This window comes from Mesorhizobium sp. f-mel (assembly GCF_053850215.1).
This window is the reverse complement of record NZ_JBSPTO010000006.1, coordinates 1-54,388: the sequence shown is the minus strand read 5'-3', so window position 1 is coordinate 54,388 and position 54,388 is coordinate 1. Positions and strand designations below refer to the sequence as shown.

The 54,388-nt window shown below is 62.5% G+C and carries 58 protein-coding genes and 2 pseudogenes; 31 read left to right on the top strand and 29 right to left on the bottom strand.

Features of this window, described 5'->3' with window-relative positions:
* Positions 1-141: 141 nt before the first annotated feature.
* The 4 genes from fdxA to ACWUKX_RS10690 form a co-directional block, all read right to left on the bottom strand.
* Positions 142-480, bottom strand: a complete 339-nt coding sequence (fdxA, locus tag ACWUKX_RS10705) for a ferredoxin FdxA (protein ID WP_023762879.1) — start codon at positions 478-480, stop codon at positions 142-144.
* Between the two features lie 227 nt (positions 481-707).
* Positions 708-1,094, bottom strand: coding sequence for an RNA-binding S4 domain-containing protein (locus ACWUKX_RS10700; protein WP_029348806.1), 387 nt, complete (start codon positions 1,092-1,094; stop codon positions 708-710).
* 14 nt (positions 1,095-1,108) lie between these two features.
* Positions 1,109-4,540: a helicase-related protein gene (locus tag ACWUKX_RS10695; RefSeq protein ID WP_456006532.1), complete on the bottom strand. Its 3,432-nt coding sequence runs from the start codon at positions 4,538-4,540 to the stop codon at positions 1,109-1,111.
* 704 nt (positions 4,541-5,244) lie between these two features.
* The gene (locus ACWUKX_RS10690; protein ID WP_456006529.1) at positions 5,245-6,003 is read right to left on the bottom strand and encodes a TetR/AcrR family transcriptional regulator; all 759 of its coding nucleotides are present in this window, start codon (positions 6,001-6,003) and stop codon (positions 5,245-5,247) included.
* Between ACWUKX_RS10690 and ACWUKX_RS10685 the strand changes: the two genes are divergently transcribed.
* Complete coding sequence (locus ACWUKX_RS10685) at positions 5,962-7,155, top strand: FAD-dependent oxidoreductase (RefSeq protein WP_456006527.1); 1,194 nt, start codon at positions 5,962-5,964, stop codon at positions 7,153-7,155. The two genes, ACWUKX_RS10690 and ACWUKX_RS10685, sit on opposite strands and share 42 nt — an antisense overlap.
* An 86-nt stretch (positions 7,156-7,241) precedes the next feature.
* Here ACWUKX_RS10685 and phbB read toward each other — a convergent pair whose 3' ends face one another.
* Together phbB and ACWUKX_RS10675 are read right to left on the bottom strand one after the other, a co-directional pair.
* Complete coding sequence (gene phbB, locus ACWUKX_RS10680; protein WP_029348801.1) at positions 7,242-7,967, bottom strand: acetoacetyl-CoA reductase; 726 nt, start codon at positions 7,965-7,967, stop codon at positions 7,242-7,244.
* A 131-nt stretch (positions 7,968-8,098) separates the two neighbouring features.
* Positions 8,099-9,277, bottom strand: coding sequence for an acetyl-CoA C-acetyltransferase (locus tag ACWUKX_RS10675; RefSeq protein WP_456006524.1), 1,179 nt, complete (start codon positions 9,275-9,277; stop codon positions 8,099-8,101).
* 290 nt (positions 9,278-9,567) lie between these two features.
* Between ACWUKX_RS10675 and phaR the strand changes: the two genes are divergently transcribed.
* Complete coding sequence (gene phaR, locus ACWUKX_RS10670) at positions 9,568-10,179, top strand: polyhydroxyalkanoate synthesis repressor PhaR (protein ID WP_456006521.1); 612 nt, start codon at positions 9,568-9,570, stop codon at positions 10,177-10,179.
* Positions 10,180-10,247: 68 nt separating this feature from the next.
* On the opposite strand, the gene ACWUKX_RS10665 is transcribed toward phaR, so the two are convergent.
* Positions 10,248-10,694, bottom strand: a complete 447-nt coding sequence (locus tag ACWUKX_RS10665) for a hypothetical protein (RefSeq protein WP_456006518.1) — start codon at positions 10,692-10,694, stop codon at positions 10,248-10,250.
* Positions 10,695-10,795: 101 nt separating this feature from the next.
* On the opposite strand from ACWUKX_RS10665, the gene ACWUKX_RS10660 reads away from it, so the two are divergent.
* From ACWUKX_RS10660 to ACWUKX_RS10650, 3 genes are all read left to right on the top strand, one after another.
* Complete coding sequence (locus ACWUKX_RS10660) at positions 10,796-11,485, top strand: TetR/AcrR family transcriptional regulator (protein ID WP_456006515.1); 690 nt, start codon at positions 10,796-10,798, stop codon at positions 11,483-11,485.
* A gap of 170 nt (positions 11,486-11,655) precedes the next feature.
* On the top strand, positions 11,656-12,435 hold the full coding sequence (locus ACWUKX_RS10655) for a 3-hydroxybutyrate dehydrogenase (protein ID WP_455850231.1): 780 nt from the start codon (positions 11,656-11,658) through the stop codon (positions 12,433-12,435).
* 49 nt (positions 12,436-12,484) lie between these two features.
* Positions 12,485-13,615, top strand: a complete 1,131-nt coding sequence (locus ACWUKX_RS10650; RefSeq protein WP_456006512.1) for a patatin-like phospholipase family protein — start codon at positions 12,485-12,487, stop codon at positions 13,613-13,615.
* A gap of 14 nt (positions 13,616-13,629) precedes the next feature.
* On the opposite strand, the gene ACWUKX_RS10645 is transcribed toward ACWUKX_RS10650, so the two are convergent.
* Positions 13,630-14,226, bottom strand: a complete 597-nt coding sequence (locus ACWUKX_RS10645; protein ID WP_456006509.1) for a TetR/AcrR family transcriptional regulator — start codon at positions 14,224-14,226, stop codon at positions 13,630-13,632.
* A gap of 122 nt (positions 14,227-14,348) precedes the next feature.
* Here ACWUKX_RS10645 and ACWUKX_RS10640 point away from each other — a divergent pair, with 122 nt between their 5' ends.
* From ACWUKX_RS10640 to ACWUKX_RS10620, 5 genes are all read left to right on the top strand, one after another.
* Complete coding sequence (locus tag ACWUKX_RS10640) at positions 14,349-14,810, top strand: (2Fe-2S)-binding protein (RefSeq protein ID WP_127314217.1); 462 nt, start codon at positions 14,349-14,351, stop codon at positions 14,808-14,810.
* A gap of 2 nt (positions 14,811-14,812) precedes the next feature.
* Positions 14,813-17,086, top strand: a complete 2,274-nt coding sequence (locus ACWUKX_RS10635; protein ID WP_456006507.1) for a molybdopterin cofactor-binding domain-containing protein — start codon at positions 14,813-14,815, stop codon at positions 17,084-17,086.
* A gap of 388 nt (positions 17,087-17,474) precedes the next feature.
* Positions 17,475-18,650 (top strand): efflux RND transporter periplasmic adaptor subunit, encoded by a 1,176-nt coding sequence (locus ACWUKX_RS10630; protein WP_456006504.1) that lies wholly within the window; start codon positions 17,475-17,477, stop codon positions 18,648-18,650.
* 2 nt (positions 18,651-18,652) lie between these two features.
* Positions 18,653-21,829, top strand: a complete 3,177-nt coding sequence (locus ACWUKX_RS10625; RefSeq protein ID WP_456006502.1) for an efflux RND transporter permease subunit — start codon at positions 18,653-18,655, stop codon at positions 21,827-21,829.
* 119 nt (positions 21,830-21,948) lie between these two features.
* On the top strand, positions 21,949-22,107 hold the full coding sequence (locus ACWUKX_RS10620) for a DUF3309 family protein (RefSeq protein ID WP_036267059.1): 159 nt from the start codon (positions 21,949-21,951) through the stop codon (positions 22,105-22,107).
* Positions 22,108-22,243: 136 nt separating this feature from the next.
* Here ACWUKX_RS10620 and ACWUKX_RS10615 read toward each other — a convergent pair.
* Positions 22,244-22,606, bottom strand: a pseudogene (locus ACWUKX_RS10615) (oxidoreductase); the annotation flags it as partial.
* Here ACWUKX_RS10615 and ACWUKX_RS10610 point away from each other — a divergent pair.
* Positions 22,569-23,495, top strand: a pseudogene (locus ACWUKX_RS10610) (LysR family transcriptional regulator). The pseudogenes ACWUKX_RS10615 and ACWUKX_RS10610 sit on opposite strands and share 38 nt — an antisense overlap.
* Here ACWUKX_RS10610 and ACWUKX_RS10605 read toward each other — a convergent pair.
* The 3 genes from ACWUKX_RS10605 to ACWUKX_RS10595 form a co-directional block, all read right to left on the bottom strand.
* The gene (locus ACWUKX_RS10605; RefSeq protein ID WP_456006499.1) at positions 23,453-24,634 is read right to left on the bottom strand and encodes an MFS transporter; all 1,182 of its coding nucleotides are present in this window, start codon (positions 24,632-24,634) and stop codon (positions 23,453-23,455) included. The pseudogene ACWUKX_RS10610 and the gene ACWUKX_RS10605 overlap by 43 nt on opposite strands.
* A 132-nt stretch (positions 24,635-24,766) precedes the next feature.
* Positions 24,767-25,075, bottom strand: coding sequence for a DUF1244 domain-containing protein (locus tag ACWUKX_RS10600; RefSeq protein ID WP_456006496.1), 309 nt, complete (start codon positions 25,073-25,075; stop codon positions 24,767-24,769).
* 10 nt (positions 25,076-25,085) lie between these two features.
* Complete coding sequence (locus ACWUKX_RS10595) at positions 25,086-25,883, bottom strand: N-formylglutamate amidohydrolase (RefSeq protein WP_456006494.1); 798 nt, start codon at positions 25,881-25,883, stop codon at positions 25,086-25,088.
* Between the two features lie 244 nt (positions 25,884-26,127).
* On the opposite strand from ACWUKX_RS10595, the gene ACWUKX_RS10590 reads away from it, so the two are divergent.
* The gene (locus ACWUKX_RS10590) at positions 26,128-26,616 is read left to right on the top strand and encodes a DUF1036 domain-containing protein (protein WP_456006491.1); all 489 of its coding nucleotides are present in this window, start codon (positions 26,128-26,130) and stop codon (positions 26,614-26,616) included.
* Positions 26,613-28,049 (top strand): pyruvate kinase, encoded by a 1,437-nt coding sequence (pyk, locus tag ACWUKX_RS10585; RefSeq protein ID WP_456006488.1) that lies wholly within the window; start codon positions 26,613-26,615, stop codon positions 28,047-28,049. The genes ACWUKX_RS10590 and pyk overlap by 4 nt, the downstream gene beginning before the upstream one ends.
* A 544-nt stretch (positions 28,050-28,593) precedes the next feature.
* On the opposite strand, the gene ACWUKX_RS10580 is transcribed toward pyk, so the two are convergent.
* From ACWUKX_RS10580 to ACWUKX_RS10535, 10 genes are all read right to left on the bottom strand, one after another.
* A complete protein-coding gene (locus ACWUKX_RS10580; RefSeq protein WP_456006485.1) occupies positions 28,594-29,178 on the bottom strand; it encodes a tetratricopeptide repeat protein in 585 nt (194 codons plus the stop codon).
* Positions 29,179-29,289: 111 nt separating this feature from the next.
* On the bottom strand, positions 29,290-29,415 hold the full coding sequence (ykgO, locus tag ACWUKX_RS10575; protein WP_006327841.1) for a type B 50S ribosomal protein L36: 126 nt from the start codon (positions 29,413-29,415) through the stop codon (positions 29,290-29,292).
* Between the two features lie 196 nt (positions 29,416-29,611).
* Positions 29,612-30,688: a 5-(carboxyamino)imidazole ribonucleotide synthase gene (locus ACWUKX_RS10570; protein WP_456006483.1), complete on the bottom strand. Its 1,077-nt coding sequence runs from the start codon at positions 30,686-30,688 to the stop codon at positions 29,612-29,614.
* Positions 30,685-31,182, bottom strand: a complete 498-nt coding sequence (gene purE, locus ACWUKX_RS10565; RefSeq protein ID WP_456006480.1) for a 5-(carboxyamino)imidazole ribonucleotide mutase — start codon at positions 31,180-31,182, stop codon at positions 30,685-30,687. The genes ACWUKX_RS10570 and purE overlap by 4 nt, the downstream gene beginning before the upstream one ends.
* 103 nt (positions 31,183-31,285) lie before the next feature.
* A complete protein-coding gene (locus tag ACWUKX_RS10560) occupies positions 31,286-32,491 on the bottom strand; it encodes an aminotransferase class V-fold PLP-dependent enzyme (RefSeq protein WP_456006478.1) in 1,206 nt (401 codons plus the stop codon).
* A 25-nt stretch (positions 32,492-32,516) separates the two neighbouring features.
* On the bottom strand, positions 32,517-32,978 hold the full coding sequence (locus ACWUKX_RS10555) for a RidA family protein (RefSeq protein ID WP_029348765.1): 462 nt from the start codon (positions 32,976-32,978) through the stop codon (positions 32,517-32,519).
* A gap of 35 nt (positions 32,979-33,013) precedes the next feature.
* Positions 33,014-33,808: an amino acid ABC transporter ATP-binding protein gene (locus tag ACWUKX_RS10550; protein WP_456006476.1), complete on the bottom strand. Its 795-nt coding sequence runs from the start codon at positions 33,806-33,808 to the stop codon at positions 33,014-33,016.
* Positions 33,809-33,812: 4 nt separating this feature from the next.
* Positions 33,813-34,463: an amino acid ABC transporter permease gene (locus ACWUKX_RS10545; protein WP_456006473.1), complete on the bottom strand. Its 651-nt coding sequence runs from the start codon at positions 34,461-34,463 to the stop codon at positions 33,813-33,815.
* Between the two features lies 1 nt (position 34,464).
* The gene (locus ACWUKX_RS10540; RefSeq protein ID WP_456006471.1) at positions 34,465-35,130 is read right to left on the bottom strand and encodes an amino acid ABC transporter permease; all 666 of its coding nucleotides are present in this window, start codon (positions 35,128-35,130) and stop codon (positions 34,465-34,467) included.
* A 70-nt stretch (positions 35,131-35,200) separates the two neighbouring features.
* Positions 35,201-36,082 (bottom strand): transporter substrate-binding domain-containing protein, encoded by an 882-nt coding sequence (locus tag ACWUKX_RS10535; protein ID WP_127208722.1) that lies wholly within the window; start codon positions 36,080-36,082, stop codon positions 35,201-35,203.
* A 120-nt stretch (positions 36,083-36,202) separates the two neighbouring features.
* Here ACWUKX_RS10535 and ACWUKX_RS10530 point away from each other — a divergent pair, with 120 nt between their 5' ends.
* Positions 36,203-37,006 (top strand): IclR family transcriptional regulator, encoded by an 804-nt coding sequence (locus ACWUKX_RS10530; RefSeq protein WP_456006468.1) that lies wholly within the window; start codon positions 36,203-36,205, stop codon positions 37,004-37,006.
* A gap of 32 nt (positions 37,007-37,038) precedes the next feature.
* On the opposite strand, the gene ACWUKX_RS10525 is transcribed toward ACWUKX_RS10530, so the two are convergent.
* Complete coding sequence (locus tag ACWUKX_RS10525; RefSeq protein WP_029348759.1) at positions 37,039-37,242, bottom strand: YdcH family protein; 204 nt, start codon at positions 37,240-37,242, stop codon at positions 37,039-37,041.
* A 239-nt stretch (positions 37,243-37,481) separates the two neighbouring features.
* Between ACWUKX_RS10525 and ACWUKX_RS10520 the strand changes: the two genes are divergently transcribed.
* From ACWUKX_RS10520 to ACWUKX_RS10495, 6 genes are all read left to right on the top strand, one after another.
* On the top strand, positions 37,482-37,661 hold the full coding sequence (locus ACWUKX_RS10520) for a YdcH family protein (RefSeq protein WP_029348758.1): 180 nt from the start codon (positions 37,482-37,484) through the stop codon (positions 37,659-37,661).
* A gap of 380 nt (positions 37,662-38,041) precedes the next feature.
* Positions 38,042-39,295 (top strand): flavodoxin-dependent (E)-4-hydroxy-3-methylbut-2-enyl-diphosphate synthase, encoded by a 1,254-nt coding sequence (gene ispG / locus ACWUKX_RS10515; protein ID WP_456006466.1) that lies wholly within the window; start codon positions 38,042-38,044, stop codon positions 39,293-39,295.
* Positions 39,296-39,299: 4 nt separating this feature from the next.
* Complete coding sequence (locus tag ACWUKX_RS10510) at positions 39,300-40,172, top strand: lytic transglycosylase domain-containing protein (RefSeq protein ID WP_029348756.1); 873 nt, start codon at positions 39,300-39,302, stop codon at positions 40,170-40,172.
* Positions 40,173-40,217: 45 nt separating this feature from the next.
* The gene (locus ACWUKX_RS10505) at positions 40,218-40,769 is read left to right on the top strand and encodes a chloramphenicol phosphotransferase CPT family protein (protein ID WP_456006463.1); all 552 of its coding nucleotides are present in this window, start codon (positions 40,218-40,220) and stop codon (positions 40,767-40,769) included.
* A gap of 7 nt (positions 40,770-40,776) precedes the next feature.
* Positions 40,777-41,514 carry a class I SAM-dependent methyltransferase gene (locus tag ACWUKX_RS10500; RefSeq protein WP_456006460.1) on the top strand — a complete coding sequence of 246 codons (738 nt, stop codon included), beginning with the start codon at positions 40,777-40,779 and terminating at the stop codon, positions 41,512-41,514.
* A 277-nt stretch (positions 41,515-41,791) separates the two neighbouring features.
* Complete coding sequence (locus ACWUKX_RS10495; protein WP_456006457.1) at positions 41,792-42,700, top strand: LysR family transcriptional regulator; 909 nt, start codon at positions 41,792-41,794, stop codon at positions 42,698-42,700.
* 25 nt (positions 42,701-42,725) lie between these two features.
* On the opposite strand, the gene ACWUKX_RS10490 is transcribed toward ACWUKX_RS10495, so the two are convergent.
* On the bottom strand, positions 42,726-43,643 hold the full coding sequence (locus ACWUKX_RS10490) for a polyprenyl synthetase family protein (protein WP_456006454.1): 918 nt from the start codon (positions 43,641-43,643) through the stop codon (positions 42,726-42,728).
* A 78-nt stretch (positions 43,644-43,721) separates the two neighbouring features.
* Between ACWUKX_RS10490 and ACWUKX_RS10485 the strand changes: the two genes are divergently transcribed.
* The 3 genes from ACWUKX_RS10485 (at position 43,722) to ACWUKX_RS10475 (ending at position 45,456) form a co-directional block, all read left to right on the top strand.
* Entirely contained in the window at positions 43,722-44,492 is a 771-nt protein-coding gene (locus ACWUKX_RS10485) for a biosynthetic peptidoglycan transglycosylase (protein ID WP_029348752.1), read from the top strand.
* Positions 44,493-44,630: 138 nt separating this feature from the next.
* Complete coding sequence (gene rpmF, locus ACWUKX_RS10480) at positions 44,631-44,813, top strand: 50S ribosomal protein L32 (RefSeq protein ID WP_029348751.1); 183 nt, start codon at positions 44,631-44,633, stop codon at positions 44,811-44,813.
* A 241-nt stretch (positions 44,814-45,054) separates the two neighbouring features.
* The gene (locus ACWUKX_RS10475; protein ID WP_029348750.1) at positions 45,055-45,456 is read left to right on the top strand and encodes a hypothetical protein; all 402 of its coding nucleotides are present in this window, start codon (positions 45,055-45,057) and stop codon (positions 45,454-45,456) included.
* A gap of 236 nt (positions 45,457-45,692) precedes the next feature.
* Here the strand turns inward: ACWUKX_RS10475 and ACWUKX_RS10470 are convergent, their stop codons facing one another.
* Positions 45,693-45,926, bottom strand: a complete 234-nt coding sequence (locus tag ACWUKX_RS10470) for a hypothetical protein (RefSeq protein WP_029348749.1) — start codon at positions 45,924-45,926, stop codon at positions 45,693-45,695.
* A 78-nt stretch (positions 45,927-46,004) separates the two neighbouring features.
* Positions 46,005-46,532 carry a winged helix-turn-helix transcriptional regulator gene (locus ACWUKX_RS10465; RefSeq protein WP_456006450.1) on the bottom strand — a complete coding sequence of 176 codons (528 nt, stop codon included), beginning with the start codon at positions 46,530-46,532 and terminating at the stop codon, positions 46,005-46,007.
* A 95-nt stretch (positions 46,533-46,627) separates the two neighbouring features.
* On the opposite strand from ACWUKX_RS10465, the gene ACWUKX_RS10460 reads away from it, so the two are divergent.
* The 5 genes from ACWUKX_RS10460 (at position 46,628) to ACWUKX_RS10440 (ending at position 49,577) form a co-directional block, all read left to right on the top strand.
* The gene (locus ACWUKX_RS10460; protein WP_456006447.1) at positions 46,628-47,509 is read left to right on the top strand and encodes an alpha/beta fold hydrolase; all 882 of its coding nucleotides are present in this window, start codon (positions 46,628-46,630) and stop codon (positions 47,507-47,509) included.
* Between the two features lie 159 nt (positions 47,510-47,668).
* Positions 47,669-48,013 (top strand): ArsR/SmtB family transcription factor, encoded by a 345-nt coding sequence (locus ACWUKX_RS10455; protein WP_456006444.1) that lies wholly within the window; start codon positions 47,669-47,671, stop codon positions 48,011-48,013.
* A 10-nt stretch (positions 48,014-48,023) separates the two neighbouring features.
* Positions 48,024-48,479 (top strand): SRPBCC family protein, encoded by a 456-nt coding sequence (locus ACWUKX_RS10450; protein ID WP_456006441.1) that lies wholly within the window; start codon positions 48,024-48,026, stop codon positions 48,477-48,479.
* A 43-nt stretch (positions 48,480-48,522) separates the two neighbouring features.
* Positions 48,523-49,131, top strand: a complete 609-nt coding sequence (locus tag ACWUKX_RS10445) for a glutathione S-transferase family protein (RefSeq protein WP_029348745.1) — start codon at positions 48,523-48,525, stop codon at positions 49,129-49,131.
* Positions 49,132-49,202: 71 nt separating this feature from the next.
* The gene (locus ACWUKX_RS10440; RefSeq protein WP_456006438.1) at positions 49,203-49,577 is read left to right on the top strand and encodes a nuclear transport factor 2 family protein; all 375 of its coding nucleotides are present in this window, start codon (positions 49,203-49,205) and stop codon (positions 49,575-49,577) included.
* Between the two features lie 137 nt (positions 49,578-49,714).
* Here ACWUKX_RS10440 and ACWUKX_RS10435 read toward each other — a convergent pair whose 3' ends face one another.
* The 3 genes from ACWUKX_RS10435 to ACWUKX_RS10425 form a co-directional block, all read right to left on the bottom strand.
* The gene (locus ACWUKX_RS10435; protein WP_065011314.1) at positions 49,715-50,002 is read right to left on the bottom strand and encodes an ArsR/SmtB family transcription factor; all 288 of its coding nucleotides are present in this window, start codon (positions 50,000-50,002) and stop codon (positions 49,715-49,717) included.
* Positions 50,003-50,033: 31 nt separating this feature from the next.
* Positions 50,034-51,281, bottom strand: coding sequence for an MFS transporter (locus ACWUKX_RS10430; protein WP_095517934.1), 1,248 nt, complete (start codon positions 51,279-51,281; stop codon positions 50,034-50,036).
* A gap of 76 nt (positions 51,282-51,357) precedes the next feature.
* A complete protein-coding gene (locus tag ACWUKX_RS10425; RefSeq protein WP_029348741.1) occupies positions 51,358-51,552 on the bottom strand; it encodes a DUF1192 domain-containing protein in 195 nt (64 codons plus the stop codon).
* A 186-nt stretch (positions 51,553-51,738) separates the two neighbouring features.
* Between ACWUKX_RS10425 and ACWUKX_RS10420 the strand changes: the two genes are divergently transcribed.
* The 3 genes from ACWUKX_RS10420 (at position 51,739) to ACWUKX_RS10410 (ending at position 54,143) form a co-directional block, all read left to right on the top strand.
* The gene (locus tag ACWUKX_RS10420; protein WP_456006435.1) at positions 51,739-52,752 is read left to right on the top strand and encodes an NAD(P)H-quinone oxidoreductase; all 1,014 of its coding nucleotides are present in this window, start codon (positions 51,739-51,741) and stop codon (positions 52,750-52,752) included.
* 132 nt (positions 52,753-52,884) lie between these two features.
* Positions 52,885-53,025 carry a DUF1127 domain-containing protein gene (locus tag ACWUKX_RS10415; RefSeq protein ID WP_065011316.1) on the top strand — a complete coding sequence of 47 codons (141 nt, stop codon included), beginning with the start codon at positions 52,885-52,887 and terminating at the stop codon, positions 53,023-53,025.
* 422 nt (positions 53,026-53,447) lie between these two features.
* A complete protein-coding gene (locus tag ACWUKX_RS10410) occupies positions 53,448-54,143 on the top strand; it encodes a DUF1013 domain-containing protein (RefSeq protein ID WP_456006432.1) in 696 nt (231 codons plus the stop codon).
* Positions 54,144-54,388: the final 245 nt, after the last annotated feature.

Sequence of the window (54,388 nt, the reverse complement as noted above, 5' to 3'; positions counted from 1 at the left end):
TTACGCCGCGTCATGCCGATCAAATCGGCGTCGCCGTTACAGCGCCACGCGCCCGTTTTGGACGTGCACGGGACGCTGTGACAGTTTTGATCTTGCGCATGATACTTTTCGAAAATCGATTCCGATTTTCGGAGTCAGGCGCTAGTCGCCCTCGCCGGGCTCGGGGGAGAAATACTTCTCGAACTTGCCGGCCTCGCCATCGAAGGATTTGGCGTCGGCCGGAGGCTCCTTCTTGGCGGTGATGTTGGGCCATTTATCGGCATATTCGGTGTTGATCTGCAGCCATTTGTCGAGCCCCGGCTCGGTGTCAGGCTTGATCGCGTCGGCCGGGCATTCCGGTTCGCAGACGCCACAGTCGATGCACTCGTCGGGATGGATGACGAGCATGTTCTCGCCCTCATAGAAACAGTCGACCGGACAGACCTCGATGCAGTCCATGTATTTGCATTTTATGCAGTTATCGGTCACGACATAGGTCATCAGTCGGCTCCGGGACGTCACGTTTTATCAGAGCGAGGTGCGTCCAATCGGACGCACAAATGCACGCTCTAACGCTTTGAATTCACGCATCGTGTTTCCCAATGCGGTAGGCTTTTTTGGTGAGGTAACGTCTTTGCCCGCCGCTTGCAAGAGCAGCCATTGCGCGCGATACCGGCGTTTCCGGAATGGAATTCCAGACGGGCCACGCGACGAAAGCCAGTTATGCGTCAGTCATCGCCGAGCAGCCGGTCGGTCTCCCGGCGTTCCTTCTTGGTGGGGCGGCCGCTGCCGGCATCGCGCAGTGCGGGAATCGCATCGGGAACGGCCTCGCCTTTTGGCACCGGCGGTGGCGACATATCCTCATAGAGCAAGCGCGCTTCCTCTGCGGGGCCGCGCCGGCTTCCCGTGCCGAGCACCTTCCAGACGAAGATGCGCCGCTCGAGAGTGATGGTCAGGACGTCGCCGGCGCGGACCAGATCGGAGGCCTGCGCTGCTTTGTCGCGATTGATGCGGACGCGTCCGGCCACCACCAGCTTCGCTGCAAGCGAGCGCGATTTCACCGCACGCGAAAAGAACAGCCATTTGTCGATGCGCTGGCGGGCATCAGCGACCATCGGAGCGAGCGAACCTACTTCTTCAGCTGGTCGCGCAACGCGGCGAGCTTGGCGAAGGGGGAATCCGGGTCGAAGCGCACGGGACGCTCCTCGCGCGGCTTCGGCTGGAACGCGGGCTTTCCACCGGGCGCGCCACCCTTGCCCTCCGGCCTGCCGCCCTTCCAGTCGGGCCGGCTTTCGCGACGATCGGAACGCTCGCCCTGCGGCTTGCCGTCGCGCCGCTCTCCCGTCTCGCCCTGGGGCTTGGGCTTGAACTTGCTGCGGTCGAAGCGCGGTTTGCCGGCGCCGTCGCGGCGTCCTTCATGGGCGGGCCGGCTGCCTGGAGCGCCGACCGGTTGTCCGCCGGTGGCATCTGCCGGTGCGTCGCCACGGCCATCGCGCGCGGCTTGCCCGTTGCGCGGGCGATTGTCCCTATCACGGGGCCGGTTGTCATGGTGGCGGTGGCGCGGGCGCTGGTCGAAGCGGCCCTGCCGCCACAACAGAATGGGCTTTGGTTCTTCGGCTTCTTTCTCGGCCTGGGGAGCAGCCTCGCCGGTGGCGGCTTCCGCCGTCGCGGCAGGTTCGGCCGACACTGCTTCCGTTGCAGGCGAGGCTTCGGAGGCCGGCTCCGCCGATGCGACTTCAACCTCGGCGGTTTCGAGTTCTGCCTCTGGCTGAGCCGCTGATACCGGAGGCGCTTCGGCTGCGGCTTCGGCTGCAGGCAGCTCCTCTTCCGTGACCTCAGCCGGAGTTTCCCGCTGAGCTTTCGCGACAGGCTCCGCTTCACCTTCGGTGGAGGGTTCCGCAGGGGCTTCGGCCGTGGCTTCGGCCGTGGCTTTTGCCACTGCATCCGGCTCAGAACTCCCGGCCGGCGCCTCGGCGGCTGCGTCCGCAATCGCGGCTTCGGCTGCCTTGGCCTGCTCGGCTTGTTCTTCCGCCGCCTGCTTGGCCGCGGCGGCTTCGCGCGCGGCATTGTCCTGTGCCTCGAGCCGCGCCCTCACCTCGACCGCCGGCTTCGGCTCTGCCCGGTAGCCGAGGCCTTTCAAAATCTCTTCCATGTCGTCGGCCGTGGCGCCGAGGATCGACATCATCGGCGGCGTCACCATGAAGGACTGACCATCATAGGCGCCGTCGGGGCGCTGGCCGAGGCCCGGCTTCCAATTGGTTGCGGGCCGGATCAGGTCGGCCAGCCGTTCAAGGATGTCGACGCGCACCGCGCGACGGCCGAGATTGCGGTAGCCGGCCAGCTTGTAGAAGGTCTTGTCGAACGTGGGATCGATGACCACCGAGGTGCGGCCGGAGGCCAGCGCGTGAACCACGTCGCCAAAGCCGGGCTTGTCCTTGCCGTCGCTCCTCAGCGCCCACAACAGCGTCACCAGTCCAGCCGGGGCGGGCTTGATCAGCGCGGGCACGAAGACGTGGTAGGCGCCGAAGCGCACGCCGAGTCGGCGAAGGGCGGCGCGGCCTTCCTGGTCGAGCGACTTCATCTCCTCGGCGATGTCACGGCGGTTGATGAGGCCGAAATGCTCGACGAGCTGGAAGGCGATGCCACGGCCGATGCCGGTGATCTGCTCGGCGTTCTTGAGGTCGACCAGCGGCTTCAGCAGGGACTCGATCTGGAAATTGACGAAGCGCTCGGCGCGGGCCGCGACCTTATCGCGGGCGGGTCCGGTGAGTTGCTCGTCGGCCAGCAGCACAAGGCGCGGCTTCAGCGGCTCGTCGCCTGCTACCAGCGTGCCGATCGGCGCGCCGATCCAGCGCAACGTGCCGTCGGAGCCGAGCGCGATGTCGCCGTTGGCCGAGGCGCCGAAGCGTTCGGCCCGCGCCTCGAATTCGGCTGCAAGCGCCTTCTGGGCTGCTGCACGCACCGCCTTGGCGTCCTCGCCGCCGGCGCTTTGGTCGGCGGTGAAGCGGAACCCCTGCAACTCGCCGACATGATGGCCTTCGACGAGGACGGTTCCGGTTGGGCTGATTTCGGCTTCAGGCATGGTATTTTCTCTAAGGCGCCGCATGAGGACGGAAGTCCTGCGGTCTACGAAGCGTTTCGTCAACCGCTCATGCAGCGCATCCGACAATCTGTCTTCGATTTCGCGCGTCTTTTCCTGCCAGTGTGCCTGATCGGCCAGCCAGCCGGGCCGGTTGGAAACGAAAGTCCAGGTACGGATCTGGGCGATCCGGTGCGACAGCGTGTCGATGTCGCCCTCGGTGGTGTCGGCACGGCGCACCTGCTCGGCCATGTAGTTCTCGTCGACATGGCCATGCCTGGCAAGGTCCATATAGATCGAGGCGATCAGGTCGGCATGCTGGGCTGGCGCGATCTTCCTGTAGTCGGGAAGGGCACAGGCCTCCCACAACAGCGCCACGCGCCTGGCGTCGGTGGCAAGCGCCCGAATGTCCTCGTCGCGGGACAGGTGCTCGAGCGCCTGCGCATCCACCGCCGGCAGCGCGCGCGTCAGGCCTTCAACCGGGGCGTTGGTCTCGATCGAGCGCTTCAGCGCGTCGAGGTTGGCGAAATCGAAACGCGCGGTGCGCCATTGCAGCACCTTCACCGGGTCGAAATCATGCGCTTCGATCTTCTTGACCAGTTCCTCATCCAGTGGATCGACCTGGCCGGTGACGCCGAAGGTTCCGTCGCGCATGTGCCGGCCGGCGCGGCCGGCGATCTGGCCGAGCTCGGCCGCCGTCAGATTGCGGTACTGGTAGCCGTCGAATTTGCGGTTCTGGGCGAAGGCGACATGATCGAGATCGAGGTTGAGGCCCATGCCGATCGCATCGGTGGCGATCAGATAATCGACATCACCCGATTGGAACAGCGCCACCTGCGCGTTGCGGGTGCGGGGCGATAGCGCACCGAGCACGACGGCCGCACCGCCCTGCTGGCGGCGGATCAGTTCGGCGATCGCATAAACCTCGTCGGCGGAAAAGGCGACGATCGCCGTACGTCGCGGCAAGCGGGTGAGCTTCTTCGAGCCGGCATAGGCGAGATGCGACAGCCGTGGCCGCGTCACCACCGACACGCCCTTCAGCAGACGCTGGAGGATGCCGTGCATGGTGGCCGCACCCAGCAGCAGTGTCTCCTGGCGGCCGCGCAGATGCAGGATGCGGTCGGTGAAGATGTGGCCGCGCTCGAGATCGCCGGCCAGCTGAACCTCGTCGATGGCAACGAACGCGGCGTCGGTCTCGCGCGGCATGGCTTCCACCGTACAGACCGAATATCTGGCGCCGTCGGGCTGGATCTTCTCCTCGCCGGTGATGAGCGCCACCTTGTGAGCGCCGACCTTCTCGCAGACGCGTGTATAAACCTCGCGGGCGAGGAGCCGGAGCGGCAGGCCGATAATGCCGCTTTCATGCGCCACCATGCGCTCGATGGCGAGATGGGTCTTACCGGTGTTGGTCGGCCCGAGCACGGCGGTCACGTCGCGGCCCGACAGGATCAGCGGTTCAGTGTGTTTCGGCTGGATGTTCATCGACCTGGAAATAAGGCTCTCTGCCTCGCGTTGTCGGGAGCGCGCCCCGTGCTGGCGCGTGTGACAAGCACATAGGGATTTCGGGCGCGAAGCGAAAGCGGAATGTTCCGACGGCAGCTCGAAGGCTCCCCTCAGCTTCGATAATCTGTTCCGATTAGACAGTAGGGCGTTCCGATTTAACAGTTGGAACGAGTCTGGAACGAATCGGCTACGAATCGCTGACTCGCGCGGATTCAGGGTTTGTTCACGGCTACATCTGGATTTTTCGCCGGCGAGTCTCACCACATGCTGAATCGCCGAAATGGCCCGTTTCATGCAGGGCTGACTCGCCGTTAACCTTTGCCGATGAACGATCGACAGCAGGTCGGCGGTGTCACCAACATTTTGAAATTATTAATCTTTCCTAACGCGCCTTAACCATTTGGGGATGTTTTCAGCCTTTTGTAGTTAACCTTCCGCTCAAAGCCGGAACGAAACGGCGACGAATCAGCGCTGGCGGGAGTTTCCCGGTTTGTTCACCCCAATATGTAGTGTCGTGAACAGGTTTTCCACCGGGTATCCACAGGCGGGGAACAGGTTTTGCACAGGCTGTGCGGCCGCCGTTAACTTTTGCGTGCCGCTTCGGCACAAGGTCGGCGCCGCGTCCATCGTCGGCGCAGTCGCTGCACGAGGACCAGTGTGCCAGCAATGCAGAACGGATTGGTTCAAGACCCGTCCTCTCCCACGGCATAGCGCTGCAAAGTAGGGCCGACTTTCTGGATAATTTCGTCGTGGGACAGGGCGACGACTGGCGGAAGCCGCAGCAGGTACCGGCACATCGCCAGACCCAGCAGCTGGCTCGAAACGAGCCCGGCCCGTCGACCCGCATCGGCGGGGTCAGAGACCGCCGCAACCACCGGCCTCACCTGGTTGCCAAATACGTCGCGCAATTTTTCCGCGGCGAATTCGTTCGACGTCGCCGAACGCAGCAGAATTGCCATGCCAGGACCGCTGGCCGGGCCTTCCCAGATTTCGAGAAAACGCCTGACCAGCGTTTCACCGATGGCGTTTCGATCGATCACCCGCAGCGCCGGCAATTGCAGGTCGACGACCGCCGCCCTGGCAAACAGTTCGTCCTTGCTGCGGAAATAGCGGATCACCATGGCCGGATCGATCGAGGCATGCGCCGCGACGTCGCGGATGGAGGCGCCGTCATAGCCGTGCTCGGCGAACAGGAGCCTCGCGGCCTCGAGAATTTGGGCGCGCGTGCGGTCCGACTTGCTGGGTTTCTTCGGCTGATTCTCGGTCATGAAATTCATATGCCAACGGCCGTTGACAAATGCAATGGGTTCGGCTAGAAAGTCAACGATCGTTGACAAATGGAGAGAGAAATGTTGCCCGAAACTACGGAAGTCCTGATAATCGGTGCCGGGCCGACCGGCATGGCGCTGTCCATCGTGCTGCACCAGGCCGGTGTCGATCATGTTTTGATCGACAGGCTGGCGCAGGGGCTTCAGACGTCGCGGGCTGGCGTCATCCACGCGCAGACGCTGGAAACGCTGCAGCCGCTCGGCGTCACGCAGCGGCTGAGCGAACTTGCCCTGAAGCTGCAGAATTTCGCCATCCGCGACCGCAATCGGGCGCTGCTCAAGCTCGATTTCAGCAAGCTTCCGTCAAGGCATCCCTATCTGATGATGCTGCCTCAGAACCTGACCGAGCAGGTGTTCGCCGAACGGATCGCAACCCTGGGCGGCGTGATTCATCGCACGGTCGAGGCCAAGGCGGTCGTTCAGGACGCTGACGGCGCACGCGTGACGGTGATCGAGAACGGCCGCGAGAAACTGATATCGGCACGCTACGTCGTTGGTGCCGACGGCATGCACAGCCTGGTGCGCAGGTCGACCGGCATCGAGTTCGACGGCGCGGCCTATGACGCTTCGTTCGTACTCGCCGATGTTCGTCTCGACTGGCCGGTTGGGCCGACCGAAGTGTCGCTGTTCTTTGCACCGGCCGGGCTGGTGGTGGTGGCGCCGCTCCCGGACGGATCGTACCGGGTCGTCGCAACAATGGATGACGCACCGGAAAAGCCCGAGATCGCTGACATCCAGGCGCTGCTCGACAGCCGTGGACCGACCAAAAAAAGAGCCCGGGTGCTCGATCTGTCGTGGAGCTCGCGTTTTCGCGTCCATCACCGCCTGGTCCGCTCGTACCGCAAGGACCGGTTGTTTCTCATGGGTGATGCCGCGCACGTGCACAGCCCGGCGGGAGGGCAGGGCATGAACACCGGCATCATCGACGCGGTCGTGCTTGGCCAGTTGCTTGGCGACGTGGTGAACGGCGTGCGCCCGGAAGCGGAGCTCGACCTTTACGAAACGCTGCGGCGCCCGGCGGCCGAAGAGGTGCTTGAACTAGCGGGCACGATGACCGACATGGCGCTTACCCGCAGTCCGGTGAAGCGGTTCGTCCGCAATCTCGTGCTTTCGGTGCTGAACCTCAATTCATTCCTGAGACGTCGCATCGCCTTGAAACTGTCAGGCCTCAGCCGGGCGCCGCTTGCCCGCCTGCCGGCACCTTCGCGCGAGCCGATCCCCCAGACCAAGCCTGCAGCCGAACCAGGGCTGAAGCTTGTTGCCTGACAGCCGCGATTGTGTGGCTCCCAGCCCTCGGTCTTGGCCGTGTTGGCGTCGGCCCGGTACATCAGCTACCAGCGAGGGCCGACGCCTCAGGTGATATACTGGCCGCCATTGGCGGTTAGGGTCGAGCCGGTGATGAAGCCGGCATCGTCGGAAGCGAGGAAGACGACGCAGCGTGCGATCTCTTCCGGCTCGCCGAGGCGGCCGACCGGGATCTGCGGGATAACGCGCTCGTTGAGCACCTTCTCGTCCATCGCCCTGACCATCTCGGTGGCGATATAGCCGGGACAGATGACATTGACGGTGATGCCGGCTCGCGCCCCTTCCTGGGCGAGCGCTTTGGTGAAGCCGATATCGCCGGCCTTCGAGGCCGAATAATTGACCTGGCCGGTCTGGCCCTTCTGGCCATTGATCGAGGAGATGGTGATGACGCGGCCGAACTTGCGGTCGCGCATGCCGCCCCACAGCGGGTGCGTCATGTTGAAGACGCCGGAAAGATTGGTGTCGACGACCTCTTTCCACTGCTCGCGCGTCATCTTGTGGAACATGGCGTCGCGGGTGATGCCGGCATTGTTGACCAGCACGGAAACCGGACCGAGATCGGCCTCGACCTGCTTGATGCCGGCAGCGCAAGCATCGTAGTCGGCGACGGACCATTTGTAGACCGGGATGCCGGTCTCTGCCTTGAATTTCTGCGCCGCTTCGTCATTGCCGGCGTAGTTCGCGGCAACCTTGTAGCCGGCGGTTTTCAGGCCGATCGAAATCGCGGCGCCAATACCGCGCGACCCACCGGTGACGAGTGCTATCTTTGTCATGATGTCCTCCCTTTTTTCTTTCATGAGCGGTGGGCGACGAACGGGGAACGCTCTAACGGCGATTGAGCCCCGTTCCGCCCGACTATTTCACGGCTTGCTCACCCTGTCTTCACGACGCTTCGCATATGACTTCACAGCGCTTCCACGCACATGGCAACGCCCATGCCGCCGCCGATGCACAGCGTGGCAAGGCCTTTCCTGGCACTTCTGCGGCGCATCTCGTAGACCAGCGTGTTGAAGATTCGGGCACCGGAGGCGCCGATCGGGTGGCCGATGGCGATGGCGCCACCATTGACATTGACGATGGACGGATCCCAGCCCATGTCCTTGTTGACGGCGCAGGCCTGCGCGGCGAAGGCTTCGTTGGCCTCGACCAGGTCGAGATCGCCGACCGACCAGCCGGCCTTGGCCAGCCCCTTGCGCGAGGCCGGAATAGGCCCGGTGCCCATGATCTGCGGATCGACGCCAGCGGTCGCCCAGGACACGATGCGCGCCAGCGGCGTGATGCCGCGCCTTTCGGCTTCCGCTTCGGTCATCAGCAGCACGGCGGCGGCGCCGTCATTGATGCCGGAGGCATTGGCGGCGGTCACGGTGCCCTCCTTATCGAAGGCCGGTCTTAGCTTCGTCATGGCGTCGATCGTGGCGCCGTGGCGGATGTATTCGTCTTGGTCGACAATGGTGTCGCCCTTCTTGCCCTTGACGGTGAAAGCCACGATCTCGTCTTTGAATTTGCCGGCCTTCTGCGCGGCCTCTGCCTTGTTCTGGGAGGCCAATGCGAGCCGGTCCTGGTCCTCGCGGGTAATCTGGAACTGGCGTGCGACGTTTTCGGCCGTGTTGCCCATGTGGTAGCCATTGAAGGCATCCCACAGCCCGTCCTTGATCATGGTGTCGATCATCTTGTAGTCGCCCATCTTGACGCCGGCACGCAGGTGTTGAGCGTGCGGGGCCAGCGACATCGATTCCTGCCCGCCGGCGACGATCACCTTGGCATCGCCGGTGGCGATCTGCTGCATACCGAGAGCAATAGCGCGCAGACCTGAGCCGCAAACCTGATTGAGGCCCCAGGCGGTGGTTTCCTTTGGCAGGCCGGCATTGATAGATGCCTGGCGGGCGGGGTTCTGGCCCTGAGCCGCGGTCAGCACCTGGCCGAGGATGACCTCGTCGACCTCCGCCGGCTCGACACCGGCACGAGACAGCAGTTCCTTGATGACGACGGCACCAAGCTCATGCGCCGGGGTGGCGGCAAAGGCGCCGTTGAAGGAACCGACGGGCGTGCGCGCCGCACTGGCGACAACGATGGCAGCGGACATGTTCTTCTCCAGACTTCGAGGTATCGTATCGTCAGGGCTTTTCTTGCCCTTTCAATGGCCCAAGTCAAACCGGAAATGGGCACGCTGGCCATGCGCCGCAAGCAGGTTGCGCCTCGTGGTGGAAACAGCCCGCCCATTGCTGCGCAGCATTTTCTGGCCGCCATGCAGCATTAATTGATCCCGCACTGCACAAACCACTTGGAATTGCGACGCTTTTGCGCATATCCTTGAAAAGGCGCAATCGTTACCGGCAGCTTACACAAGTGCGCCGGTGTCCTGGGAGGATGCTGATGGCCGCGAAAGACGAACCGATTATCATCAAGAAATATGCCAATCGCCGCCTCTACAACACCGGCACCAGCACTTATGTGACGCTCGAGGACCTTGCCGAAATGGTCAAGAAGGGCGAGGAGTTCACCGTCCAGGACGCCAAGACCGGCGACGACATCACGCATCCGGTGCTGACCCAGATCATCTTTGAACTGGAGAACAAGGATGGGCAGAACATGCTGCCAATTCCGTTCCTGCGCCAGCTGATCGCCTTTTACGGCGACCAGATGCAGATGATCGTGCCGAGCTTCCTCGAGCAGTCGATGATCGCCTTCTCAAAGGAACAGGAACGCTTCCGCGAGCAGATGAAGGGTGCGTTGGGCAAGTCGCCGCTGGACATGATGAAGATCGCCACGCCGATCAAGGCGCTGGAAGAGCAGACGCGCCGCAACATGGAGATGTTCCAGAATGCCATGCGCCTGTTCACGCCCTTCCCACCTGCAGGCTCGAATGGCTCTTCCGCAGCGCCGGCGGAGCCGGCCAGGAAAGAAACGTCGGATAAACCCGACGACCTTCAGGAGTTGAAGGAACAGATCGCCGCCATGCAGCGCAAGCTCGACACGATGTCGTGATCGCCGGCTGGACTAAGCCCGGCCGAAAATCTCCCATCAGCAGACCGTGTCAGAACATCTCTGCCACGCTATTTCGTCGTCACCGTCACCAGCGCGGTAACGGGTTTGCCGTCCACTAGAATGGGCTTGTGATGATCATCGGCAAGTAGGACGCCGATCACGTGCTTGCCGGCGGCATCCGGACAATGGCCGAAACGAGCAGTGATAAGATCGCCGCCAAAGTCGCTGTTCATGCTGTTGTACGGCTTGCCGGCGATATTGCAGGTATCTCCGGCGGGATCGATCTTCATATGCACGTGGCCGCATTGGCTGACGCCGTCGCATTCACCCGCTGGCAGCAGCGTGAAGTTGCTCCTGACCACGACGCCTATCGCCCTTTCGGGATCATTGCCGAGTTCGATGACCGAACCGGCCACGGGCCAGACGATTTCCAGAGTTGGCCGATCTTCGGCCTGGGCAGACCCGAGCGACAATAGGGAGAAAGCGAGGGCAGTCGTTGCGATGATGCGAAGCATGGTAACCTCCGTTGATGTTGTAATCACTGATTACATATGAATCGCTGGGGCGCAAGAAAATAATCAGTGATTACATTTCGGCCTCGTGCTACTGGGAGGGCATGACCAACACCACGGATTCCAGCGAAGCCGCCAACCCCAAGCGCTATCATCACGGCAATCTGGTCGAGGCCTTGATCGCGGCAACCGTGGAGATCATCGAGGAACGCGGAGCAGAGCATGTGTCTGTACGCGAGGCCGCAAAGCGTGCCGGCGTTTCGCCCGGCGCGCCATTCCGCCATTTTCGGTCGAAATCAGCATTGCTGACCGCAGTCGCCGAACAGGCGATGAACCGGCTGACCGAGGCCGTTGCCAGTGCACAGTCCAAAGTCGACAGCGCAGATCCCATTGTGGCCTTCGAAGCAATCGGACAGGGCTATCTGGAATGGGCGATCAGCAATCCCACGCATTTCCAGATCATCAGTTCCCGAACGCTGATTGATTTCGACGCGTCGGATAGTCTTCGTGATCAGAATGAAGCCATTCGCCGGAAGATGATCGACCTGCTGATCCAAGCGCAGCAACAAGGTCGGCTCGCTCCGGACACCGACTTCGATCATCTGGTGCTCGCCGCGCGCGCATTTGTCTACGGATTGGCACGCATGGCAATCGATGGTCATTTCCCGGAGTGGCATCCGTCCGAGCCGCCATCCCTCGCCGCGCGGAGAGCTCTCCACCTCTTCATGAGCCGGATGACCAATTCCAAAACGCAACCTCACGAGCACCCCGAAGTGGCTTGCGGGGATCGCTGACACACTGTCTCACACAGCCTGTTCAGGCGCACAACTTCGGGTGAGAATGGCCTCTTCATGACAAAAATTTCATGTCACTGCGTGCATCACGCCGCTGTTCTTGCGCCACACGAGACATATATGCTGCACTGCAATATGTCTCCGTTAGCACCGCACCGAAGGATTTCGCCTTGCCCAGCAGAAAAACCGCCATCGTCACCGGTTCCACCTCGGGCATCGGGCTGGCCATCGCCCATGCGCTCGCAGCGGAAGGGTGCAACATCGTCGTCAATTCCTTTTCCGACACGGCCGACGACCAGGCCATCACCGATGCGATCGCCAAACATCACAAGGTGAAGACCGCGTACATCAAGGCAGACATGTCGAAGCCGGCCGAATGCCGAGCTTTGATCGTGAAAGCAGCCGAGACATTCGGCTCGGTCGACATCCTGGTCAACAATGCCGGCATCCAGCATGTCGCGCCGGTGGAAGAATTTCCGATCGAGAAGTGGGACGCGATCATTGCCATCAATTTGTCGTCGGCCTTCCACACCATCGCCGCCGCGATCCCGCTGATGAAGCAAGCCGGCGGCGGCAGGATCGTCAACATCGCCTCGGCCCACGGGCTGGTCGCCTCGCCGTTCAAGTCGGCCTATGTCTCGGCCAAGCACGGCATCATGGGGCTGACCAAGACCGTCGCCTTGGAACTGGCGCGCGACAAGATCACATGCAACGCCATCTGCCCCGGCTATGTGCTGACGCCGCTGGTCGAGGCGCAGATCCCCGACCAGATGAAGGCGAACAAGATGGACCGCGACACTGTGGTCCGCGAGGTCATGCTCGAAAAGCAGCCGACCAAGGAATTCGTCACGGTCGAGCAAGTTGCCGCTGCCGCGGTGTTCCTGTGTTCGGATGCAGCGGCGCAGATCAACGGCACGCATATTTCGGTCGACGGCGGCTGGACCGCCTAGTGAATTTGCTGCGCGAAACAAATCTGGCCGACAAATCAAGGGCAACGCCATGACGACAAACGGCAAGGTGGAGGAGCCCAAGAAGATCAACGTCGCGCTGCAGGGCGGCGGCTCGCACGGCGCCTTCTCCTGGGGGGTGCTCGACCAGCTGCTGGAGGACGGACGGCTCGACGTCGCGGCGGTTTCGGGCACCAGCGCCGGCGCGATGAACGCGGTGGCCCTGGCCGACGGCTTCGTCCGAGGCGGCGTCGAGGGGGCGCGACAGAAGCTCGACGATTTCTGGCGCGCGGTGGCGCTGAAGGGCCGGTTCAGCCCGGTACAGCGCATGCCGTGGGACGTGGCCTGGGGCAACTGGTCGATCGAGAATACGCCGGGCTATCTCTTTTTCGATACCATGTCGCGGGTGTTTTCGCCTTATGTCGCCAACCCGCTCGGCCTCAACCCGCTGCGCGACGTGATCGAACAGGAGATCGATTTCGGCAATGTGCGCGCCTGCAAGTCGATTGAGCTGTTCATCTCCGCGACCAATGTCGAGACCGGGCAGTTGCGCGTCTTTTCCGATGGCGAGATCGACCTCGACACGGTGATGGCGTCGGCTTGCCTGCCGCAGCTGTTCCGCGCCGTCGAGATCAAGGGCGTGCCCTACTGGGATGGCGGCTATGGCGGCAATCCGGCGCTATTCCCGTTCTTCAAGACGGCTGCCACTGAGGACGTGCTGTTGGTGCAGATCAATCCGGTGGTCCGCGAGGGAACGCCGAAGAGCGCCAATGAAATCCAGAATCGCATCGACGAGATCACTTTCAATGCCGGGCTGCTGCGCGAATTCCGTTCGATCGCCTTCATCAAGGAGCTGATCGCCGCCGGCCGGTTGCCGCATGGCGAATACCGCGACATCCGCATGCACCGCATCGATGCCGACGAGGCGTTCAAGGATCTGTCGGCATCGTCCAAGGTCAATGCCGAATGGGCGTTCCTGACCTATCTGCGCGACCTTGGCCGCACTGCCGCCAGCGATTGGCTGGAGGAGAATTACGATGCCGTCGGCAAACGGCCGACGCTTGATCTCTCAGGCGAGCTCGACGACGGCTTCAAGCCGATGCGTGGTCCGGCACCGGGCCGGCGGGTCAAGGAGTTCCTCGCGGCCCGCAAGAAGCCCGAGGCAGCGCGTCGCCAAGCTTGAGGCGTTTTGGATTGTCAGCTTTTTTGCAAGGCCAGATCGATCACCTTGATCAGCGCGGCCGCCGCCTGCCGCTGCTCGTCCGGATCGCTGATACGCATCTTCATGCCATCCAGCCCGTCGAGCAGCATGTCGGCGAGCAGTTTTACCGACAAGCCCTTGGCGGTGAGGTCGACGCCATTGCGTTCGGCTTCGCTCTGGATCGCTGCGGCGATATGCTCGGCAAACCGGCCGCGCCAGCAGCCGATCAGATCGGCGAGGCTCGACTTCATGTCAAGGAGTTCGGCGCCATGCGGCGAGGCATTGACGGCCCGCGTCATCGAGATCAGTGCCTCGTCGATGGCCCGAATCGTGCGCTCGGCAAATGGTTCTTCGCCGGCGAGCGCCGTTTTCGCCTGCTCGAGCGAGCGGGAAAGCAGCATCAGCGCGATGGCGCGATAAATGTCGGTCTTATTCTTGAACTGGAGATAAAGCGCCGGCCGCGACATGTCGGCGGCACGCGCAATGTCGTCCATGGTAGTGCGAGCGAACCCATAGGCCAGAAACACCTTCATCGCGCTGTCCAGAATGCGGGCGCGCTTGGGGTTGGTGGCGATGTTCTCGATCTCGATCATGGCGCGACTTTATCCTGCAAAAGCTCTGTTGACAAAATGACGTAATTTGTCAAGATGTATGAGGACGAAATGGCCGACCGGCCTTTCGCCTTGGGCTGCGGACGACAACAAAGGGTATCCCCATGCGCCTCACCGTCGACGGGCAGGCATTCGACATCAATGCCGATCCCGAAATGCCGCTACTGTGGGCGCTGCGCGATCTCATGGGCAAGACCGGGCCGAAGTTCGGCTGCGGCATTGCCGCCTGCGGCGCCTGCACGGTGCATGTCGACGGCCAGCCGGTGCGCTCCTGTTCATTGCCGGTCGGTGAGGTCACCGGCACAGTCACCACGATCGAAGGCATCGGCACCGAAGGCAGACTGCATCCGGTACAGCAGGCATGGCTGGAAGTGCAGGTCGCCCAATGCGGCTACTGCCAGGCCGGCCAGATCATGAGCGCGGTGGCCCTGCTCGACGAGGTTGCCGAGCCGACCGATGCCGACATCGACAATGCCATGGGCGGCAATCTCTGCCGCTGCGGCACCTACCCGAAGATCCGCGCGGCGATCAAACGAGCGGCCGTCCTCAAGACGGCGGGGATCTGAACATGGCCGGTGTCGGAAAGATCGCCCGCCGCACGTTTCTCATCGGCGCGGCTGCCATCGCGGGCGGTGTCGCCGTGGGCTACTATTACTACCGCAAACCCTATCCGAATCCGCTGGAGGGCGATCTCGCCGCTGACGAAGCGACCTTCAACCCCTATGTGAAGATCGGCGCCGACAACACGATCACCATCATCGCGCCGCGTGCCGAGATGGGCCAAGGCATCTCGACGACGCTTGCCGCCATGGTTGCCGAAGAGCTCGATGTCGACCTCGGACAGGTCAAGGTCGAGCACGGCCCGGCCTCCTACGCCTATTACAACTCGGCGATCCTGGAAGAGGGCGGTCCGTTCGCCTTCTTCGACGAAAGCATGACGGCGGAAATAGTGCGCGCCGGCATGGGCGTGGCCGGAAAATTTCTCGCCCTCCAAGGCACCGGCGGCTCGGCCTCGACGCGCGACGGTTTCGACAAGATGCGGCAAGCCGGCGCCGCCGCGCGGCAGATGCTGATTGCAGCGGCCGCGCAAAAGCTCGGTATAGCTGCTGCCGATCTGGAAACGGCCAATGGCTCGATCCTGCACAAGGCATCGGGCAAGTCGCTGACCTATGGCGCGGTCGCCGCGACCGCTGCGACGATGGCGCCGCCCGCGGAAATCACGCTCAAAGACAAAGTCGACTGGAAACTGCTCGGCAAACCGCAAAAACGCATCGACATGCCGGCCAAGGTCACCGGGGCGCCGATCTTCGGTATCGACGTGACGCTGCCGGACCTGCTGTACGGCACGGTCAAGATGAGCCCGCGTTTCTGGGCCAAGCCGGTCAAGGCCGATTTCTCCAAGGCCGAGAAAATGCCTGGCGTGATTAAAATCGTGCCGATCGACACGAATTACGGCCACGGCTTCGGCATCATCGCCGAAAACACCTGGGCGGCGTTCAAGGCGGCGGAGGCGATCGACACCGAATGGGCCGATCCTGAATATCCGCTGGATAGCGCCGGCATTTCAGAGGCGCTGAAGCGGGCACTCGGCACAAAAGGGTCGGTGATGCGCGACGATGGCGACGTGAATACCGCCTTCGCCGACGCGCCGCGCGAAAAGATCGTCGAGGCCGACTACGCGGTGCCTTATCTGGCACATGCGACGATGGAGCCGATGAACGCCACGGCGCGGTTGAAGGATGGCGTCCTAGACATCTGGTGCGGCAACCAAGCGCCGACCTTGGTGCGGCAGCTTTGCGCCAATGCTGTCGGCATCGAGCAGGACAATGTCAACGTCCACACCACCTTCATGGGCGGCGGCTTCGGCCGACGTGTCGAGGTGGATTATGCGCTCTGTGCCGCACTGATGGCGAAAGAAACGGCAGGCCGGCCGATCAAGGTGATCTGGACGCGCGAGGAGGACATGCGCCACGACGCCTACCGGCCGGCTTCTGTCGGCAAATTCCAGGCGCGGCTTGGCAACGACGGCATGCCGATTGCCGTCGACATGACAATCGCCTCGCCATCGCTGATAGCCAGCACCTTGCGCCGGCTGTTTCCTTCGATATCGCCGCTCGGGCCCGACAAGTCCATCGTCGACGGAGCCCATAACCAGCCCTATACGATCCCGAATTACCGGGTGACCGGCGTCGCCGCGCCCGTCTCGATCCCCGTCGGCTCCTGGCGATCGGTCGGCAGTTCGATCAACGGTTTCTTCCATGAAGGATTTCTGGACGAGATCGCAGTCGCCGGGAAAACCGACCCGGTCGATCTGCGCAAGAAGCTGATGGCTGCCTATCCGGCAGCGGTGAAGGTGATCGAGAAGGTCGCCGAAATGGCGAAATGGGGAGAAGCGCTACCCGCCGGCAAGGCCAAGGGCATCGCGTTCACGCTGTCTTTCGGCAGTTGGGTCGGCGAGATCGTCCAGGTCGCCGACACGCCGTCCGGAATCCGCATTGAGAAGGTATGGATCGCCGCCGATGTCGGCACCGCACTCGATCCTGATATCATCGAGGCGCAGCTCATCTCCGCCGCCGTCTATGGCTTGTCGGCGGCGATGGGTCAGGAGATTACTTTCGCCGACGGCATGGTCGAGCAGTCGAATTTTCACGACTACGATGCCATGCGCATCTTCCAGTGTCCGGCGTTCGAAGTCGCTATCCTGGAGAATTTTCACAAGATGGGCGGCGTCGGCGAAGTCGGCACACCGCCGGCGGCACCGGCACTCGCCAATGCCGTCTTCGCACTGACCGGCAAGCGCATCCGGACGCTGCCCTTGTCGAAGGAGGTGACCTTTGCATGAATATTCCCATCATGCTGACAGCTGCTGCCATGCTGTTTCGATGGCGCTTTCGCGCCGCAAAGGAAAGCCTGGCAACGGCACCGATGACGGTTGACGCAGCCAAGGGCTTGCCCGAGAGACGCGGTCTTTTCGCATCCGCGCTGCGCCGACTGCTATGTCGCAGACGGACGGCTGCGCTGGTCCGCCGCGCCTCATGGCGGCGGGCGCGTCCTGCCCAGCGAAGTAATAACCCATCAACTTTTCTGACTATATTGCGGTGCAACTTTGATGTAGAAGCTCATTCGCCGATCACGGCAAGTTGAACACGGCCTTGCGCGCACCCATATCGGCGACGCGCCCGAGTTAGAAGACGCGGCCTGGCCGAACCCCGCGCACTGGAAAAACGACGATGCCGAAATACAGGTTTCACAAGCTTGCAGCCATTGCTGTGCTTGTCGGTTTCGCTGCCTGGATGGCGACGGGCGAGTTCTCGTCCGTCGGCAGCGCGGCCGCCGACAACAAACCCAAGGCGGGGGAGGTCGAGCAGCCAAAAGCGGCCGACGCCGGCAAGCCCACTGAGGCAGAGCAGCCCAAGGCTCCCTTGCGCACCGTCGCGATCATAACCCCGCCGCGGCGTACCTATGCGCGCGCCATCCGCATTTCCGGACTGACCGAAGCCGACAAGCGCGCGGTCCTGGCGACGCGCGTCGCCGGCGTCATCGACAAGCTGCCGGTCAAGCAGGGGCAGCGCGTCAAGACCGGCGACCTCGTGCTGATGCTTGCCGCCGAGGAAAAGCTTTCGGCGGTCAGCAATGCCAAGCAGCTTCTGGTTCAACGTCGGGCCGAACTCGATGCAGCGTTGCGTTTGGCGAAAACCGGCAATCTGCCCAAGCTGCAGCTCGACACGGCCCGCTCCAACCTGACGCTGGCCCAGTCGCAATTGGAAGCCGCGCAAGCTGAGCTTGACCGCAACGAAGTGAAGGCGCCCTTCGACGGCGTCATCGACCGGGTGCCGGTGGAGCTCGGCAGTTCCGTGATGCAGGGCGGCGAAGTGGCGACCATTCTGAGCCTCGATCCGGTGATCGCCCGCGGCGAGGTCAGCGAACGTGATCTCGGCTATCTGAAGATCGGCGACAAGGCGAATGTCCGGTTGGTCAGCGGCCAGAATGTCGAGGGCACCGTGCGTTATATCAGCCGCGACGCCTCGTCCGCCACCCGCACCTTCCGCGTCGAGATCGCAATCCCCAACCCCGAGGGCACTATTCCGGCCGGGATGACCGCCGAGATCGCGCTGAGCGCGCAGCCGACCGACGCGGTCATGCTGCCGCGCTCCGTGGTGACGCTGGGCGACAAGGGCGACCTCGGCATTCGCGCCGTCGACAAGGACGACAAGGTCGTGTTCTTCCCGATCGATCTGGTTGACGACACGCCAACCGGCCTGGTGCTCGGCGGCATCCCGGCCGACGCGCGCATCATCGTCGCCGGCCAGGAACTGGTGAAGGAAGGCGAAGTGGTCAAGCCGGTCGAGGCCGATCAGTCGACCATCCAGAAGCTGTTGGGCGAAGCGACGGCCGGGACGCAGTAATCATGGACATCGTCAAACTCGCAATCAACAATGCCCGGCTGACCATTTCGGTCCTGGTCTTCCTCATCCTTGCGGGTGCGGTCGCCTATCAGTCGACACCGAAGGAAGCGGAACCCGACGTTCCGATTCCCATGATGTATGTCAGCCTGATCTATCAGGGCATCTCGCCTGAGGATTCGGAACGCCTTCTGCTGCGGCCGATGGAAGCCAAGCTGAAAAGCCTCAAAGGTCTCAAGGAGATGCGTTCGGCCGCCTTCCAGGGCGGCGGTTACGTGCTGGTCGAATTCCACCCGCAGACGGATCTGGCGACGGCGTTGCAGGACACGCGCAGCAAGGTCCAGGATGGCAAGGCCGACCTGCCGCAGGCTGCCGAGGAGCCTGTAGTCTCCGAAGTCAACGTCTCCGAGTTCCCCGTCCTTGTCGTGACCCTGTCGGGCGAAGTGCCCGAGCGCATGCTGACGGCGGCGGCGCGCGAGTTGCGCGACCGCATCGAGGAACTGCCTGGCGTGCTGGAGGGCTCGCTGCAGGGCGCCCGCGACGATCTCGTCGAAGTCGTCATCGATCCGATGAAACTGTCTTCCTACGGGCTGCAGCTCGAGCAACTGATCGGCGCTGTCGGTGATTCCAACAGTCTTGTCGCCGCCGGCAACATCGAAGGATCCGAGGGCAAATACGCGGTCAAGGTGCCGTCGCTGATCGAGACGCCGGAGGACGTGGCGGCGCTTCCGATCGTCGCCGGCCCCAATGCCGTAGTGCAGGCAAAGGACATCGCCACCGTCCGCTCGACCTTCAAGGACGCCGAGACAATCACCCGCCTCGACGGCAAGCCGGCGATCGCCATTGAGGTGAAGAAGCGTATCGGCTCCAACCTGATCGACACGATCGCCCAGGTGAGGGCCGTGTCCGATGCCTTCATAAAAACCATGCCGGAAGGTATGCACGTCACCTACACGCAGGACAAATCGGTCTTCGTCAACCAGTTGCTCGGCGACCTGCAGAATCACGTCATGATCGCCGTGATCCTGGTGTTCATCGTCATTCTCTACGCGCTCTCGGGCCGTGCATCGCTGCTGATCGGATTGGCCATTCCATCGTCCTTCCTGATCGGCATCCTGCTGTTGGCCATGATGGGCTATACGATCAACATGATCGTGCTGTTCAGCCTCATCCTGGCGGTCGGCATGCTCGTCGATGACGCCATCATCGTCACCGAATTCGCCGAGCGGCGGATGAGCGAAGGCATGCCTAAGGCAGAGGCCTTCGCACTTGCCGCCAAGCGCATGGCCGGTCCAGTTATCGCCGCGACGATGACGCGCATCGCCGCCTTCTCGCCGCTGCTGTTCTGGCCGGGTATCATTGGCGATTTCATGAAATACATGCCGATCACGCTGATCGTCACGCTTTCGGCCTCGATGCTCTATGCGCTGGTCTTTGCGCCGGCGCTGGGCGCCCTGTTCGCCAAGGCGCCGCCGCATCACGAGAATGACAACCGCGACGGCTGGTACATGGCCGTGGTCAAGCAGGCGGTTCGCTTTCCCATTACCGTACTTCTGCTCACCGTTGGCCTTTTGTTCGGTGTCGGCTTTGCCTATTCGAAATACGGCGCCGGCGTCGAGTTCTTCCCGAATGTCGAGCCTGACTACGGCCTGCTGTATGTGCACGCCCGCGGCAACCTTTCGCTCGCCGAAATGGATGCCGCCACGAAGACCGCCGAAAACCGGCTTCTCGGCTGGCCGGGCGTGAAATCGGTCTATACCCGAGTCGGCAAGACGCAAGGCGGCGGCCAGGACATTCCTGAAGACGTGGTCGGCGTGATCCAGTACGAGTTCGTCGACTGGCGCGAGCGCAAATCGGCGAACGCGATCCTGGACGAACTGCGCGGCGTCATGGCCGGCATTCCCGGCGTCGACGTCGAGGTTCGCGTGCCCGAGGCCGGCCCGCCCACCGGCAAGCCGATTCAGATCAGGCTTTCGGCCGTCGACCCGAAAGGTCTCGACGACAAGGCGCGCGCCGTCGCCGCGCGCATTGCCAAGGTGCCCGGCGTCATCGACATTTCTGACGGCCTGCCGCCGCCCGGCGTCGACTGGGCGCTCGACGTCGATCGCGCCAAGGCGGCGCAATACGGCATCAGCCCGACCTCGGTCGGAACGGTTGTGCAACTGGTGACGAACGGGCTGAAGCTCAGTGAATACCGGCCAGCCGGTGCTGACGACGCCGTCGACATCAGGCTGCGTCTGCCCGAGGACCGGCGCACGCTGTCGACACTCGATGACCTCAGGGTGCAAACTTCGCAAGGTTCGGTGCCGATCTCGAATTTCGTCGTGCGCAAGCCCGAGCCGACCGTCGGTATCCTCAACCGCATCGACGGCGCGCGCACGGTGGTCGTCCAGGCCAATGTCGCCGCCGGCGAGCAAGTCGCTTCTGTCCAGCAGCAGGTCAGCCAGGCGGTCGCCGATATGGATCTCGGCAGCGGCATACGCTGGAAGCTCGCCGGCTCGAACGAGGACAGCGCCGAGGCCAGCGCCTTCCTCAGCAAGGCCTTCGGTGCCGCGATCTTCCTGATCTTCTTGGTGCTTCTGATGCAGTTCAACAAGTTCACCAGCGTCTGGCTGGTGCTGTCCTGCGTGGTTATGGCGACGGTCGGGGTGTTCCTGGGATTGCTTTTGACAGGAGAGGCGTTCGGCATCGTCATGTCGGGCATCGGCGTCATCGCGCTCGCCGGCGTGGTGGTGAATAACAACATCGTGCTGATCGACACTTATGACCGGCTGCGCGAAGAGGGCTGGGACAAGATGGACGCGGTGCTGCAGACCTGCCGTGAGCGTGCACGGCCGGTCGTGCTGACGGCGGTGTCGGCGATCCTCGGCGTGCTGCCGATCGCTTTCGGCCTCGGTCTCGAAATCTTCCATCACGAGACGACGATCAACGCGCCGTCGACGCAATGGTGGATATCGCTGTCGTCGGCGATCGTCTTCGGCCTGTCCTTCGCCACCTTGCTGACGCTGGTGGTGACACCGTCGATGCTGATGGTGTTCACGCGCAGTAAGAACAGCCGCTTCTATGCATTCTTCCGTCGGGTGTTCCGGCGCGGCAAGACAGTCGGTGCGACTGTCGAGGCCCCCGCAAGACCGGGCTCGCTTGACGAGTCGGCGATCGCCTTCCCGAAGGCCGCCGAATAGGCCAACTTTGCTTGGAGTGCCGAGCGTATTCTGATCGCGCAAAGAAAAGGCCGCCGGGAACAACCCAGCGGCCTTTTGCATTGTCCTGCCATACAACACCTTAAAGCGGGGAGTTTCTCATGACGCTCAGCACCATTCTCGTCATCATTCTGATCCTCATTCTGATCGGCGCGGTGCCGGCATGGCCTCATTCGCGTTCCTGGGGTTATGGTCCCTCCGGCATCGTCGGCGTCATCCTGATCGTGCTGCTGGTGTTGCTGCTGATGGGCAGGATTTGACCCGGAGTTTGGTGCGCTCGACAACGTACAGCGCTGCGCGCCTTCTGAGGGCGCAGCGCTGTAGCATTTGATTTTCGCTTGGTCCTTTCCGAGCCTTCGGTTCGGATCATCCGCTGGGTAGTGGCCGCTTTCCGTTTCAGGCAGCTTTCGAAACGCCGTCAATCGTGGCGACACTGAGATCATCGAGAGCCTCGGCCACTGCCTTATGCAGGGGCGTATGCGGGATCGTGCCGATGATGCCTTCCAGCCTTGCCGAGACCAGCCGGTGCGGTTCGAAGCGCAGATAGGACATCGAGACGAGCTCGCGCCACATTGCCACGAACGGGCTGCCAGCGCGCAGCACCCACCACGGCATCGACGTCAGTTTCAGCGTGCGCCCGAGCGCTTTTTCCGCGGCCGCCTTGATCTCAAGATCGGTAACGGCGTGGCCGGGAAAGTTCAGCGCTTCGTAGGAGCCCAGCTTGTCGAGATTCTCGGCTAGCCCGACGAACGCCTGGGCCAAGAGTTTCGTCACAGTGGCGGAAACCCGGCAGCCTGTCCGCTGCCGCCCGCAAGCTGGCTGCAAGCCAGCCGACGCTCGGCCGCCATATCGCCGAGCTGGAGCAGGCGCTCGGTGTCACCCTGTTCCGGCGCGGGCGGCGCGGCTATGCGCTGACGTAAGCCGGCAGCACGCTTTACGAACGCGGCCGGGCAGTGAGCGAGCAGGCAAGCGCCTTTTCGCTATTGGCGCTGAGATCGGTCGAGGCGATCGAGGGCACGGTGCGTATTGCCGCCAGCGAGGTGGTGGCGGCCTATGTCCTGCCCGAGATGACGGCTCGGCTGGGCGGCGAGGAACCCGGCATCGAGTTCGAGATCGTCGCGTCGAACCAGGTCGAGAATCTTTTGCGCCGCGATGCAGACATCGCCATCCGCATTGTCAAGCAGGCGCAGAACGAACTGGTGGCGCGTAAAGTGACAGACATTCCGCTCCGCGCCTGCGCGGCAAAATCCTATCTCGACCGGCGGGGCCGTCCGCGCGAGCCCGGCGATCTTGCCGGCCACGATCTGATCGGCTTCGACCGCAGCGATGAGATCATTCGCGGCTTTGCCCAGTCTGGTGTCCGCTCACCCGCAATGCCTTTCGCTCCAGGACCGACAACCAAATCGTGCTTTGGGAGGCGGTGCGGGCGGGAAACGGCATCGGCTTCGGCCAGGAGCCGCTGGCCGATCGCGATCCGCTGGTGGAGACAGTGCTGCCGGGCCTCGCGCTGCCGGCGCTGCCGGTATGGCTGGCCATGCACCGGGACGTGCGCAGCAGCCGTGCGCATCCGCCGTGTCGCGGATTCCTCTATGAGGAGTTGAAACGCTATTCGGCTGGTGCTGCGTCGGGCGCGAATTCGGCGCGGTGAGCGAGGCCGGCCATCAAAAATACGACGACCAGCAGTCCCGACAAAGCCACGAAGATCGGACCGAAGCTTGAATGCTCGGCGATGAAGCCGATTGCCGACGGCGCCACCAGAATGCCGGAATAGCCCATGGTGGTGACGACGCTCATGCCGGTGCCGGACGACATGCCTTCCTGGTTGCCGCCGGCCGAAAACAGGATCGGCACCATATTGGCGATGCCGAAGCCGCAAAAGGCAAAGGCTGAGATGGCGAGCCAGGGCGAGGGCGCCACCCCGGCCACCAGCATGCCGGCGGCGGCGACAAGCGCCGAGACGCGCAGCGTCGTCACGGCACCGAATCGGTTGCGGACTCCGTCGCCAGCGAAGCGCATGACGGCCATGACGCCGGAAAAAGCGGCGTAGGCCAAACCCGCTATGGCAAGGTCGGTGCCGAGTTCCTGTTGCAGGTAAAGCGCCGCCCAGTCGAGCACCGCACCCTCGGAGATCATCGTCAGCAGCGCCATCAGTCCGACCAGATAGACCAGCGGATTTCCGGGCAGCGCGAATTTGTGATGGTCGGTCACCTGAGGCTTATCCTCGGCGATCAGGTAGCGGACTGCCACTGCAATCACTGCGAAAGCGAGAGCCGTCACGACCATCGCATGGGCGAGATGACCGTAGTTCTGGATGGCGAAGCCGCCGAGAGCGCCGCCGGCGAAACCGCCAAGGCTCCAGAAGCCGTGCGAGGACGACATGATGGCGCGGGACAACCGCCGTTCCACCACGACCGCATTGGCGTTCATAGCGACATCCATGCCGCCGATCGAACCGCCGAAGATGAACATGGCTATGGCCGCCAGCGGCACGTTGGGGGCAAGCGCCACAACCAGCAGGCCGAAGCTGCCGATGAGACCGAACCAGCGCAGCACGGTGCGCGAACCATGCCTAGAGATCAGGTGGCCGCACCAAGTCATGGCTGTGACCGCGCCGGCGCCGAACAGCAAGATCAGCAGGCCAAGCGTAAATTTGCTGATATCCAGCCGGGTCAGGACCACCGGGATCTGCGGCGCCCAGGCGCCGGTCAGAAAACCATTGGCGAGGAAGATGGCCGCCACGGCCCATCGTCCACGAATGGCGGTCTGCATGATTTTTAGCGTGTCCATCGTGTAGAATCCGGTGCCAAAATAGCTTCGCGCGGCAAATTAGATCGATTCAATCCTCAGTCAAGCGCTCGTTCTTGAAAGTGCTTGGGCCAAGCTACTCGCTTGAACTCGAGGTTGGTGAGAGCCGATCGGTTAGTGATCCCTGGGGCGTCTTGCCTCGAACTCCGCCTTCTTGGCATCGGAGGCATCAGTCTGGTTGAGCGCCTGCCATTCGGCATAGGGCATGCCGTAGATGATCTCGCGCGATTGGTCCTTGCTGAGATCGACGCCCTCGGCCTCCGCGGCGTCGCGATACCAGTTGGAGAGACAGTTGCGGCAGAAGCCGGCGAGGTTCATCAGGTCGATGTTCTGCACGTCCGTGCGTTCGCGCAGATGCGCGACCAGCCGGCGGAAGGCGGCGGCTTCGAAATCGCGTTGTTGCTCGTCGCTGAGTTCCGTCATCGAAACCTCCTTACAGCGGCCCGGTGCGCGAGCCGAATCGTTTGACGTGATGTATATCGGGACGGCGGTTGATCGCGTCAACGATCGGCGCCAGCCGTTCGGCCCAGGCGACCGCATCCTTCCGACCGGCGATCAGGTCCTGACGGATTTCGATCAGCGCATGGGCAAAGCCGTTGACTATGGCATGCCTGAACATGGTGTCGCCGCGCAATGCGCCGTCATAGGGCTCGTTGTCGCCAACGATAAGGCTTTTGTCCTCGGCAAGCATTTCGATCAGCGGTCGCGCCACCCGGTCGTCGCGATCCCACAAGACACCAACATGCCAAGGGCGCACGAAACCCTGCATGAATGGGGTGAAGGAATGTACCGAAAAGATGAAGGGCGCGCTTGCGGAAGCCTGTGCCACCGAGGCGATCATAGCGCCGACCGCATCGTGATAGGGCCGATAGAAGCGGTCGAGCCGCCTTTCACGTTCTTTCAAGGCAAGTGGGTAATTTCCCGAAACGACGGTGCCGTCATAGAGTTGGCGGATCAGCGTCGGATCGTCCTCGCCGCGATTGGGATCGATCAGAAGTCGCGAAAAATTGGCGAGTACCGCCGGCACGCCGAGCAAAGCTGCCAGTTCGCGCGTCACCGTCTCGACACCGATGTCGTAGGCGATATGGCGATCGAATTCCGCCGCCGGCAAACCGAGGCTGCCATACTCTTCCGGCAAGTCGCGACGGGCGTGGTCGGCCAAAAGCACGATGCCTCGCTTGCGGTCGCCCTCGACGATGTCGAAAGGCGCGAAAACTGTGGATCGGGTCATCGGCGGGAAATGGTCTGTTCGCTGGCTTCCGGGGAGGATGGTATCGTCATTCCACGAAGGGGATGATTACGCAATGCCGTCGTTTGGCCCGGTTTCTGCGGAATTCTGGCGGAAGGCAAAAGATCGGGCGCTGAAGCCTTTCTAAATCGATTGGAATTGAGCAAAAGGGCGCGTTGACATGCGCCCGGACTTTTCCGAAAAGGGGCGTTGAGAGATGCGAATGTGGTTCTTGAGGGATTTCAGGATGGGTTCCGCCGGCAGGCCGCGCGTGCGCTATGCCTTCGCCATGCCGCTCCTCACCCTTGCTGTGGGCCTCGGCGCGATGGTTGCGGCTTCGCCGGCGCGCGCCGATTTCCGTGTCTGCAACGCCACGCAGAACCTGGTCGGCGTCGGCATCGGCTATCGCGCCAAAGCCGGCTGGATCACCGAAGGCTGGTGGCACATCGAGGGATCGAGCTGCAAGACGCTGATCGAAGGGCCGCTGTCATCAAGATTTTACTATCTTTATGCAGAAGACGCCGAGCGCGGCGGGCGCTGGGATGGCCCGATCAACATGTGCGTGGCCGAAAAAGAGTTCAAGATCGCCGGCGTTACCGATTGCGTCGCCCGGGGCTTCCAGCGCGCCGGATTCCAGGAATATGACACGGGCGAGCAGGCAAGCTGGATGGTCCAGCTGACCGATGACCCCGCAACGGGGGGCGTTCCAGCCGCCCCGGGAACAAACAGTCAATGAGACGCAGCCGCAAGGTCAAGATACTCGCCACTATCGGTCCGGCCTCCTCCTCCGAGGACATGCTGAAGAAGCTCTTCGAAGCCGGCGCCGACGTGTTTCGCATCAATATGAGCCACACCGATCATGAATTGATGCGCACACTTGTCGGTCGCATCCGCACCGTCGAGACAGCGGTCGGCCGGCCGATCGGCATTCTCGCCGATCTGCAGGGGCCCAAGCTGCGGGTCGGCAAGTTTGCCAACGGCAAAGAGACGCTGACACTCGGCCAGACCTTCACGCTCGACGACAATCCCGAGCCCGGCAATTCGACCAGGGTCTATCTGCCCCACCCGGAAATCCTGAGATCGGTCGAGGCCGGTCACCGCCTTTTGATCGACGACGGCAAGCTCGAGCTGAAGGCGGTGAAGAGCGACGGCAAGGCGATCGTCTGCATCGTCGTCGCCGGCACCAGCATCTCCGACAAGAAGGGCGTCAGCCTGCCCGACACCGACCTGCCGGTCGGCGCGCTGACCGAAAAGGACCGCAGGGATCTCGATGCGGTGCTGGCCACCGGCGTCGACTGGGTGGCGCTGTCATTCGTCCAGCGTCCGGAGGATTTGGCGGAAGCGCGCAAGATCGCGCGCGGCCGGGCGCTCATCATGGCCAAGATCGAAAAGCCTCAGGCCGTCGCCCGGCTGCCCGAGATCATCGAACTTTCGGATGCCTTGATGGTTGCCCGCGGCGATCTCGGCGTCGAAATGCCGCTCGAAGCCGTGCCCGGCATCCAGAAGCAGATCACCCGCGCCGCGCGCCGCGCCGGCAAGCCCGTGGTGATCGCCACGCAGATGCTGGAATCGATGATCACCGCGCCGGTTCCAACCCGCGCCGAGGTGTCGGACGTCTCGATCGCCGTGTTCGAAGGCGCCGACGCCATCATGCTCTCGGCCGAGTCCGCGGCCGGCGCCTACCCGGTCGAGGCAGTGGCGATGATGAACCGCATCGCCAGCAAGGTCGAAACCGACCCGACCTATGCAGGCATCATCAATGCGCAGCGCTCGGAGCCGGAAGCGACCGGCGCCGACGCCATCTCGCTCGCCGCCCGCGAAATCGCCGAGACGCTGAAACTGTCGGCGATCATCAGCTATACGGCGTCGGGCACGACCGGCCTGCGCGCCGCACGCGAGCGGCCGCAGGTGCCGATCGTCGCGCTGTCGCCTATCGTCAACACGGCGCGGCGGCTGTCGCTTCTGTGGGGCACGCATTGCGTCGTCTCGCCCGACGCCATTGACCTCGACGACATGGTCGACCGCGCCTGCCGCATCGCTTTGGACGAGGGGTTCGGCAAGCCGGGCGATCGGGTCATCATCACGGCCGGCGTGCCGCTGAGGACGCCTGGCTCCACCAACATGCTGCGCATCGCCTATGTCGGATCGGACGTGCAGGCCAGAGGCTAATGCAAGTCGCCCAAAATGCGCAGCGATCTTGGGATGAAAACAGACATCCAAAGCGCGTCGCATGAATCTCTTCAAACGCGACGGGCTTTTAAGCCGCTCAACGGCGAATTCACCAAGCTGACGCCTTGCCTCTATGGGACCATGAGCGCAGCGACTTACTGGCTGCGACCGAATCAAGTCGGTGAGGCGACGGCGAGTACGATCGAGATTATCAGCAAGAGCGGCCCCATCCATTTGAAATGGCTGGGAAGGCGTGCCAACCAGGCCCGTTGTCCAGCCTGGGGTTGGTTTGGCATCTGGAGAAACCCGTAGCCGATGCCCGACATCCATAGGCCGACGCAAAACATTATAAATTCATCGATATAAGCTGCAATCATGACAGCCCAACTCTCCTAATCCTGGACAGGAAACCACACGTGGCGCTCACCGACAAGCAGCGCCGAGATAGGTGAAGCGAGATTGCAATGGCATGACCACCGCAAGAGGACAACAGTTTGAAATTACCGTGGCAGCGTCGCAGTCGAGGCGCACTGGCCTGCCGGTATTAAATACCTTCGCCGGCAAGTTCTTCCGAAAGCGTGCCGACCTGATCCTGGGCGCTGCGCATCATCGGGTAGATACTGAGCACGCGCTGCCAGGCTTCCAGCGCCGACTGCTTGTGGCCGGTTACGGCCATGATCTGCGCCAGGCCGGACAGTGCGCCAAAATGGCGCGGCTCGAGCTGCAGCGTGCGGTCGATGTCCGCCATCGATTTCCCAAAATTATGCATCATGAAATGTACGGTGGCGCGCCGGTTCCAGCCTTCCGCATAGGCCGGTTGCAAGGTCACCACCTGGTCGAGGAAGTCGAGCGCCACGTCGAACTTTTTTTCTTCGGCCGCCTTTTGCGACCATTGCATCATCAGGTCGATCGAGGCGCTGCCGGATTGCGACCACTCGTGCGAGATGCGCGCGGCGATGCGCTCGGCGGCCTTTTCATTGCGCTCGCGCTTCAGGTCGACAAACAGCTGGTCGAGCCTTGCCTCCCTGGTCGTGGCAACCGGAGGGGCGACCGCGTCGTCCGCTTGAGCCGGAAGCGAGGCGGAACCGAAAAGAAAAAGCGCCGCGAAGAATGCAAAGAGAATCCGCATGACCGGAATCTAACCCCGGACAGCAGATCGTCAAACTGAATTTAGCGTGAAAGGGCCGGCAGGCCGGCAAATCCTGCAAGCGCGGAGGCAGGCGCCCCCACGCGAAAAGACTCAGCCCTGGCGTGCCTTGTAGCGCGGAGCGGTCTTGTTGATGATGTAGACGCGGCCCTTGCGGCGAACCAGCTGGTTGTCGCGGTGACGCGCCTTGAGCGCCTTGAGCGAATTCTTGATCTTCATGGTCTTGCCCGTCGGTCTGGGCCCGCTTGGGCCGAATTATTAAGGCGCGCTCGGAAAGCGCGCCTCTCAACTTGTGCGTGGCTCATAAACGAGGAGCCTTGCCCGTGTCAACCGCAGCATGCTTCATGGATGAAGCCAGTGTGGCGGATTTTGAGTTTCTGCTCTATCTACGGCAGTAGAGGGGCGCCCCCTAGCCTCAACGGTGACGGCTCATTCGCGTAAAATGGCCCATCTTGCGGCCGGGGCGCGCTTCGGCCTTGCCGTAGAGATGCAGCATCAGATCGGGCTCGGCGAGCAGGGCCGGGACGCGCAGGACATCGTCGCCGATCAGGTTCTCCATGACGCAGTCGAGATGGCGGCCGGGATTTCCCAGCGGCAGGCCGGCGACGGCGCGAATGTGCTGCTCGAACTGCGAGACAATGCAGGCGGCTTCCGTCCAGTGGCCGGAATTGTGGACGCGCGGCGCGATCTCATTGGCCAGCAGCGCGCCGTCGGCAAGGACGAAGAACTCGATGCCGATGACACCGACATAATCGAGCGCCGCAAGTATTTTTGCCGCCGCCGCCTGCGCTGCAGCGGCGGTTTCGGACCCTATCCTGGCCGGCAGGGTCGAGCGGTGCAGGATGCCGTCACGGTGGACGTTTTCTGCCGGATCGTAGGCGGCGAGCGAACCATCCATGCCGCGCGCCGCGATCACCGAAATCTCCCGTTCGAAGTCGACGAAGGATTCGAGGATCAACGGCACGTTGCCCATCGCCTCGCAGATGCCGGCAAAGCCGCCCGTTTCCATGTTGCGGAACACGCGCTGGCCCTTGCCGTCATAGCCCATGCGCCGCGTCTTCAATATGCCGCTGCCGTCGAACTTTTTCAGCGCCGCCGTCAACTCGTCGTCATTGTCGACGGGACAGAAATCTGCCGTGGGAATGCCGATGCCGTTGAGGAATTTCTTCTCCGCCACCCGGTCCTGCGCCACTTCCAGCGCGCGTGCCGGCGGATAGACCGGGACTGTGACGGCAAGCACGCTGGCGGCCATGACCGGCACGTTCTCGAACTCATAGGTGACGACGGCGCTGACTGCCGCCAGTTCGGCGAGCGCAGCCGTGTCGTCATAAGCGGCGGCAATCTGCCGGTTGGCGACCTGTGCCGCCGGGCAATCCGGCTGCGGCTCCAGCACGACCGTGCGGTAGCCGAGGCGGGCGGCGGCCATGGCCAGCATGCGGCCGAGCTGGCCGCCGCCGATGATGCCGATGGTCGATCCGGCAGACAGACTCATGGCGTGTCCGTGGGCTCTGCGGCGACCTTGGCGGTCTGGGCGGCGCGCCAGGCATCGAGCCGGGCGGCGAGCTTTTCGTCGGTCAGCGCCAGCACGGCCGCGGCCAGAAGGGCGGCATTTGTGGCGCCCGCCTTGCCGATGGCCAGCGTGCCGACCGGGATGCCGGCCGGCATCTGCACGATAGAGAGCAGCGAGTCCTGTCCGGAAAGCGCGTTCGATTCTACCGGTACGCCAAAAACGGGAAGCGGCGTCATCGCCGCCGTCATGCCCGGCAGGTGCGCCGCACCGCCGGCGCCGGCGATGATCACCCGAAAACCGGCGGCCTTGGCGCCCTTGGCGAAGTCATAGAGCCGGTCGGGAGTGCGATGAGCCGAAACGATCAGCCGCTTGTGCGGGATGCCCAGTGCCTCCAGCGTTTCGGCGGCGTTGCGCATCGTCGCCCAGTCGGACTGGCTGCCCATGATGATGGCGACGTCGGCGCGGTGATCGTCCAAGCTTCTGCTCCCGGCGGCAAAGGCGCGCATTAGCGGAATTCGGGATCGACGGCAAGCATGCGATGCCTTTGCGCAGCATTCGGGCGCAAGGCGCCATCGTTCCCTAATCCGGCCAGCGCAAGGCGCCGGCGCTATCCTTGCGAGCCGACTTCATGGCATCCGCAGGACGGTCACTTGCGCTCAACACTTCCCGCAGGCGCTCGGCTACGATCTCCGCCTCGCCAGGATGAAGGTTGCAAGGGTCGAGGAAGAAGTGACCGCGCTCGACCTCGTGGTTGCGGACGATAACGGGAGGCGAACCTGCCGCCAGCGCCGAGGCAAGGCCAGCGGCGGTGAACCTGCTTTCGGGCGTAACAAACACCTGCAGGCGGTCGAGCGGATTGCTGGTCGGATCGGGAATGATATGCGCGGCGATACCGGGCAGCCCTTGCAATGCGTCTCTCCACAGATGCAAAGCCACTTCTTCCCGCTTGCGGATGCCGGCATGGTCGCGCCGCTCCCAGGCCTCCAGGGCGGCCATGGTGCCGGCGATGCTTTCCTTGCCGATTTTCATCGCCCGCGCAACGCCACGATTCTGCAGATAGGCGGCCCGCACCAGATCCTTGCGCCCGGTGACGATGCCGCTTGTCGGTCCGCTGAGGAATTTGTGCCCGCTATAGACGACAACGTCGGCGCCGCGTGCGAGAAAGCCGCGCAAATCGTATTCGGAGGCGGCGTCAACGATCACCGGGACGCCCCTGGCATGGCAGATTTCACAGAATTCCTCGAGCGAAAGCATGCCGTATTGCACGGTGTGATGCGCAACGACATAGAGGCCTGCCGCGGTACGGTCGTGGATCGCCTCGCGCACATGATAGTCCTGCGTCACGCTGACAGTGCCGGCCGGTACGGCCCTGGCCCCGGCAAGCCGGATCGACTGGTCGATCGGCGCGCCGTAGTTGACGATGTGGCCGAGTTGGACGATGACCTCCGACTTGAGGCTTTCGGTGTCGTCCGGCAGCCGCTCGATCGCCAGAAGATTGGTGCCGGTCATTGTACCGGCAATCGCCATGGTGATGCCGCTGGCGCAGCAGGCCGTGATGAAGCCGGCCTCGCCTCCGGTGAGGCGCGCGACGACCGTGCTTGCGGCGCGTTGCAGGTCGTCCATCTCCACCCACTGCGACGCGATCTCCGACATCGCGGCGATCGCTTCCGGGACGATGATCGAGGCGCCGAGCGCTGTCATCGTGCCGGAAACGTTGATGATCGGGCGGAGGCCGAGCCGTTCGCGAATTGTCGTGTTGGAGCCGTTTGGCGAATAGGTTTTCATTTTTGCGGATCCCATTTGGTACACATCAGGCGGCGATCTCGACCACCGCCTCGATTTCGACAGTGATGTTGCCCGGCAATGAGCCGACACCGATCGCCGAGCGGGCGTGCCCGCCGATATTATCAAAGACAGCGGCGAAAAGATCGGAGCAGCCGTTGACCACTTTCGGATGGTCACTGAAGGTCGGGATGGCGTTAACGAAGCCAAGCAGCTTGACGACGCGCACGATGCGGCCGAGGTCGCCTGCCGCGGCGTGCATGACGGCGAGCAGGTTCAGGCCGGTGAGACGGGCATGCCTATAGGCCTCCTCCACCGTGACGTCCTCGCCCACCTTGCCCGTACAAAGCGTGCCGTCGGCGCGCAACGGCCCCTGGCCGGAGAGGAAGATCAGCCGCCCGCTTTCGGCGTGGGTGACGAAGTTGGCGATCGGCGCCGGCGGCTCGGGCAGCGTCAAGCCCAATTCGGCGAGCCGGATGTAAGGCGTCATGAAAGGCTCCTTGCGACAGCTTTCGCCGTCCGATGTCAGAAATGCGAGGCACGAAACCGCGCCAGGAAACTGCGGAGACGCTCATTGTCGATCTCGGTGCCCAGAATCTCGGCAGGCGGGCCTGCGGCGCTGACGCCGCCATCCGCCATGAAGACGATGCGGCTCGAGGCGTCGCGCGCAAAGGCCATCTCGTGCGTGACCATCACCATCGTCATGCCGTCCTCGGCCAGGCTGCGCACGACCTCGAGCACCTCGCCGACGAGTTCCGGGTCGAGCGCGGATGTTATCTCGTCGAGAAGCAGGATTTTCGGCTCCATCGCCACCGCCCGGGCGATGCCGACACGCTGCTGCTGGCCGCCGGAAAGCTCGGCGGGCAGGCTGTCGGCCTTGTGGGCGAGGCCGACCCGGCCGAGCCAGTGCTCGGCAATGGCACGTGCTTCGGTACTGCTCTTGCCGCGCACCTTGCGCAGGCCAAGCATGATGTTGCCGGCCGCCGTCAGATGCGGAAACAGATTGAAACTCTGGAACACCATTCCGGTTTCGGCGCGCATCTTCGCCAGGTCGCGCTCGCTGCGGCGCTGGCGTGTTCCTGTGTCGCGGAAGCCGACCTCCTTGCCGTCGATGCGGATGGAGCCGCTGTCGTAGCTCTCCAGGAAGTTGACGCAGCGCAGCAGCGTGGTCTTGCCGCTGCCGGAAGGTCCGATGACAGTCACCACCTCGCCGCGTGTCACCTGCAGGCTGACGGAGCGCAGGACCTCGACGGATCCAAAGGATTTGGAAACCTCGGAGACATCGAGAAGCGCCGGATTGGCGGGCGGGGTGATGAGCATATTGCTATTCCCGGATAAAGGAGAAACGCCGCTCCAACCGTCGGCTGGCCAGGGAGAGGGCGTAATTGACGACCAAGTAGATGACCGCACCGAGGATGTAGAGCGGCATCGCCTCGTAGGTGCGGCCGATGACCTGGTTGATGGCGTGCATCAGGTCGGTGATGCCGAGCAGCGAGACCAGCGCGCTGCCCTTCACCGCATCGGTGACGCCATTGATCCAAGGCGGCAGAAAGCGCCTGAACGCTTGCGGGAAGATGACATAAGCCAGTCGCTGGCGAAAGGTCAGCCCGATCGCCATCGCCGCTTCGGACTGCCCCTTCGGTATGGAACCGACCGCACCGCGCAGATACTCGATGACCTGCGCCGTCTTGAACAGGGTGAGTGCTAGCACGGCTGCCCAGAAGGATTCCAGATGGATGCCGACGGCAGGCAGGCCGTAATAGACGAAGAAGATGAGCACCAGGATCGGAATGCCGCGTATGGTGTCGCTGAAAATCCGCACCGCCCAGCGCAGCGGAGCCGGGCCATAGACAAGGCCGACGCCCATCATCACGCCGGCGACGAGCGACAACACCACGACCAGCAGCGACACCCATAGTGTCACGGCAAAACCCTGGGCCAGGAAAGGCAAGGCATAGGCGATCTGGCCAAGCATCCTAGTGCGCCGCCCTGAACCGGCGCTCGACAAGCCGAAGCGCATAAAGAAGCGCATAGCCGGTCAAGAGGTACATCGCCGTCACTACAAGATAGACCTCGACGATGCGGAAGGTGTTGAAGTTGATCCACTGGGCGCCGTAGGTGAGCTCGGGCACCGAAATGACCGAGGCAACGGACGTGTCCTTGAACAGCGATAGGAACGTGTTGGAAAGCGCGGGCAGCGTTATCCGCAACATCGTCGGCAGGCGCACATGGACCAGCCTTTGCCAGGGCGTCAGGCCGATCGCCTTGCCGGCGTCGAGCTGTCCGCGCGGAACCGCTTCGAGCCCCGAGCGGAACACCTCGACCAGATAAGCGCCGCTATAGAGCGACAGCGTGGCAATGAATGAGGTCTGCGCGCTGTAAGCGATGTTGACCACCGTCGGCAGGCCGTAGAAGACGAGATAGACGAGCAGGATCAGCGGCACGTTGCGGATGAACTCGACATAGGCGGCGATGACGGTCCGCACCGCACGCCCGGCCGACACGTACCAGACCGCCAGAAGCAGCCCGATGACGATGCCGATCGCGATGGAGATCACGGCCAGCTCGAGGCTGAGCAGCAGCCCTCCCCAGAGCTTGTCGAAATGCCGCCAGATCAGGTTGAAGTTTAGGGTATAGCCCATGTGTCCCTGTGATATCGAGGGCCGTCGACGAGAAGGAGGCGGAAGGGCGCGGCCCTTCCGCCAGCTTGCATCAGATGACCGGGAAGCCGGGATGGCGCGCCGGCGGCTCCTGTCCGAAATAGTCCTTGAATGCAGCGTCATAGAGCGCCGTCTCATGGCCGAACATGGCGGTGGTGAAGGTCGTGTTGACGAAGGTCAGCCAGTCGAGATCGCCTTGCCGAAGTGCGGCGCCGTAAAGCATCGAGAACCAGCTCTTGCCGGCATCGAAGTATTTGTCCGGATTACGCGAGGCGAGCCAGCGGACCGTCGACAGATCGACGGCGGCGCCGTCGACGCGCTTCGATTCCAGTGCCTGCAGCACGTTGGCCTGCGTGTCTATCTGCATCACCTGCGCCTCCGGCAGGACGATTCGCACATTTGCCTCGGCATCGACGTTCTGCAGGATGGAAATCCGTGTCGCCGAACCGCCGGCAAGCAGCTTGTCGAAGGTCTTGTTTTCGGCGTTCGGAAGGGTCAGCAAGGCGATGCCTTCGACGTAATAGGGCCGGGAGAAGTGGATCAGCTGCGAGCGCTGGGCGGTCATGGTCATGAACTGGATCGAGATGTCGACCTTGTTGGTGGTCACGTTCGGAATGCGCTGTGCCGGATCCTGCATGACGAATTCGACCTTGGTCGTATCGTCGAAAAGCCCCTTGGCAAGAATGCGCCCCATGGTGATATCCATGCCGACCAGCTCGCCGGCATCGTTTTCGAAGTGCCAGGGCGCGTTGGTGCTGCCGGTGCCGACGATCACCTTGCCGCGCTCAAGAACAGTGCGCAGCAGGCTGTCCGGTGCAGCTTGCGCTGCCGCCTTCTGAACATCGATCGTTGCTGCTGCGCCCACCACTCCGGCCGTTGCAAGCCCTGCCATTCCCAGTTTCAGAAATTCACGTCTTTTGGATGTGTCGTTCACGGCGACCTCCTTCGTGTTGTGTTCCCCTTGCCGATACATGCGTCAGTGATCTGCTGGATTGTCTCTTACAAAAGACACATGTATCCTGTACAAGACAGATACTAACATCAGGAATCTGTAATGCAAGATGGCAATGCCTTGGTAGCGCGGTCGGAAGCTGGTCCGGACGAAGACAAGATTGCGAGCTCCCGCGAGAAGGGTCTCAACCGGGTGCTCCATATTCTGGAGTTTCTTCACGCGAACCAGCGAGCGATCGGGATTGGGGATCTCGCCAAAGGAGTGAATGCGCCGCGCTCGACGATCTACACGCTTGTGCGCTCGCTCGTGGATGCGGGCCTGCTGGAAATGGCCGGCGACGGCAATCGGGTCTATTTCGGGAAGAAGCTTTATCTCTACGGAATGGACTATGTGCGCGGCAACGACTTGCTCAGGAGAGGGCGTCAGGAAGTCGACAATCTGTCGCGCGAGACAGGCGAAACCTCTGAATTGTGCATGCTGCAGAGCGGCCGCTATACGATTGTCCATTCAAGCCCGGGCACCAGGCCGTTCCGGATCAGTTCGGCCACAGGTCTGCAGATACCGCTTCCCTGGACCGCGTCCGGGCGATTGCTTCTCGCCGGTTTCGAACGGGCCGTGATCGAAGACATGGTGTCTGAGGATGATCTCGTTCTGCCGGACGGCCGCAGATTGTTGCTGGACGACTTCATAGAAGATATCGTCACGGCCGGGGCTGCCGGCTACTGTGTGACCTCCGGTCTTGTCGACGCCTATACAAAATGCCTGGCCGCGCCGGTCTTTTCAGCTGCCGGCAAGGTCGAGGCGACGATATGCTTGGTGGTTCCCATCGACACTTCCGAGGAGAAGACCGGCCATCTCATTGCCCTGCTGCGCGAACGCGCCGCAAGGCTTTCGATCGCGGGATGAGCAGGATTTGCCGCGACGGTAAGTCGATTCTCTCACGCGATGATGTCGGGGATGATCCGGTCTTCCAGCGCCATCAGCCGGTCTTTCAGGAAAAGCTTTTTCTTCTTCATGCGCTGGATCTGCAGAGGGTCGCAGCCGATGGCGATCATCGCGTTGATCGCCGCGTCAAAATCGGCGTGCTCTTGCTTCAGCCGAGAATATTCGAGGCGGATATCGGCCTGTTCCTGTTCGGACATTATCTACCGTCTGCACGTCTGCGGCGCCCAAAAATGGGCCTGATTGGGCGGGGCCGGAGGTATCTTGCACCGGCGCGCAGCCAATACCACATTTCGTATTGTCGTGGAATGCTACCACGCAGCATTCGACATCGATGCCCGATAGTGGCACACTGTCATTATGCCGTCACAGAAGCGAGCCTGCGGTGGACGCGCCTTGACGGCTGCAATCGAGGAAACCATGAAAGGGAGAACCAATCATGTCTCTTGCATCCCATCTTGATGAGCTGCAGCGGAAACACGGCGACATCGAACGCGAAATCGATGATGCGATGAACCATCCATCGGTCGACGACCTCGAAATCGTGAATCTCAAGCGGCGCAAGCTGGCGCTCAAGGACGAGATTGAAAAACTGAGGGCGAAACGGACCACGCACTGACGCTCTTCTACAGCGCCGCGCGTCCTTTGGACGCGCAAAGGACGCTGTAGTGCTTCTGATTTGGCGCATGACCCTTTCCGAAAATCGATTCCGATTTCGGGGTCATACGTAGGGACAGTTGCGCGCTTTGCGCGCGACCATCTTCTCCGGTGGCAACCAATGCCGCCGGAGCGTTTCTTTATTTATCCGGCGGTCGATTTGACAGGTCTGCCTGCCTGTCGCCATTGACAAGCCATCTTTGCTCCTCCACCTCATGCCGGGACCTTCTACGGCGCCGCGCGTCCTTTCGGACGCGCAAACGACGCTGTATTTTGATTTTTGCGCATGATTGTTTCCGGAAACTGATTCCGGAATTCGGCGCTAACAAAGGGCAGCCGGCCATGACCGGATATTTTTCTTCACCCTTCCCGCGCCGTACATCGGTCGGTGTCGATGTCGGCGGCGTGATGGTCGGCGGGGGTGCGCCTGTCGTCGTTCAGTCGATGACCAACACCGACACCGCCGACGTCGACCAGACAGTCGCTCAAATTGCGGCGCTGCATCGCGCCGGCTCCGAGATCGTGCGCATCACCGTCGATCGCGACGAGAGTGCTGCCGCCGTGCCCGCCATCCGCGAGCGGCTCGAACGGCTCGGCATCAACGTGCCGCTGGTCGGCGATTTCCATTATATCGGCCACAAGCTGCTCGCCGACCACCCGTCTTGCGCCGAGGCGCTGGCCAAATACCGCATCAATCCGGGCAATGTCGGCTTTAAGGACAAGAAGGACCGGCAGTTCGCGGCGATCGTCGAGATGGCGATCCGGTACGACAAGCCGGTGCGCATCGGCGTCAACTGGGGGTCGCTCGACCAGGAGCTTCTGACCCAGCTGATGGACGACAACCAGCGCCGAGGCTTTCCGCTGACCGCGCAGGAGGTAACGCGCGAGGCGATCGTGCAGTCGGCGATCCTTTCGGCCGAAATGGCCGAGGAGATCGGCCTTGGCCGCGAGAAGATCATCCTGTCGGCCAAGGTCAGCGGCGTGCAGGATCTGATCGCCGTCTACACCGAGCTTGCCACCCGCTCCAACCACGCGCTGCATCTCGGCCTCACCGAGGCCGGCATGGGTTCGAAAGGCATCGTCGCCTCGTCCGCGGCGATGGGCATCCTGCTCCAGCAAGGCATTGGCGATACGATCCGCATCTCGCTGACACCGGAGCCGAATGGCGACCGCACGCGCGAGGTGCAGGTGTCGCAAGAACTCCTGCAGACCATGGGTTTCCGGCAGTTCGTGCCGATCGTCGCCGCCTGCCCCGGCTGCGGTCGCACGACCTCTACCGTGTTCCAGGAACTCGCCCAGAATATCCAGGCGGATCTGCGCAAAAACATGCCGGTGTGGCGTGAAAAATATCCCGGCGTCGAAAACCTCAAGGTCGCGGTGATGGGCTGCATCGTCAACGGTCCAGGTGAATCCAAGCATGCCGACATCGGCATTTCGCTGCCCGGTACCGGCGAGACGCCGACGGCGCCGGTGTTCGTCGACGGCAGGAAAGCGGCGACGCTGCGCGGCCCTTCGATTGCCGCCGACTTCGAAAAAATGGTCGCCGATTATATCGAGCAGCGGTTTGGTCAACCTGGCAAGGCCGCGGCGGAGTAGGTCGATGCGGCGCTTCCCCTGGGCGACGCCGGTTTTGCTTGGTGGATTGGTTTTGCTTGGCGGGCTCGGCTGGGCGACAGCCGCCCACGCCGATCCGCCGCGCCCCGCCAAACAGCGGCTGCTCGACCGGGTTTGCAACCTGATCGAGGCCCATGCATATCAAAACGGCCTGCCCAAGGACTTCTTTGCCCGGCTGATCTGGAAAGAAAGCCGCTTCGATCCCAATGCGGTCAGTCCGGTCGGCGCCGAAGGCATCGCCCAGTTCATGCCGGGTACCGCCAAGATACGCGGCCTCGCCAATTCCTTTGATATCGAGCAGGCCATCCCGGCTTCGGCAAAATATCTTGCCGAAATGAAAACCGGCTTCGGCAATCTGGGCCTGGCCGCCGCCGCCTACAATGCCGGTGAAAGCCGGGTATCGCGCTGGCTGAGTTCCGGTGGCTTCCTGCCGATGGAGACCGAAAACTACGTTCTGGACATCATGGGCGAGCCGGCCGACAGGTTCACCGACATCGCCTATGCCGGCACCATCCAGCCGCTCGACAAGAAAGCGAGCTTCGCGGTCGCCTGCCGCAAGCTGCCGGTAATCAAGTCCAGAACCGTGGCCATGGCGTCGATCAATATCAAGCCGTGGGGCGTGCAGGTGGCCGGCAATTTCCGCCGCGCCGCGGCGCTCAGTCAATGGAACAGCGTGAAGCGCCGGTTTCCGGACTTGCTTGGCGGGCATGATCCGGTGGTCAGCCGGGTGCGCACGCCGATCGGCAGACGCGGCATCTATGCGGTCCGGATTGGCGCCGACTCCAAAGCCAAGGCCAACAACATCTGCCAGAAACTGCAAAGCGTCGGCGGTGCATGCATTGTGGTGCGGAATCGGTAAAGGCGATATGGCGGCCGCTTCGTCGGACCTGAAAGGGCTGGAAACATGACCGCCAAGATCATCCTTCTCAACGGCGTCGGTAGCGCCGGCGAGAGCTCGATCGCCAAGGCGTTGCAGACGATGACTACCGAGCCCTTCCTGCATGTTCAGATGGACGCATTCGTCGAGATGCTGCCCGAGGCCCTCCAGGACCATGCCGACGGTTTCGCCTATGAAGCGATCGCGAAAGACGGCAGGCCGCAGGTCGTCATCAAAACCGGGCCGGTCGGTGAGCGAACCATGCGAGGCATGCGGCACGCCATCGCGGCGATGGCGGCACAAGGCAACAACCTCATTGTCGATAATGTGCTGTGCGACGGCGAGATGCCGAAGTATCTGAGGTTGCTGTCGGATTTCGATCTATGCCTGGTCGGCGTCTTTGCTCCGCTGAACGTTCTCGAGGCTCGCGAAATCCAGCGGGCCGACCGCTTGCCGGGGCTGTCGCGCTGGCAATATGACCGCGTGCACAAGGATATCAGCTACGATCTCGAAATCGACACCAGCACGCTCACGCCGCTGGAGTGCGCCAGGCGCATAAAAGCAAAATTCCAGCTATAGGCCCACAATGACCGACCATCTTTACAGCGATCCCGACCTCGTCCAGTTCTATGATATCGAGAACGAAGGTGGCGTGGACTTCGACTATTGCGTCGGCTTTGCCAAGGACGCGGGCTCGGTTCTCGATCTCGGCTGCGGTACCGGGCAATTGGCCGCCGCGCTCGCCGATCGGCGCAGCGTGACCGGCGTCGACCCCGCGCCGGCGATGCTCGACATCGCGCGCCGCAGAGCCGGCGGGCAGAGGGTCGACTGGGTCGAGGCCGATGCGCGCAACGTCCGGCTCGGACGACGCTTCGATCTGGTGATTTTGACCGGGCACGCCTTCCAGGTGTTTCTGACGCCAGAAGATCGAGAGGCGGTGCTTGCCACGATCGCTGCTCATCTGGCTGCCGATGGGCGCTTCATCTTCGACACGCGAAATCCAGCCGCGGAGGAATGGCTCGAGTGGACGCCGGACCGGTCCGAACGGGAACTGAGTCATCCAGGATTGGGCACTGTAAGAGCGTGGAACGATTTTCGGCGCGATCCCGCTACCGGCGTCGTCACTTACTCGACCCACTACGCAATCTCCGATAGCGGGCGGGTGCTCAGCGCCGAATCGAAAATAGCCTTCCCGGTAAAGGAAAGCCTTGCGCAGATGCTGGACGAGACCGGGCTGGTCGTCGAAGCATGGCTCGGCAACTGGCGTGGCGAGCCATACGGTCCGACATCGCCGGAAATCATTCCGATCGGCCGGTTGCGCTAGCCCGGACGTTGCTTCGCCTTGAGCGGTTCCCCATCCTTTGACGTGACCGACTGAGCACGCGGATAATACGAAGACATAACCGGCCAATTGCGGCGCTGCGCTCGCGACGTGCCCACCGATGCAACTCGTGAGCATCGCGCAGATTTGGCTGTTCTGAACGCATCGCGCACCTCCTCGCCGGTATTTTAGATGCTGAAGAGGAAATCATATTATGTATCGCGCGTGCCGATAATCTATGATAATTTCCGTTCATCTGTGACGAACTGGAATAGATGACATGGACCGGCCAGAAACGATGGGTGTGTTCCTGTCGGTTGTCGAGGAAGGTGATTTCTCGGCGGCGGCACGCCGGCTGCGGATGAGCCCATCGGCCGTCAGCAAGATCATCGGGCGGCTTGAGTCCCGCCTTGGCGTGCGATTGCTGCAACGCTCGACGCGGCGGATCAGCTTGACGGCGGAAGGCAGCACCTATGCCGATAGCGCTCGCCGTATCCTGAACGACATCAAAGAGGCTGAAATCGCGATTCAACCCGGCGCAGAACCGCGCGGCCGGCTGCGGGTCAGTCTTCCAAGCGCCTTCGGCCATCGTTTGATCGTGCCGATGTTACCGGCCTTCATCGATCGCTACCCTGCCATCGAGCTCGAGCTAATGTTCACAGATGCGATTGTCGACCTATTGGCTGAGGAAACGGACGTCGCCGTGCGCGTTGCCGCCCAGAGCGATTCCAGGCTGGTGATGCGGCGGCTGGCGCCCAATCACCGTGTCATTTGCGCGTCAGCTCGGTATCTCCAAAAACACGGTATCCCGATGACGCCAGGCGATCTTCAACATCATACATGTCTTGGCATCACATCACGCGGCGGCCTCAACATCTGGGAATTCGATGGCCCGGACGGTCCGCAAAGCATGCGTATCCGCAGCCCGATAGAGGCCAACAGCACGGAAGCGCTACGCCGGCTGGCGCTCGCCGGTGTCGGCATCGTCCGCATGTCGGAGATATTGGTTGGACCGGATATCAGAGTAGGCAGACTGACCGCATTGCTCACCGGATACAATCATCATGACGGACCACCAATCTGCGCCGTCTATCCGCCTGGCCGAATCCTGTCGCCGCGTGTGCGCGTGTTCGTGGATTTCCTGGCGGAACAATTCGCCAACCCTCCTTGGCTACACGGCGCGCCATAGGACGCGAGTACAACTTGGAACAGCGTCAGCTGTTGCGGGCCGCCACGAATTCGGCTGCCTGCTTCAGAAGCACGGCCTCGTCGCCATAGGGATGAAGCAAGGCGTGGGCCTGGTCGACGAGGCCCTGAAGCTGGCCCCGCGCCCAATTGGGGCCGTGCAGCGCCACCAGTGTCGCCTTGCCGGCGGCTGCATCCTTGCCGGTTGCCTTGCCCATCTGGTGCGCGTCCGCCGTCAGGTCGAGCAAATCGTCGGCAAGTTGAAAGGCAAGCCCGATCGCGGAGCCGAATTCCGCCAGTCTTTCACGGTCGGCCGCTGGCGCGCCGGCAAGGATTGCGCCCGCCTCGCAGGCGAAGCGGATCAGCGCGCCGGTCTTCATCGCCTGAAGCCGGATGATGCCGGCCTCGCCCGGCCTGATACGCTCGGCTTCGAGATCGAGCATCTGGCCGCCGACCATGCCGCCAGCTCCGGCAGCGCGGGCCAGCGCCAGCACCAGCGCCGCCCGTCGCTCGGCCGGCAGCATTGTCGCTTCGTCGGCAATGATGTCGAAGGCGAGCGCCAGCAAGGCGTCGCCGGCGAGGATAGCGGTCGCCTCGTCGAAGGCCTTGTGCACGGTCGGCTGGCCACGGCGCAAATCGTCGTCGTCCATGGCCGGCAGATCGTCATGGATCAGCGAATAGCAATGCACGCATTCGAGCGCCGCCGCCACGCGCAGCGCCGCCTCGCCGTCCGCGGAAAACAGCGCGGCGCTTTCCATGACCAGGAAGGGGCGCAGGCGTTTGCCGCCGTTCAGCACGCCGTGGCGCATCGCCTCCATCAGACGTTGCGGCCGCGCGATCTCGCCTGAAAGCGGGCGGTCGTCGAGCAGTCGCCTGAGCAGCGCCTCGACCGGACCTGTGCGCGCGACAAGCGCTGCCTCGAACGGCATTTGATCGTCTTTCGTCATGCCGGGGACGGGTAGCCGACACTCAGACGTTGCGCAAGAAGCCAAGCGCCATTATGCCGGGGGCAGGGAGCAGCATGGATGAGCGGCTTGGCGGAACCGATCGTCGATCACGAAACCGAAGGGCTGGACATGGTGAGGCCGAAACGCGGCAACCGCATCGGTCTCAAACGTTGGCCCCGGCACTGGGTCCGGCGCGGTATCACCGTCGCCGTCGTGCTGGCGCTGATGCCGGTGGTGCTGACCTTTCTGTATCTCCCGCCGTTCGTCCATCCGGTATCGACACTGATGCTGAAGGATCTGGCGACGTTTTCCGGCTATGACCGGCGCTGGGTCTCGATCGACGATGTGGCGCCGGCGCTGGCGAATTCGGTCATCATGTCGGAAGACGGGCAGTTCTGTTTCCATCGCGGCATCGACCTTGGCGAGTTGAGGGGCGTCGTCGACGATGCGCTGGCCGGCGAGATGACGCGCGGCGCCTCGACCATCACCATGCAGACCGTGAAGAACCTTTATCTCTGGTCGCGGCCGCTGGGCTCGGTCCGGAAAGTCGTCGAGCTGCCGCTGGCCGTCTATGTCGACATGGTGATGTCGAAACGGCGCATCATGGAAATCTATCTCAATATCGCCGAATGGGGGCCGGGCATCTATGGCATCGAGGCCGCCGCCCAGCACCATTTCGGGGTTTCGGCAAAACGATTGTCGCGTCGCCAGGCGGCGCTGCTTGCCGTCACCTTGCCGAACCCAATCGCGCGCAACCCGGCGAAGCCCGGACCGGGGCTGAGACGGCTGGCCGCGCTGATCGAGCGGCGCGCGGGCCGGTCCGGCGCCTATGTCGGCTGTCTGCGTTAGCTTAAAAAAATTTGCGGCGACGCTGGCCAAAACGGCGCAGGGCGTGTATAGGCACCCGACTTTCTCAGATTCCGGCCCCTGACGCGGCCCTTTCACGAGGGCAGCCGGGGCATTTTGACCATGTAATGGAGCATATCCATGGCCGTACCGAAACGAAAAACCTCTCCGTCGAAGCGCGGCATGCGCCGTTCGGCCGATGCCTTGAAGGCCCCGACCTATGTCGAGGACAAGAATTCCGGCGAGATGCGCCGCCCGCACCATATCGACATGAAGACCGGCATGTATCGCGGTCGCCAAGTTCTGGAGCCGAAGGAAAGCTGAGAACGCTTTCGACGGTTTTGTGACTCCCGCAGACCGGCCATCGCGCCGGTCTTTTTGCATTTGGCGGAGATGATCGCCCACTGAACCAATTTCAGAGAGCTCAGCAGCCGTACCGGACGGCAGCCGTGCCGGCTGACATTGTTATTTCGCACGGTCTTTGTCCGTGTTCGCGGTCGCGTACGAAAATTCTTGACGGCGAACGCCGAGCGAATAGAGAAGGTTGTCCAACCGGAGCCTTCTGATGTTCGGTGCCATCCCGCTGCTGATCGTGCCCTTCGTCCTTTATAATCTCGGGCTTCTGGGAATATTCGGCGGCGGCGACGATCCCTGGGCAAGCCAAATGTTCTCGATCCGCATGATGTCGGGCGGGGTGTTCTCGATGACGCTCGGCGATCTGATCGTGCTGATCGGGCTGCTTCTCTTCTTCATCGAAATCGTAAAATCGACGCGCACGACCAACGCCTCGATCATGGATCACCTGTTGTCGACTTTCGTCTTCGTGGCGTTCCTGGTCGAGTTCCTGCTGGTGAAGGGCGCGGCGCACTCGGTTTTCTTCACGCTGATGGTCATCGCACTGGTCGACGTCCTGGCCGGCTTCTCGGTGTCGATGCGAGCGGCCACTCGTGACATAAACATGGGCTAGAGGGGCCCGGCCTCAACAGCGCCGATGATTGCGCCGGCCTCGTCGCGGATCAGCACCCGCCGGCGACGGGCAGGACACGCCCGCGCCGGCACGTCGGAGACGCCGGCGATTTTCAGATAGATTATCGAAGATTAGAGCGCAGTGCGACGCGCAAAGGACGGTCTGCAATTTGAATCGCGAAAGCTTCTTTCCGGAAACCGATTCCGGCTTCCAGCATTATGCGCTGCGAACCAGCCCTATTTTTTCTTGGCGCGCGCCGGCTTCTTCACCGGAGCAGCCGGCGCATTGGCGAGGTCTTCCGCTTCTTTGGCAAGGCGGAGCGCCCTCAGTTTGTTGGTCTTTATCTGGCGGGCGTCGCTCTCGGCGACATATTCCGCCATCGCCTTCTGGCGAACCGTGGCTGCCTCTTCCTGCTTCTTGAAACGCAAATCGGCCCGCGCGCGAGCAGTATCCTTAGAGTTCTCAACCAAGGGCTTTTCCAATCCCGTAAATTATAGTTTTCATTCCTTTAATAGCAGAGCCGACCTGCAATGGGGAAAATATGTTGGTTAGGCGCGGGAATCGCACCTGGCGCCCGGCGCCTTTCGGGCGGCAATCGCCTCATATCCGGCCCGCAGGGTGGCACGCACGGTGGCATCCGGGGGCGTGTCGGAAGGCGTGCCCAGATGTTCGTGGCGCAGTTCGTCCATGAACTTTTCCCACATCGGCGGGCCGCCCTTCTCCAGAAGCTCGGCGCGGATCGAGAGCTCCTCGCTGACAGGCAGCCAGACGCGACCCCAGGCGCCGAGATGCGCCAGGATCGGCACCAGCGTGATCGCCATTTCGGTCAGGCTGTAGATTGCCTTCTGCTTGTGGGTGGGATCGTCAGCCCTGGTCAGCATGCCGAGCTCCATCAGCCGCTTCAGCCGGTCAGCGAGTATGTTGGAAGCGATTCCTTCCAGCGACCCGTTGAGCAGGTCGCGAAAGTGGCGTTTGCCGCCGAAAATCATGTCGCGAAGGATGATCAGGCTCCACCGGTCGCCAAACACTTCAAGCGACAGATTGATCGGGCACCCAGACCGGCGATCGATGCTCATGCGATTCTCCGTAGAAACCGGTTGCATTATCATATCAGTCTTATTATCGTGCAACTGATTGCAAAAAGCAATCGGTTTAGGAGGAGACTGCGAAGATGACGAAGGTAGTGGAACCGGAAATCGCGTCCCAGACATTTGGCGATCCCGCGCATCCACCGATGCTGCTGATTATGGGCGCCATGGCTTCGATGCTCTGGTGGCCGGAGGCGTTCTGCCGGAAATTGGCCGGCAAGGGTCTGTTCGTGATCCGCTATGACAATCGCGATACCGGCCGTTCGACCAAATATGCGCCGGGCGAACCGCCTTACACTTTCGTCGACATGGCGGACGACGCCATCCGCGTACTAGACAGTTATGGCATCGCGAAAGCGCATGTGGCCGGCATGTCGATGGGCGGCATGATCGCGCAGCTTGTCGCGCTGAAACATCCGTCGCGGGTCATCTCGCTTACGGCGATCAGCACTTCGCCAATCGGGATCGACACGTCGCATCTGCCAGGGATGACCGACGCCTATATGAAGCATTCCGCCGAAGGCGCGAAAGTCGACTGGTCGAACCGTGACCAGGTGGTCGACTTCATGGTCCAGGACGCGCACGCAATCGCCGGCACCGCGCGTCCATTCGACGAGAAGCTGACGAGGGCGTTCGTCGAACAGGATTACGACCGATCCGGCGGCTTCTTGAGCGCGACCAATCACTTCCTGCTCACGAGCGGTGAAGATCGGGGCGGTGAAGATCGGGGCGGTGAAGATCGGGGCGGCGAAGACTGCAGGGCTCGCCTGCACGAGTTGAAGGTTCCGCTCCTCGTTATCCACGGCACCGCGGATCCGATTTTTCCGGTCGAGCATGGCGCCGCTCTTGCAGAGGCGGTTGCCGGCGCGAGGCTTGTCCGCATCGAGGGCGGCGGCCATGAACTGCATCCCGACGACTGGGCCGCGATCGTTGATGCCGTCGTCACCCATAGCCAAGCCAAATAAGCGCGGAGCCGGACCTTGACACACTATCTCCGTGGCAATATTTAAGTAACCACTTCAGTATTTCAGCCCTCTGTAAAACCACGCAGCGGCGAACCACCAAGGAACGAGGGAAACAATGTCCTACTTCAAGCTCTTCCCCTTCAACAACGGTTAAGCCCGATGCTGCAAGATAGCGCCCAACTCGACCTGATGTTCCAGGCGCTCGCCGACCCGGCGCGGCGGCACATGGTGGAGCGGCTGTCGGGCGGCTCCGCCTCGGTCAGCCAGTTGGCCGAGCCGCTGGCGATGTCGCTGTCCGCGGTCGTCCAGCACCTGAACGTGCTGGAGGCGAGCGGCCTCGTCCGCACCGAAAAGCTCGGCCGGGTGCGCACCTGCCGGATCGAGCCGAAGGCGCTGAGGACCGCCGAACACTGGATCAACGAACGGCGCCTGAACTGGGAACAGCGGCTCGACCGGCTCGGCGCCTTTCTTGCGGAAACAAAGGACGAAACGGAAGGAAACTGAGGAGGCCAACATGAGCGAACGCTCCGTCGTCCATTCGACCATAGTGCTCGAACGCAGCTACGACGCTTCGCCGGCGCGGGTGTTCGCCGCCTGGTCCGATCCCGCCGCATTGCAGCGCTGGGGCTCGCCCGGCGAGGGGTGGGAAACCAGCATTGACTGCTTCGAGTTCCAGGTGGGCGGCATTGCGCTCAGCCGTTTCGGACCCAAGGGTGGCGAGAGTTATGTGAACGAGACGCGCTACCTCGACATCGTGCGCGACCAACGCATCGTCTCGGCTGGCGGCATGACCAGCAGCGGCCAGCGATTGTTTGTCGGCCTGCTGACGGTTGAATTCCGTCGAGAAGGCACAGGCTGCCGGCTGGTGATGACCGAGCAAGGCGCCTTTCTTGATGGCCATGATCAGCCCGAAAACCATCAGGCCGGCTGGAGCCAGATGCTCGACAACCTGCGGGCAGAATGCGCGTGAGCGCCGCAGCCCAAGCCAAGACCAGCAGAATTGGGAGGATAGTATGAAACTCTACTGCGGCATCGGTCCGAATTCCTACCGCGTTCGCATCTTCATGGCTGAGAAAGGCATCGACGTTCCGCGGGTTAATGTCGACCTCACAAAAGGCGAGCACAAGGCGCCGCAATTCCTTGAGCTGAACTCACTAGGCCAGATTCCCGTGCTCGTGCTCGACGACGGCACGGTGATCACCGAAAGTATCGCCATCTGCCGCTATCTGGAGGCGCTTCATCCGACGCCGGCACTGTTCGGCTCGGACGCGGTCAGCCAGGGCAAGGTCGAAATGTGGAACCGCCGCGCCGAGATCGAGATCTTCGGAACGATCGGCAGCATTGCCCAGCATTCCGATCCCATGTTTGCGGAGCGGCTCGTGCAGTTCCCGGCTTTCGCCGAAACGCAGCGAGAAGCCGTTCCGGCAAAGTGGGCGTGGCTCGACCGGGAGATCGCCGATGGCCGTCCGTTCATCGCCGGTGACCAGTACTCCGTCGCCGATATCACCGCCGCCGTCGCAGCGTGGCTTGGCGCTTTCTTCGGAACCGACATTCCGGACGCGCTCGTCAATGTCCATCATTGGCTCGACCGTGTTCAGAAACGTCCAAGTTGGAACGCTTAGGCCGCCCGACACTGTTTCAATGGGACGATGTGCGGCTCAACGCCAGCACCTGAATCCAAGGAGCTTTCGCCATGCCTGTCAAAAGCAGATCGGACTTGATCCGCAGTTACTTCGCCGCCTACCAGGCCAGCGACCGCAGCGTCATTGAGGCGGTGCTGACAGACGATTTCACCTTCACCAGCCCTTACGACGACGCCATCGACCGCGCGACTTACTTCGCGCGCTGCTGGCCAAACAGCACACTGTTCAAGTCGATCGCCGTCGAGAGGATTTGCGAGGACGGCAACGATGCTTTCGTTCTCTATCGCTGCGAAACGCTCGACGCCAAGGTCTTCCGCAACACCGAACTGCATTCGTTCCAGGACGGTAGGCTGCGCAGCGTCGAGGTTTATTTCGGCGCTACCTACAAGGACGGCGTTTTCGTCACGCAACAACTATTGAGCTAGCTCATCGGCTTGCCAGGCGGTAGGACCGAGCAGGGATGCCTTCTCGACAGCCACGATGATCTCGGCACTCGCAAGCATGGCACAGGCGAGCTGCTCGACGCGCTTTGTGCGCCACGGCCAAGACGTCACGGCGCAACTCAGTTTCCTGGCGAGCCAAGCTGCTCTGCATCCCAGAACTGGTCGAGCCAGATGTTGAGCTTCAGGAAGCCGGCATTGCTGACCGTATAGACGCGCCTTGTCCCTTCCGGCTTGGCATTGACCAGTCCGGCGTCGAGCAGCACCTTTAGATGCTGCGAAACAGCCGGACGCGAGACCGGCAACCCGGCGGCCAGTTCGTTGACGGTCTTCGGGCCGCGCCGGAGCTCTTCCAAAAGATAGCGCCGGTTGGGATCGGCAATCGCCATGAAGGCGTCGGAAAACATCATGCCTTATTTGTGAGGCAAACTTTTCTAAATCTCAACCGTTGGTTTCAGGCTTTCTGCGCGGATCGAGCCGCAATGCTTCCGGCGTGATCGAGCGCTCGGCCGGTTGCGTCTTGAAGGCGTCGCGGTCTTCGATCGGCACCGGCGCGCGCCGGCTGATGCGCAGCAGCGTATAGCCCGCCAGGCAAAGATGCGCGAAGGCCGTCGCAAGGAACAGGCCTTCCGGCCGCATCCAGCCCATCAGGCCGGCGGCCAGCAGCGGCCCGATCATCGTGCCGAAACCATAGAGCAGCAGCAGGCCGCCTGACACTTTGACGAAATCCTCGGCCCGGGCGTGGTCGTTGGCATGGGCCACGGCGATCGAATATAGCGTATAGGCAAAAGCGCCGTAGGCGGCGGTGCAGACGATGACGAAGACGCCGGAGCGCGGTTCGAACAGGAAGACCGCGAGGGCGAACAGCGCCGCGCCGAAGGCCAGGCCCGCCAGCACAAAGCGGCGGTCGGTCTTGTCGGAAAGACGCCCGGCCGGAAGTTGCATGGCTGCGCCGGCGACGACCACCAAGCTCATCATCAGCGCGATCTCGGCCGTGGAAATGCCGATACGGGCGCCATAGACGGCACCAAGCGTGCCCCAGGCGCCGTTGGCGATGCCGATCAAAACGCAGGCGATCGCCGACACCGGCGAATTGACATAGAGCCCCTTGACGTCGAGCGAGACGTCCTGCAGCGGCTTGGGGTGCGAAGCCGTCGACACCGCGGTCGGAATGAGCGATAGGCAGAACAGGATACCGGTGATCATGAACAGCGAGGCCGACTTCACGTCTCCGCCGGCAACGATCATCTGGCCGCCCATGATCGAGGCGTAGGTGACCATCATGTAAAGACCGAAGACGGTGCCGCGGTTCTCGTTGGTGGACTTCTCGTTCAGCCAGCTTTCGATGACCATGAAGGCGCCGGCCATGGTGAAGCCGGTGAAGGCGCGCAGCAGGATCCAGACATATTCGTCGATGATCAGGCCGGTGAGCAGTGCGATGATGGCTCCCGATGCCGCAAAGGCGCCGAAAGCGCGTACGTGACCGGCTCGACGCACGAGGCGCGGCGCAAAGAAGCAGCCGGTGACGAAGCCGCCGGCCCAGGCCGTGCCCATCAGGCCGAGCGATGCGGTCGAGAAACCTTCCAACTGGCCGCGCAGCGGCAACAGCAGCCCGTGCAGTCCGGTCGCCGCCAGCAGGAAAGCGGTGCCGCGAAGCAGCGAGAGGATCGGTCGGTAGCTTGCAAACATTTAGCTGATCCGGCTGGAATTTGGGGAGGGTCTGAAGATTCGAGCTTTTCGGCGGCGGGCGCTTCGGCTCTGGAAATTATCCGCGGCGGAACAGCGCCTCGGCCGCTGATTTGGTGGTGCTCTTGGTCTTGAGCTCGGCTTCGAGACGGGCGATCTCGTCGCGCAAGATGGCGATCCGCTCGGACAGTTCATCGACGGAAAGCAGCGACAGATCCTGCCCGATCTCATGCGGGCGGGCTTTCTTTTTGGGTTCGTCATCGAAGATCGCCATCGTCGCTCCTCGCTCATGCGCAAAAATTAACTGCTACCTCTGCGCGTCCAATTCGAACGCCCGACGCTGCAGTGGCCATTTGCCTGATTTGGCAATCAGCATACATAGGGCAGGGGCATGGATGCAAACAGTCGGCAAGAAAACCGGCAGCTGGAAAGAAACTGGCGAAGCGAGACGGGAAAATTCATGGCGAGTGGACAGAACAAAATTCCGGCGAAGATGACGGCCATTGCGATTTCGGAACCCGGCGGACCGCGAGTGCTGAAACCGGAAACGCGCGACGTGCCCGTGCCCGGTCCCGGCGAAATCCTGATCCGGGTGCGCGCTGCCGGTATCAACCGGCCGGATGTGCAGCAGCGCAAGGGCGTCTATCCGCCGCCGCCCGGTGCGTCGGACCTGCCGGGCCTCGAAGCGTCGGGCGAAGTTGCAGCTCTTGGCGACGAGATATCACGGTGGCGTGTCGGCGACCGGGTCTGCGCGCTGACACCCGGCGGCGGCTATGCCGAATACGTCAAGGTCCATGCCGGCAGCGTGCTGCCGCTGCCCGCCGGCTTTACCCACACGGAAGCGGCGGCGGTACCGGAAAACTACTTCACCGTCTGGCATAATGTCTTCGAGCGCGGCGGCCTGAAGGGCGGCGAGACGCTGCTCGTCCATGGCGGTTCGTCCGGGATAGGCACCACGGCGACCCAGCTCGCCTCGGCCTTCGGCGCCTATGTCATCACCACCGCCGGCAGCCAGGAGAAATGCGACGCCTGTCTGAAGCTTGGCGCCGACCGCGCGATCAACTACCGTGAGGAGGATTTCGTCGCGGCGGTCAAGGACGCGACCGGCGGCAATGGTGCCAACGTCATCCTCGACATGGTCGGAGGCGACTATGTGGCGCGAAACTACGAGGCCGCGGCGGTGGAAGGCCGCATCGTCCAGATCGCCACGCAGAGCGGGGCGGTGGCAAGCGCCGATTTCTCGAAGATGATGGTCAAGCGGCTCACCCACACCGGCTCGACGCTGCGGCCGCGCACCGTCGAATTCAAGGCGGCGATCGCCGCGGCGCTGGAGGCGCAGGTGTGGCCGCTGCTCGGCACCCGCAAGGTAGCGCCCGTCATGGACATGATCTTCCCGCTCAAGGAAGCGTGGCGGGCGCATGAGCGAATGGAGGACGGCGACCACATCGGCAAGATCGTGCTCGATGTCGGCTGACGGTCGGCAAACAAGCTGAACAAAGGCTTAATTGTGCAATGCAACAAACGCATTGCGGCCATGCAAAAGCGTCTGTTCAACTTTTCATCAACGATGCCTATTTGAGCGGCATCGAAACGATGGAGGACTACCATGAACCCGATCCGTGCTTTCCGTAACTGGCGCATGTACAATGAAACCGTGCGCGAACTGAACCGCCTGAACGCCCGTCAGCTCAACGACCTCGGCATCAACCGTGGTGACATCGAGAGGATCGCCCGCAAGGCGCTTTGATCTCAAGCGTGATCTCGCCTGAAAGCATCAAGCCGCTTTTTCGCGACGTGGTGCTTCGGTCCGAGATCATGCTTTAGAAGCCAGAGCCGCAGCAGACGGGTTTCCCGTCGCCGGTTCCGAGCCCGCTGGACCCTGTCCGGCGGGTTTTGTCGTTTTGAAGTCCGTGCAGCAGCAGCTGCGATGATCGATCGGTGCCACGAAGGCGCCGGCAAGATGCTGCAAAAAGCTCCACGCCCCCAGCGGCGCAACACTCCCACAAACTTCTGCATTCTCCGGTCCAGCAGCCATGCTTACGACAGTACCTTCCAAAACCGTTGCGAAACGGCAACGGAGTGGTTATATACGCAGCGAATTTCCCATTTTGGTGGCTCTAAAACCACCGCCCGCGCGGGAACGCGGGCGAACGAGAAGGATATCTCATAATGGCCAATACGCTGCTGATGCCAAAGGCGACCGCCGTCTGGCTGGTCGACAATACCGCGCTCTCCTTCGAGCAGATCGCGCAGTTCTGCGGGCTGCATCCGCTCGAGGTCAAGGCGATCGCCGATGGCGAATCGGCGCAGGGCATCAAGGGCATGGACCCGATCATGACCGGCCAGCTGACCCGTGACGAGATTGCACGTGCCGAGAAGGACCCGAACCATCGGCTGAAGCTGTCCGACCCCAAAGTGCGGGTGCCGGAATCCAAGCGCAAGGGTCCGCGCTACACGCCGCTGTCGAAACGCCAGGACCGGCCCAACGCCATCCTCTGGCTGGTGCGTAACCATCCCGAGCTGAAGGACGCGCAGATCGCGCGCCTCGTCGGCACCACCAAGTCGACGATCGACCAGATCCGTGACAGGAAGCACTGGAACTCGGCCAATCTGCAGCCGATGGATCCGGTGACATTGGGTCTCGCCTCGCAGATCGACCTCGACATGGAAGTCAACCGCGCCTCGCGTGGCCGCGAGCAGGCACAGCCGGCCGGCGACACGCTGCTGCCGGCGGCATTGACCGAGCGCCTCGTGCCGACAGCGGAGAAGCCAAAGGATGAGGATGCGGAGCTCGACGCCAACGCGGTCTTCGCCAAGCTTTCGGCGCTGAAGTCGAAGGACGAGGATAAGGACGACGAGGAGTAGGTGAGGGCACCTGCCTTCTCCCCTTGTTGTGGGAGAAGGTGGATTGGCGCGCAGCGCCAGACGGAAGAGGCCGTTGGAAGAAACGCCAACGCCGCGATCCGTCCAGCACCCCCTCAGCCAATCGAGCTTCGCTCGGCCACCTTCTCCCACAAGGGGGCTGTTGCACAGTTGCGAGCGGAATCTGGCGGCGGCGAGATTGCAGCGGTTGTTCGCTTGTTTGCGGGGGATTTGGCGTCTTGTTTGGG

Coding starts and splice junctions, on each gene's coding strand:
- ACWUKX_RS10510 (WP_029348756.1), top strand. CDS start 39,300: ATGCGGCGCTTCCCCTGGGCGACGCCGGTTTTGCTTGGTGGATTGGTT.
- ACWUKX_RS10665 (WP_456006518.1), bottom strand. CDS start 10,694: ATGCTTCGCATCATCGCAACGACTGCCCTCGCTTTCTCCCTATTGTCG.
- ACWUKX_RS10630 (WP_456006504.1), top strand. CDS start 17,475: ATGCCGAAATACAGGTTTCACAAGCTTGCAGCCATTGCTGTGCTTGTC.
- rpmF (WP_029348751.1), top strand. CDS start 44,631: ATGGCCGTACCGAAACGAAAAACCTCTCCGTCGAAGCGCGGCATGCGC.
- ACWUKX_RS10685 (WP_456006527.1), top strand. CDS start 5,962: ATGGCGCTGTCCATCGTGCTGCACCAGGCCGGTGTCGATCATGTTTTG.
- ACWUKX_RS10450 (WP_456006441.1), top strand. CDS start 48,024: ATGAGCGAACGCTCCGTCGTCCATTCGACCATAGTGCTCGAACGCAGC.
- fdxA (WP_023762879.1), bottom strand. CDS start 480: ATGACCTATGTCGTGACCGATAACTGCATAAAATGCAAATACATGGAC.
- ACWUKX_RS10520 (WP_029348758.1), top strand. CDS start 37,482: ATGTCTCTTGCATCCCATCTTGATGAGCTGCAGCGGAAACACGGCGAC.
- ACWUKX_RS10440 (WP_456006438.1), top strand. CDS start 49,203: ATGCCTGTCAAAAGCAGATCGGACTTGATCCGCAGTTACTTCGCCGCC.
- ispG (WP_456006466.1), top strand. CDS start 38,042: ATGACCGGATATTTTTCTTCACCCTTCCCGCGCCGTACATCGGTCGGT.
- ACWUKX_RS10695 (WP_456006532.1), bottom strand. CDS start 4,540: ATGAACATCCAGCCGAAACACACTGAACCGCTGATCCTGTCGGGCCGC.
- ACWUKX_RS10675 (WP_456006524.1), bottom strand. CDS start 9,277: ATGTCCGCTGCCATCGTTGTCGCCAGTGCGGCGCGCACGCCCGTCGGT.
- ACWUKX_RS10640 (WP_127314217.1), top strand. CDS start 14,349: ATGCGCCTCACCGTCGACGGGCAGGCATTCGACATCAATGCCGATCCC.
- ACWUKX_RS10600 (WP_456006496.1), bottom strand. CDS start 25,075: ATGACGGAACTCAGCGACGAGCAACAACGCGATTTCGAAGCCGCCGCC.
- ACWUKX_RS10420 (WP_456006435.1), top strand. CDS start 51,739: ATGGCGAGTGGACAGAACAAAATTCCGGCGAAGATGACGGCCATTGCG.
- ACWUKX_RS10465 (WP_456006450.1), bottom strand. CDS start 46,532: ATGAGCATCGATCGCCGGTCTGGGTGCCCGATCAATCTGTCGCTTGAA.
- ACWUKX_RS10555 (WP_029348765.1), bottom strand. CDS start 32,978: ATGACGCCTTACATCCGGCTCGCCGAATTGGGCTTGACGCTGCCCGAG.
- ACWUKX_RS10570 (WP_456006483.1), bottom strand. CDS start 30,688: ATGAGTCTGTCTGCCGGATCGACCATCGGCATCATCGGCGGCGGCCAG.
- ACWUKX_RS10455 (WP_456006444.1), top strand. CDS start 47,669: ATGCTGCAAGATAGCGCCCAACTCGACCTGATGTTCCAGGCGCTCGCC.
- ACWUKX_RS10475 (WP_029348750.1), top strand. CDS start 45,055: ATGTTCGGTGCCATCCCGCTGCTGATCGTGCCCTTCGTCCTTTATAAT.
- ACWUKX_RS10650 (WP_456006512.1), top strand. CDS start 12,485: ATGACGACAAACGGCAAGGTGGAGGAGCCCAAGAAGATCAACGTCGCG.
- ACWUKX_RS10415 (WP_065011316.1), top strand. CDS start 52,885: ATGAACCCGATCCGTGCTTTCCGTAACTGGCGCATGTACAATGAAACC.
- ACWUKX_RS10700 (WP_029348806.1), bottom strand. CDS start 1,094: ATGGTCGCTGATGCCCGCCAGCGCATCGACAAATGGCTGTTCTTTTCG.
- phbB (WP_029348801.1), bottom strand. CDS start 7,967: ATGACAAAGATAGCACTCGTCACCGGTGGGTCGCGCGGTATTGGCGCC.
- ACWUKX_RS10660 (WP_456006515.1), top strand. CDS start 10,796: ATGACCAACACCACGGATTCCAGCGAAGCCGCCAACCCCAAGCGCTAT.
- ACWUKX_RS10540 (WP_456006471.1), bottom strand. CDS start 35,130: ATGGGCTATACCCTAAACTTCAACCTGATCTGGCGGCATTTCGACAAG.
- ACWUKX_RS10505 (WP_456006463.1), top strand. CDS start 40,218: ATGACCGCCAAGATCATCCTTCTCAACGGCGTCGGTAGCGCCGGCGAG.
- ACWUKX_RS10625 (WP_456006502.1), top strand. CDS start 18,653: ATGGACATCGTCAAACTCGCAATCAACAATGCCCGGCTGACCATTTCG.
- ACWUKX_RS10525 (WP_029348759.1), bottom strand. CDS start 37,242: ATGTCCGAACAGGAACAGGCCGATATCCGCCTCGAATATTCTCGGCTG.
- ACWUKX_RS10620 (WP_036267059.1), top strand. CDS start 21,949: ATGACGCTCAGCACCATTCTCGTCATCATTCTGATCCTCATTCTGATC.
- ACWUKX_RS10430 (WP_095517934.1), bottom strand. CDS start 51,281: ATGTTTGCAAGCTACCGACCGATCCTCTCGCTGCTTCGCGGCACCGCT.
- ACWUKX_RS10495 (WP_456006457.1), top strand. CDS start 41,792: ATGGACCGGCCAGAAACGATGGGTGTGTTCCTGTCGGTTGTCGAGGAA.
- ACWUKX_RS10425 (WP_029348741.1), bottom strand. CDS start 51,552: ATGGCGATCTTCGATGACGAACCCAAAAAGAAAGCCCGCCCGCATGAG.
- ACWUKX_RS10605 (WP_456006499.1), bottom strand. CDS start 24,634: ATGGACACGCTAAAAATCATGCAGACCGCCATTCGTGGACGATGGGCC.
- ykgO (WP_006327841.1), bottom strand. CDS start 29,415: ATGAAGATCAAGAATTCGCTCAAGGCGCTCAAGGCGCGTCACCGCGAC.
- ACWUKX_RS10550 (WP_456006476.1), bottom strand. CDS start 33,808: ATGCTCATCACCCCGCCCGCCAATCCGGCGCTTCTCGATGTCTCCGAG.
- ACWUKX_RS10690 (WP_456006529.1), bottom strand. CDS start 6,003: ATGATCGACACCGGCCTGGTGCAGCACGATGGACAGCGCCATGCCGGT.
- pyk (WP_456006488.1), top strand. CDS start 26,613: ATGAGACGCAGCCGCAAGGTCAAGATACTCGCCACTATCGGTCCGGCC.
- ACWUKX_RS10595 (WP_456006494.1), bottom strand. CDS start 25,883: ATGACCCGATCCACAGTTTTCGCGCCTTTCGACATCGTCGAGGGCGAC.
- ACWUKX_RS10460 (WP_456006447.1), top strand. CDS start 46,628: ATGACGAAGGTAGTGGAACCGGAAATCGCGTCCCAGACATTTGGCGAT.
- ACWUKX_RS10490 (WP_456006454.1), bottom strand. CDS start 43,643: ATGACGAAAGACGATCAAATGCCGTTCGAGGCAGCGCTTGTCGCGCGC.
- ACWUKX_RS10645 (WP_456006509.1), bottom strand. CDS start 14,226: ATGATCGAGATCGAGAACATCGCCACCAACCCCAAGCGCGCCCGCATT.
- ACWUKX_RS10530 (WP_456006468.1), top strand. CDS start 36,203: ATGCAAGATGGCAATGCCTTGGTAGCGCGGTCGGAAGCTGGTCCGGAC.
- ACWUKX_RS10485 (WP_029348752.1), top strand. CDS start 43,722: ATGAGCGGCTTGGCGGAACCGATCGTCGATCACGAAACCGAAGGGCTG.
- phaR (WP_456006521.1), top strand. CDS start 9,568: ATGGCCGCGAAAGACGAACCGATTATCATCAAGAAATATGCCAATCGC.
- ACWUKX_RS10635 (WP_456006507.1), top strand. CDS start 14,813: ATGGCCGGTGTCGGAAAGATCGCCCGCCGCACGTTTCTCATCGGCGCG.
- ACWUKX_RS10435 (WP_065011314.1), bottom strand. CDS start 50,002: ATGATGTTTTCCGACGCCTTCATGGCGATTGCCGATCCCAACCGGCGC.
- ACWUKX_RS10590 (WP_456006491.1), top strand. CDS start 26,128: ATGGGTTCCGCCGGCAGGCCGCGCGTGCGCTATGCCTTCGCCATGCCG.
- ACWUKX_RS10580 (WP_456006485.1), bottom strand. CDS start 29,178: ATGCGGATTCTCTTTGCATTCTTCGCGGCGCTTTTTCTTTTCGGTTCC.
- ACWUKX_RS10560 (WP_456006478.1), bottom strand. CDS start 32,491: ATGAAAACCTATTCGCCAAACGGCTCCAACACGACAATTCGCGAACGG.
- ACWUKX_RS10545 (WP_456006473.1), bottom strand. CDS start 34,463: ATGCTTGGCCAGATCGCCTATGCCTTGCCTTTCCTGGCCCAGGGTTTT.
- ACWUKX_RS10410 (WP_456006432.1), top strand. CDS start 53,448: ATGGCCAATACGCTGCTGATGCCAAAGGCGACCGCCGTCTGGCTGGTC.
- ACWUKX_RS10445 (WP_029348745.1), top strand. CDS start 48,523: ATGAAACTCTACTGCGGCATCGGTCCGAATTCCTACCGCGTTCGCATC.
- ACWUKX_RS10500 (WP_456006460.1), top strand. CDS start 40,777: ATGACCGACCATCTTTACAGCGATCCCGACCTCGTCCAGTTCTATGAT.